Origin of the sequence: Crenobacter cavernae (assembly GCF_003355495.1) — a bacterium.
GTDB lineage: Bacteria > Pseudomonadota > Gammaproteobacteria > Burkholderiales > Chromobacteriaceae > Crenobacter > Crenobacter cavernae.
Map to the genome: position 1 here is coordinate 2,866,493 of NZ_CP031337.1, position 55,987 is coordinate 2,922,479.

The window sequence follows — 55,987 nt, forward strand, 5'->3', positions numbered from 1 at the left end:
CAACCAGATCACCGAGAACCTGCAGGTGATCAGCACCGGCTCGCTCGGCCTCGACCTCGCGCTCGGCGTGGGCGGTCTGCCGCGCGGCCGCGTGGTCGAAATCTACGGCCCGGAATCGTCCGGCAAGACCACGCTGTGCCTGCAAGTGGTCGCCGAAGCGCAGAAACTCGGCGGCACCTGCGCCTACATCGACGCGGAAAACGCGCTCGACCCGCAATACGCACAAAAGCTCGGCGTAAAGGTTGAGGACCTGCTGATCTCCCAGCCGGACACCGGCGAACAAGCGCTGGAAATCTGCGACATGCTGGTGCGCTCGAGCGGCGTCGACGTGATCGTGATCGACTCGGTCGCCGCGCTGGTGCCGAAGGCCGAGATCGAAGGCGACATGGGCGACAGCCACGTCGGCCTGCAGGCGCGCCTGATGAGCCAGGCGCTGCGCAAGCTGACCGGCAACATCAAGCGCACCAACACGCTGGTGATCTTCATCAACCAGATCCGCATGAAGATCGGCGTGATGTTCGGCAACCCGGAAACCACCACCGGCGGCAACGCGCTGAAGTTCTACGCGTCGGTCCGCCTCGACATCCGCCGCATCGGCGGCATCAAGAAGGGCGAAGAGGTCGTCGGCAACGAGACCCGCGTCAAGGTGGTGAAGAACAAGGTGTCGCCGCCGTTCCGCCAGGCCACCTTCGACATCCTGTACGGCGAAGGCATCTCGCGCGAAGGCGAGATCATCGACATGGGCGTCGAGCAGGAATTCGTCAACAAGTCCGGCGCGTGGTATGCCTACAACGGCCAGAAGATCGGCCAGGGCAAGGACAACACCCGCCAGTGGCTGAAGGACAATCCGGACGTGGCGCGCGAGATCGAAGCCAAGGTCCGCGAGAAGGTCGGCGTCAGCGTCACGATCACCGAAGGGGTGCGCGACGAAACCGACGGCGAGCTCGCCGACGACCTGATCGCGTGAGCGGGACGCCCAAAAGCCTGAAAGCGCGCGCCGTCGACCTGCTGTCGCGGCGCGAATACTCGCGGCGCGAGCTTTTCCAGAAGCTCGTGCCGCACGCCGAGAGCGCGGAAGAAGTCGACGCGCTGCTCGACGAGCTGGCCGAGCACGGCTGGCAGTCGGACACCCGCTTCGCCGAGCAGACTGCGACGAGCAAGGGTCGCCGCTACGGCAGCCGGCGCCTCGCCGCCGAACTGCGGGAAAAAGGCGTAGACGCCGACACCATCACCGAGGCGCTCGCCGGCCAGGACGACGTCGCCCTCGCCCGCCAACTGTGGCAGAAGAAATTCGGCCAGAAGCCGCAAAGCCGCGAGGAATGGGCTAAGCAGATGCGTTTCCTCGCCGCGCGCGGCCTGCCGATGGACGCGATCAGAAAAGCGATGGACGGCGCCGAAGAAGACGATTTCGCCGACCCGGACGCCACCGGCTGACGCTCGGCCAACCTCCCCGTTCGCCCCAAAGCTTGCGACAACGCAGCAGCCTTGCCACAATCGGCCCCATATCCCTATTTCCGTCCCCGGCCCCGCGCGACCGGGGCCCTGTTTTCTGGATCGCGACCGTAAAACGATGAAAACCTCCGAAATCCGCCAGAAGTTCCTCGACTTCTTCGCGAGCAAGGGCCACCAGATCGTGGCGTCGAGCTCGCTGGTGCCGGGCAACGACCCGACGCTGCTGTTCACCAACGCCGGCATGAACCAGTTCAAGGACGTGTTCCTCGGCTTCGACAAGCGCCCATACACCCGCGCCACCACCTCGCAGAAATGCGTGCGCGCCGGCGGCAAGCACAACGACCTGGAAAACGTCGGCTACACCGCGCGCCACCACACCTTCTTCGAGATGCTCGGCAACTTCTCGTTCGGCGACTACTTCAAGCGCGACGCCATCCTCTTCGCATGGGAATTCCTGACCTCGCCGCAATGGCTCGGCCTGCCGAAAGAAAAGCTGATGGTCACGGTGTACGCCACCGACGATGAAGCGTTCGACATCTGGAACCAGGAAGTCGGCGTGCCGGCCGAGAAGATCGTCCGCATCGGTGACAACAAAGGCGCGGCTTACGCGTCGGACAACTTCTGGACCATGGGCGACACCGGTCCGTGCGGCCCATGTACCGAGATCTTCTACGACCACGGCGAACACATCTGGGGCGGCCCGCCGGGCAGCCCGGACGAAGACGGCGACCGCTTCATCGAGATCTGGAACAACGTGTTCATGCAGTTCAACCGCGACGAGACCGGCACCCTGCACCCGCTGCCGAAGCCGTCGGTCGACACCGGCATGGGCCTCGAGCGCGTCTCGGCGGTGCTGCAGGGTGTGCACGCCAACTACGAGATCGACCTGTTCCAGACCCTCTTGAAAGCCGCCGCGCGCGAAGTCGGCGTGCCGTTCAGCCAGGACGTGCCGTCGCTGAAGGTGATCGCCGACCACATCCGCGCGTGCTCCTTCCTGATCGCCGACGACGTGCTGCCGTCCAACGACGGCCGCGGCTACGTGCTGCGCCGCATCATCCGCCGCGCGATCCGCCACGGCTACAAGCTCGGCCAGAAAGGCCAGTTCTTCCACAAGCTGGTCGCCGACCTCGCCGCCGAGATGGGCGGCGCCTATCCGGAACTGCGCGAGCGCCAGGCGGTGATCGAAGACGCGCTGAAGCAGGAAGAGATCAAGTTCGCCGAGACGCTCGACAAGGGCATGGCGCTCTTGGAGGCCGCGCTCGCCAAGGGCGAAAAAGAGCTCGACGGCAAGACCGCGTTCCAACTCTACGATACCTTCGGCTTCCCACTCGACCTGACCGCCGACATCTGCCGCGAACGCGAGCTGACCATCGACCAGGCCGGTTTCGACGCCGCGATGGAAGCGCAGCGCGCGCAAAGCCGCGCCGCGTCGACCTTCAAGATGAGCGGCAACGTCGACTACAGCGGCGATGACACCTGCTTCAACGGCTACGACTCGGTCAGCGTCGACGCGCGCGTGCTGGCGCTCTACAAGGGCCACGAGCCGGTGCAAACGTTGGCCGAGGGTGACGAGGGCATCGTCGTTCTCGACAACACCGCCTTCTACGCCGAGGGCGGCGGCCAGGTCGGCGACAGCGGCGAGATCTCGGTCGCCGGCGGTATCGACGCGCTGTTCGATGTGACCGACACCCAGAAGCTGAAGGCGGCCGTATTCGGCCACAGCGGTCGCGTCGCGCGCGGCAAGCTGTCGGTCGGCGACGCCGTGACCGCCACCATCGACCTGCACAAACGCGCCGCCACCACGCGCAACCACTCGGCGACCCACCTGCTGCACGCGGCGCTGCGCCATGTGCTCGGCGGCCACGTCGCACAGAAGGGCTCGCTGGTCAACTTCGAGCGCACCCGCTTCGACTTCGCGCACACCGGCCCGGTGAGCGCCGATGAGATCGCCGAGATCGAGCGCGCGGTCAACCGCGTGATCACCCACAACGTCGAAGTCTCGGCACGCCTGATGCCTTACGACGACGCGATCCGCGCCGGTGCGATCGCGCTGTTCGGCGAGAAGTACAGCGACGAGGTACGCGTACTGAAGATGGGCGACTTCTCGACCGAACTGTGCGGCGGCACCCATGTCAAGCGCACCGGCGACATCGGCTTCTTCAAGATCGTGTCCGAGGGCGGCGTCGCCGCCGGCGTGCGCCGCATCGAAGCGGCGACCGGCGAAGGCGCGGTCGCCTACGTGCAGGCGCAGGACAGCCTGATCCGCGACGCCGCCGCCAGCCTCAAGGCGCAATCGAACGAGGAAGTGCTCGCCAAGATCGGCGGCCTGCAGGACGGCGTGAAGGCGCTCGAGAAGGAACTGGCCCGTCTCAAGGGGCAGCTCGCGGCATCGGCCGGCGACAGCCTCGCCGAGCAGGCTCTCGACGTCGGAGGCGTGAAGCTGCTGGTGGCCGAGCTCGACGGCGCGGACAACACCGCGCTGCGCGAGACGCTCGACAAGCTGAAGGACAAGCTCGGTTCGGCGCTGATCGTGCTCGGTTCCAAGGCCGACGGCAAGGTGTCGCTCGTCGCCGGCGTAACCCGCGATCTGACCGCCCGCTTCAAGGCCGGCGAACTGGTCAACCACGTCGCGCAGCAGGTCGGCGGCAAGGGCGGTGGCCGCCCCGACATGGCCCAGGCCGGCGGCACCCAGCCGGAAAACCTGGCCGGCGCGCTCGCGTCGGTGAAAGCCTGGGTCGAAGGCAAGTAAGCCACAACCGCTGCAACGCAGAACGCCGCTCGGACGAGCGGCGTTTTTTTGTGCGCGTCGGGGACTCATGGGTACAGACGTTGGCCGAGCAGCGGAGCCGGGCGTCAGTAAAAATCCCAGCGCAGCGTGAAGGTGGTGACCGCCACCTCGCCTTTTTTGCCGGCGACATGGGTTTTCGGGATGTAGCCGACTTCGAGCGCCAAGCGCTTGAACTGCACGCTCGCCATCGGCAACACCCCAAATCCATCGACGCCCGAACCGTGCAGATAGCCGGCCAAGAGCCCGACGCCCGCCTTCAGGTCGCCGACCAGCGTCCACTCCTTGCGCCAGCCACCGGCAAGAAAATAGGCCTGCTCGCGGTATGAGTCGTAGTAGGTGCCGCCGCGCACCAGCCACCTCCCCCAGTCCGTCTCGCCGGGCGACCACTCCAGCCCGAGTCCGGGGTTGCTCTCGTTGAAATCGCAGCTAAAGCGGCTGCTGTCGCAAGCGCCGTGGTGGGATGCGCCGAAAACCAGCGCGGAGACGTCGGCGTGCGCGACGCACGCCCACGCCGACAAGCAGATTGCGAGCGTTCTCTTCATGACCTTCCCCTTTGACCGTCCCCGTCTACGCAGGGGCTCATTAGTCGATTTAGGTAAAATCAATCGATAGCGCCAGCAAAATAATTACATAGCATAAAAGTTTCACGAAACCCATGGCCTTCCCGGCAATTGGGCAGCCGCTATGCTTTATGGACATTGCGGCGTCGCAACACCCTTCGCATCAAGGTCGACCACGAAAAAAGCCGCCACTGGGGCGGCTTTCATCTAACCCAAAGGCGGAATGAGAAAAGCCGGCGCGACGCGCCGGCCCGTTGCGGAAGGCCTCAGCCGCGTCGCACGCGGCTGAGCTTGCTCCTGGATGGATGCAGCGCGTTTTTCAGCATGGTGAGCGCGAGGTCGGGCTTGGCCTCGCCGCACATGAAGATGTCGATCGCGGCGAAGCCGTGCTCCGGCCATGTGTGGATGCTGATGTGCGACTCCATCAGCAGCAGCACGCCGGTCACGCCGCTGCCGGCGCCGAAGTGGTGGAAGTGACCGAACAGCACGATGGCACCGGCTGCCTTGGCCGCCTGGCGCAGCAGCGCCTCGAGCCGGTGCGGATCAGTCAGCTGTGCGGAGGGCACGCCGTGGAAGTCGGCCAGCAGGTGCCAGCCGATCGGTGGGGGTGTCTTGTGGCTATGGCTCATTTGTGACCCACTCCGCTCGACCAGCCACCGCCGCGACCGCCGCTGCTCCAGCCTCGCGCGCCACCCTGGTCGTCCACCATATTCAAATGCATGCAAGAGGACAGGGCGACCACCACCACCCCGTAAATCAGGTACATGATCCGCGTCATCGGGCCTCAACTATCCAGCAAATCGGGAAACCAGTGCGGCGCCCAGATCAGCCCCAGGGTGACCGCGATCAACACGAACCCCATGAAACCACTATCGAACACCATCGGCAGGTTGATAAAGAGATAAATGATCGACAGCACCTTGGCGGCACCGCCCAGCGTGCGCTCGTCGGCGCTCTGGGCCGACGGCTTGGCCGTTATCGGCTTGCCGAACCAGCGGCCGACCTCGGCGGCGGCGACCTTGCGGCTCTGCGTCCAGCTGATCTCGTTCGCGTCCTGCTCGCTCGATAGCTTGACGCCGCCGTTCTCGTAGTCGGCGATCGCGACCTTGTCGCTAAGCCGCACGCGCCAGTTGAACGCGCCGGCGGCATAGACGACTTCGCCGCCGTAGTCGTAGAGCTTGCGGTAGGGTTTGCCGAGCAACTCGACGCGGCCTTTGGCGTCGAGCTTCGGCCAACGGTTGAGCACGGTCGCACGTTCCCAGCCGGTATCGCTCTCGATCAGCCACAGGAAGCCGCGTTGTGCGTTGAACAGCAGGTACTCGACCCACAGTGTCACTTCATCCGAATCGCGCTCGCGCTTTTGCGTAAGGCCGATCAAGGTCCAGTCGGCGCCGTCGATCTTCGCCGTATCGCCCGGCGCGAGCGTGAAAGTCTTTTGTGCCAGTTCGCTATGCTTTTGCAGCACCACCGCCTTGTCGCCGGCGCAGTCGACCTCGGCGTGGCAGGCGGCGCACACCAGCTGCGTCGCCATGCCGGCGCGGTAGGCGAGCGGGCTGCCGCAGCTCGGGCAGTCGAGCGCCTGCGGACTGCCCGGCAATCGGCCGGCGGTCTCGGCGATGCTTTCGGGTTCGCGCAGCAGCTGCGCCGACAGCTCGGCCAACTCGACCGCGCAGCCCGAGTAGAGCCGAACCGCATCGTCCGAGTAATCGAAGCTCAGGAAACGCGCGTCGGCGCGGAAATCGGCGACTCGCGCGACCCAGCCCTCGCCGACCCTGAACGGCAACTCGCCCTCGCCCGCCACGCAGCGCGCGCTGCGCACGTCGCAGGCGGTGAACACCGTGCCCTCGTGCGCGTGGCTGTAGCCGGGAAAGATCCCGGCGAACGCCGGGGCTTGCGGCGGGGTCGCGATCGGCCGCGTGATCACGTGCTGGCCGGACGCGTCCGACCACCAGCCGTCGCCGCCGTCGTCGAACAGCAGATACCACTCGTTCCAGAAGCCGGCGTCGTAGCGTAGCTGGATGCGGCCGACGACGGTGAAGGCGTCGCCGTTGAAACGGCCGGACGTGCCGATCTGCACCGGCGAATAGTCTTCCAGCACGGCGGACATCTTGCCGATGTCCTTCACCGTGTCGGCGTCGCGCAGGAGCGTGCTCTGGCAATACTCGCACACCGCGATCACCGACGCGGCCGAGCGGAAATTGACGGGCGCCCCGCAGGACGGGCAGGCCAGCGTGTACATGAAGCGCGTCTACCCTCAGCCTATCAGTTTCTTCAGGATTTCCGCCTTGGCGCCGTCGTAGTCGGCCTGCGAGATCAGCCCCTTGTCGAAGAGGCCCTTGAGCTTGGCCAGACGCGCTTCCGGGTCGTCGGCGACAGGGGCGACTGGCGCCGGTTCAGAAACGGCCGGTGCGGGGTTGGCCGAGCTTTGTGCCGCAGGCTGAAGCGCGAGCGAATTCTTCATCGCGTCGGCCATCGCCTGGCCGACGCCCAAGCCCGCGCCGAGCCCCGCGCCGATACCGGCCAGCCCGCCCTCGTTCTCGGCGGCCAGCGGGATCGCCTGCGCGGTCTGGTACTGGGTGTATTTGGCGAGGTCGCCGACCATGCCCATGCTGATCCGCGCGTCGATCGCCTTTTGCAGCTCCTCGGGCAGCGACACGTTCTCGACCGCAAACGCGTCGAGCTCCACGCCGTAGCGCGCGAACACCGGCACGAGCGCTTCGCGGATCTTGTCGCCCATCAAGAGCTGGTTGGCCGCCATGTCGAGGAAGGGCACGTTGGACGCGCCGAGCGCGCTCGTCATCGTCGCGACGGTCAGGTTCCTGAGCTGCTGCTCCAGTTCGTCGCGCGTGTAGGACTCGCGCGTGCCGCTGATCTCCGAGTAGAACAGCCTGGGGTCTGCCAGCTGGTACGAATACACGCCGAAGGCCCTGAGGCGCACCATGCCGAAATCGGCGTCGCGGATGGTGATCGGCTGCGGTGTGCCCCACTTGCGGCCGAGCTGCAGCCGCGTGCTGAAGAAGTACACGTCCGACTTGAAGGGCGACTCGAACAGCCTGTCCCAGTTCTGCAGATAGGTCAGCACCGGCAGCGTCTGCGTCGTCAGCTTGTACATGCCGGGGCCGAACACGTCGGCGACCTTGCCTTCGTTGACGAGCACCGCCATCTGCGAGTCGCGCACGGTAAGGCTGGCGCCGTACTGGATTTCGAAGCCCTGCACCGGATAGCGCCAGGCGAGCACGCCGTCGCTGTCCTCGGTCCAGTGCAGGATGTCGATAAACTGTTTCTTGATGAAATCGCCGAGACCCATGGCTCTCTCCTTTACGTTCGACTCAAGACAGGCAGGCGGCGTTGATCACGCCGGCCGCCAAAGCCACCGCGCCCACGAGGGCGCCCACGGCGACGTTGTTCTCTTCGATCTGGCGCGGCAGCCCGGGAATGAAGCGCTCGAGCAGGACGTAGGCGACGAGCTGCACCAGCATCGCCGACCCGGCCCACGCCAGCACCATGGTCAGCGTGCTGTGGAACAGGATGCTCGCCGCCAGCGTCAGCGAGAAGCCGATCACCGCGCCGCCGAGAGACAGCGCGGCGGCGGTGCAGCCCTCGCGGATCAGCGGCAATTCGCGCATCGGCGTTACGCGGGTATAGACCGTGATGAACACCATGAGCAGCGCGCTCGCCGACAACAGGTAGATAAGGTAGTTGTAAAACGCTGCTAACATGCGCGCCTCGCTTTAGTCCGACAAATAGCGGCTATTATGCACGCTTCATCAGCGCCCCCACCATCCCATGCTTGACCGTACCCTGATCGTCTCGGTGTTCATCGTCGCCTCGTGCGGGCTCGCCTACGAGCTGATCGCCGGCGCGCTGTCGAGCTATCTCTTGGGCGATTCGGTGCTGCAGTTCTCCAGCATCATCGGCTGCTACCTGTTCGCGATGGGCGTCGGCTCGCACCTGTCCAAGTACGTGAAGGAAGGCGACACGCTGCGCCGCTTCGTCGAGATCGAGCTCTTGGTCGGCCTGATCGGCGGCTTGTCGGCGACCTTGCTCTTCGTCGTGTTCGCCTGGCTGGCCGCGCCGTTCCGCACCGTGCTGTACGCGCTGGTCTTCGTGATTGGCGTGCTGGTCGGCATGGAAATTCCGTTGGTGATGCGCGTCTTCAACCAGAGGAAGGCCGAATTCGCCGAACTCGTCAGCCGCGTGCTGACCTTCGACTACCTTGGCGCGCTCGCGGTGTCGCTGCTGTTTCCGCTGGTCTTCGCGCCGAAACTCGGCCTGTCGCGCACCGGCTTCCTGTTCGGGCTGATGAACGTCGGCGTCGCGCTGTGGACGACCTTCGCGTTCCGGCGCGAACTGCCGGCCGCGCGCGGGCTGCTGATCCGAGGCGGCATGGTGACCGGCCTCTTGATCGCCGGGCTGCTGTTTTCGGAGCGGCTGACGCAGTGGGCCGAAAAGGGGCTGTTCGGCGACGAGATCGTCTACGCGACGACGACGCCGTACCAGCGCCTCGTCGTCACGCGCTGGCACGACGACACGCGGCTCTATATCAACGGCAACCTGCAGTTCTCCAGCCGCGACGAACACCGCTACCACGAGGCGCTGGTCCACCCCGGCCTCGCCGCGCTGCCGTGGGCGAAGACCGTGCTGGTGCTCGGCGGCGGCGACGGGCTCGCGGTGCGCGAGGTCCTCAAGTACCGCAACGTCGAATCCGTGACGCTGGTCGACCTCGACCCGGCGATGACCGGGATGTTCTCGCGCAATTCGCTGCTTGCCGGTCTTAACGGCGGCTCGCTTAGAAATCAGCGCGTGACGGTGATCAACGACGACGCCGGCCGCTGGCTCGATAGCCACGACGGCGTCTACGACTTCATCGTCGCCGACTTCCCCGACCCGTCGAGCTTCGGCCTCGGCAAGCTGTACTCGGTGCCGTTCTATCGCTTGCTGAACAAGCACCTGTCCGAGAACGGCCTGGCGGCAATCCAGTCGACGTCGCCGTACTACGCGCCGCGCGCCTACTGGGCGGTCGACGCGACCTTGAGAGAAGCCGGCTTCCACACCTGGCCCTACCACGCCTACGTGCCGTCCTTCGGCGAATGGGGCTTCACCTTGGCAGCCCGCCACGACGACTACACGCCGCCGAGTTCCTACCCGATCGCCACGCTCTTCCTCGACGCGGCGACGACGCGCGAGCTGTTCCGCTTCCCGCCCGACATGCCGCGCCCGAAGGTCGAACCGAACCGGCTGAACACGCAGTCGCTGGTGCACGACTTCGAGAAAGACTGGCAAGAGGTGATCCGCTGATGGACCGGCGGCGGTTTCTGACCTTGACCGCGGCGACGGCGGCGCTGTCCGGCTGCGGCCGATGGCGCGGGATCGCGCTGCCGATCCGCGTCGACAGGCCCGGGATGGTAGAAGGCCACCTGTTGCGCGACGCGGCCGCCCTGCCCGCCCCCTCGGCTAACGTGACGACCGGCACCGTCATCCTCGGCGGCGGTGTCGCCGGCCTCGGATGCGCGTACAAGCTCGCACGCGAAGGCGACGGCGACTTTCTCGTCGTCACGGGCCCCGAGCCGATGGGCAATGCCGCCTGCGGCCGCTTCGGCGAATGGCGCTACCCGAAGGGCGCGCACTACCTGCCGCTGCCGTCGCGAGAATCGACGCACGTGCGCGAACTGCTGTACGACCTCGGCGTGATCGAATCCGGCCCGTTCTCCGAAAAACCGCACTTCGACGAGGCGGCGCTGGTGCACAGCCCCGACGAGCGGCTGTTCGCCGACGGCGTCTGGCACGACAGCCTGATGCCGGAACCGCTGGATGCCGACACGCGCCGCTTCTTCGGCCTCGCCGAAAAGCTGAAACGGCGGATCGGCGCCGATGGCAAGAAGCTGTTCGCGATCCCCGTCTCGTTGTCGTCCGCCGACGCCGAATGGCGCAGGCTCGATGCGCAGACCTTCGCGTCATGGTTGGCCGAGCACGGTTATCGCTCGGCCAAGCTGCTGTGGTACCTCGACTACGCCTGCCGCGACGACTACGGCGCCGGCATCGACGTGGTGTCGGCGTGGGCCGGCCTGCACTACTTCGCCAGCCGCGCCGGCGAAGCGGCCAACGCCGGAGCCGGCGCGGTGCTGACCTGGTCGGCGGGCCTCGGCGAGATCACCGGACGGATGCAGGATCGCGTCGCGGCGCAGCGGCGCGACGGCTTTGCCGTGTCGCTGAAGGAAACCGCCGCCGGCGTCGAGGCGCTGTGCGCGGCGAGAACCGCCGGCGGCTGGAAGACGTATACCGTGCACGCGCGCCGCGCCGTCGTCGCGATGCCGCTGCACGTCGCGCGCCGCGTGGTGAAATTCACAGACTACGGCGTCGACATATCCATTCCGCTTCCGCCGCAGGCGAGCTGGCTGGTAGGGAATTTACACATGGAAGGCTTCCCCGCCGAGGCGCGCGGCGCGCCGCTCGCGTGGGACAACGTCGTCCACCGCGGCAGGACGCTCGGCTACGTCGACGCCAGCCACCAGGCGGTCCGCGCCGCGCGGCCGGCGACGACCGTGTTCACCAGCTACCAGGCGCTGAGCGGCCAGACCCCGGCCGACCTCCGGCGCTTTCTCGCGACGGCGGGTGCCGACGCCTTGGCCGAGCTCTTGCTAGCCGACCTCGAAACGGTCTACGGCTGGCGGCTGTACCGTCACGCGAAGGCGCTCGACGTCACCGTGCGCGGCCACGCGATGTCGACGCCGGTGCCCGGCTACCTCGACCACCCGACGCTGCTCGCCTTGCGTGGGCTCGACCAGAAAGTCTTGTTCGCGCACGGCGACCTGTCCGGCTATTCGGTGTTCGAGGAAGCGCTGTGGTGGGGCTACCGCGCGGCCGCGCGCATCCTGGATCGCTGAGACAAGGCAGGTAAAAAAAGCTCGGCCAACCTTTGAAGGGTTGGCCGAGCTTTTCTGCGCCTGGCGACGCGGCAGGATTCAGTCGTCCGCCGCACGTCGTCGTGATCATTTCGTCTTCTCCTAGCGCCTCGCGCGGCCGATCAGCACCACGCCGGCGATCACCAGCATGGCGCCTGCGATCTGCAGGGCCGACAGGCTTTCGCCGAGCAGCGCCCACGCCATCGCCATCGTCAGGACCGGGCCGAGCGTACCGACCGACGCGGCGCGCCCGGCGCCGATCTGGCGGATCGCGAGGTTCAGCCAGCGCACCGGCAGCACGGTCGAAAACAGCGCCATCGCCAGCGCCGAAGCGTAAGCCTGCCACGGCAAGTGATAATCGGCCGGCACCGTGCCCGCGGCGGCGTGGATCAGCACCGCGGCCACCGCCACCAGCATCGTGTACGCGGTCAGCCGCGGCGCGCCGAAGCGGCCCATCGCCTCGCCGCTGCCGATCAGGTAGATCGCGTAGCTCAGCGTGCTCGCCACGACCCACGCGACGCCGATCCACAAATCGCCGCTCATCTGCGTGGCGACGAGGTCGTTCCAGAACGCGAGCCCGATGCCGGCGTAGGCGAGCGCGACCGCGCCCCACACCGCGCGCGGGTAGCGCTTGCCGAGGAACAGGTGCGACAGCATCAGCACCAAGGTCGGATAGAGGAACAGGGTCAGCCGCTCGAGCGCCGCCGACACGTATTCGAGACCGAGAAAGTCGAACAGGCTCGACAGGTAGTAACCCATCAGCCCAAGCCAGACCAGGCCACCCCATTGCTTCAACGTTGGCCGAGCCCCCGGCCATGGCGTACCGCGCGCCGCATACGCCATGAACGCGAAAAACGGCAGTGCGAAGACCATGCGCAGCGCCAGCATGGGCTCGGCGGTGGCGCCGTAGCGGTAGCCGATCTTGACGAAGATCGCCTTGGCGGAAAAACCGACCGCGGCGAGCACCGCGTAGACGAATCCTTTATCGGATACGAAGGCAAAGCGGCCGACGGGGGCCGCGGCGGTACAGCTGTCGGACATGGGTTTCTCCTTGTGCAGCCTTCATTATCGGCGCTTGCCAAGCGCTTGGCATTCCGATTTGATAAAAGCTTCCTTCACGAAAAACGAATGCTGCGATGCGACTCGACTTTGTCGACCTGAAACTCTTCGTGCTGTTGGCCGAGACCGGCAACCTGACCGCCGCCGCCGCCGCGCTGCCCTGCGCGCTGTCGGCGGCCAGCCAGCGGCTGAAAAAACTCGAGACGCTGTACGGGCTCGTGCTGGCAGAGCGCCACGCGCGCGGCGTGGTACTGACCGCCGCCGGCGACGTCCTGCTGCAGCACGCGCGCCGGCTGCTGGCCGGCGCCGAGCAATTGTCGGCCGACCTGGCGGACCTGGCCGGCGGCGTGCGCAGCGAGGTGAGGCTGATGGCCAACAGCGTCGCCTGCCACGACTTCCTGCCGCCGGTGCTCGGTGCCTTCCTCGCGCGCGAGACGCTGATCGACGTGCAACTGATAGAGCGCAATAGCCGCGACATCGTGACGGCGATCGCCGCCGGCGAGGCCGAGATCGGCGTGCTCGACGGCAACGTCGGCGGCGACGAGATGACGCTGTTGCCATTCGCGCACGACAAGCTGGTGCTGATCGTGCCGGTAGGCCATGCGCTCGCCGACCGCGACGGCGTGCCGCTGTCCGAGGCGCTCGGCCAACCCTTCGTCGGCCTACCGGAAAAGAGCGCGATCCAGCGCTTCATCGAACAGATGGCGCGCGCCTACGGCAAGCCCTTGAAGCCGCGCACCAGGATGGGCAGCTTCGCCGCGGTCGCCGCACTGGTGTCGGCCGGCGCCGGCGTCTCGATCCTGCCCCAGCGCGCCGCGCTCGCGCTCGAGGCGCAGGGCCGCGTCGCGGTCGTGCCGCTGTCCGACCCGTGGGCCGAGCGCGACCTCAAGCTGTGCGTAAAGTCGGTGCTCGCGCTGTCCGCGCCGGCGCGCGCGCTCTTGTCACACCTGATGGCCGCCTACGCCGACGAGCGCGAGCCGCAGAACGGCGTGTCGCGCCCGCTGGGCTGGGGCTGAGGCATAAAAAACGGCAACCCGAAGGTTGCCGCGAAGACTTCACTTGGAGAGTGGATCTTAAGGACGTGGGGATCAGCTCCGGGCCGCCGCGAGACGGGCGGCGACGGCCTGCGGGCAGCGCGCCAGCGTCTTGTAGAGGTAGGCGCCGACGAAACCGCCGACGAACAGCGCGAAGTGGCCGAGGTACTCCCTCAGGCCCGGCACGTGCGAGCAGATCAGCGCGAGGATGGCGGCCGGCACCAGCGCCTTGATTGCGGCCTTGTTGTAGCCGTTCTCGTACCAGTAGGTGTTGCCCGGCTTGTCGCTGTACAGCGCGTCGACGTCGATATGGCGTTTTTGCACCACGTAATAATCCATCAGCATGATGCCGTACAGCGGGCCGATGAAGGCGCCCAAGGTGTCGACGGTGTAGTGGATCACTTCAGGCGAATTGAACAGGTTCCACGGGGTCAGGAACACCGAGCCGACCGCCGCGATCATGCCGCCCATGCGCCAGCTAATCTTCTGCGGGTTCACGTTGGAGAAGTCGAACGCCGGCGACACGAAGTTGGCGACGATGTTGATGCCGATGGTCGCGCTCACGAAGGTCAGCGCGCCCAGCACGGCGGCGGTGGTGTTGTCGATCAGGCCGACGGTCTCGATCGGGTCGTGGATGATCCTGCCGAACAGCGGCAGCGTGCCCGAGATCACGATCACGGTGACAACCGAGAACAGCAGGAAGTTGACCGGCAGGCCCCAGAAGTTGCCCTTCTTCACGTCGTCCATCGACTTGGCGTAGCGCGTGAAGTCGCCGAAGTTCAGCGTCGGGCCGGAGAAGTACGACACCACCAGCACCGTCGCGATCACCATCTGCCAGGCCGCATCGAAGCCGCTCAGCGATTTTTCGCTCAGCGAGAAGCTGATGTTGTTCCAGCCGGCCTTGTATACGATCCAGCCCATCAGCAGGAACATCACCAGATAGACCAGCGGGCCGGCCCAGTCGATGAACTTGCGGATCGCTTCCATGCCGCGCCAGAACACCGCGGCCTGCAGCAGCCACATCGCCATGAAGGCGTACCAGCCGAGGATGGACAGGCCGACGAACTTGGTCTGCGTGAGGTAGGCCAGCTCGGGGAAGAAGCGCAGCACGACGATCACCAGCGCCGCCGACGCCAGATAGGTCTGGATGCCGTACCAGGCGACCGCGATCAGCCCGCGGATCACCGCCGGGATGTTGGCGCCGAACACGCCGAACGACAGCCGGCACACCACCGGATAAGGGATGCCCGCCTGCTGGCTCGGCCGCGCGACCAGGTTGGCCATGTACTGCACGATGCCGATGCCGACCAGCAGGCAGACCAGCACCTGCCAGCTCGCCAGACCCAGCGCGAACAGGCTGCCGGCGAACACGTAGCCGCCGACGCTGTGCACGTCGGACATCCAGAACGCGAAGATGTTGTACCAGTTCCAGTTCTTGTCCTTCAGCGGCGCGAGGTCTTCGTTGTACAGGCGTTCGCTGTAGCCGGGCGGCACCGCCTGGGTGCCATGGTTCGGGTGTTGATTCACGACTTTCTCCTCTATTGCACTGTAGTAATGGCTCCGGGCTCTTCACGGCCACTTGCCACTCTGTTGTAGTCCTGTCTTGTATACGTATCAAGCTTTTTTTGGATACATGAAACTCGGCTTGTGCGAAACACTGTATTTTCATCGATTCGGGCCAGCTATAGGGACAAACCCCTGTGAAACGCACGCCACACCACGCTCCGGAAAGTATTTTACGTATACGAAATAGCGGCTATATTGTGTACGTGATGACTCGGCAAATCTCGCCGCGTATCATGGAAGCATGGTTCTCGTACACAAAGGGAGGATTGAAACCATGCTTCTGGAACTCGCATCCGGCAATACCGGATTCGCGGACGAAAGCACCAAGGACGAGCTTGTATACGCGCGGATCTTCACCGCCATCGTCGAACACCGGCTGCTGCCGGGCGTCAAGCTCCCCGAGGATGCGCTGGCCGAAAGTTTCGGCGTCAGCCGCACCGTGATCCGCAAGGCGCTGCACCGTCTCGCCATCGAAAGACTGGTCACCATCCAGCCCAAGCGCGGCGCGGCGGTCAGCAAGCCGACGGTGCAGGAAGCGCGCAACGTGTTCGCCGCGCGCCGCCTGATCGAGGTCGGCAGCCTCGACCTCGTGGTCGAAAAGATCAGGGACGGCGACATCGCCGCGCTCAGGGCGATCGCCAAGCAGGAACACCAGGCGCACCAGCGGCACGACGCGCGCCTCGCGATCAATCTGTCGGGCCAGTTCCACGTGCGCATCCTCGCGATCGCCGGGAACGACGACCTGAACGATTTCCTGGTACGGCTGGTATCGCGCTCGTCGCTGATCCTCGCCGTCTATGGATCGTCGTGGGACGCCACCTGCGACAACGGCTGCCACGACGAGCTGATCGAACTCTTGGCGCAGCGCGACCTGGAAGGTGTGAAAGCCTTGATGCTGAGGCACCTGATCGAAGTGGAATCGGGCCTGAACATGGCCCTGGAAGAAGACGGCGAACCCGACTTCAAGAAAATATTTAGCGAAATGGGCGGTCGATAGCACCGGAAGATCACCGCCCGGCCATCTGCACAGGAGAACCGGCAATGAAGATCAAGGTGATCAACCCGAACACGACCGTCTCGATGACCCAGAAGATTGGCGCCGCAGCGCGGGCGGTAGCCAGTCCGGGGACCGACATCCTGGCCGTGAACCCGCAGAGCGGGCCGGTCTCGATCGAATCCCACTTCGACGAAGCCGTCAGCGTCGTCGGCGTGCTGGACGAAATCCGGCGCGGCGAGCGCGAGAACATGGACGGCTACGTCATCGCCTGCTTCGGCGACCCGGGCCTGATGGCCGCCCGGGAACTGACCAAGAAACCCGTCATCGGCATCGCCGAGGCCGCCATGCACGTGGCGAGCCTGCTGGCCACCCGCTTCTCGGTGGTCACCACCATGAACCGCACCATCGTCATCGCCGAACACCTGGCGCGCAACTACGGCATGGAAGCGTTCTGCAACAAGGTGCGCGCCGCCGACATCCCAGTGCTCGACCTCGAAGACCCCGCGTCCGGCGCCTTCGGACGCATCGTCGACGAATGCCGGCGCGCGCGCGACGAAGACCGCGCCGGCGCCATCGTGCTCGGCTGCGGCGGCATGGCCGACCTGACCGACGCGATCAGCCACGAGATCGGCCTGCCGGTAATCGACGGCGTGAGCGCCGCAGTCAAGCTGGTCGAGGCGATCGTTTCCCTCAGGCTCGGCACCAGCAAGCACGGCGACCTCGACTACCCGATCGCCAAGCCCTTCGTCGGCCGTTTCGCCTATCTGTCCCCCGAGAGCGGCGAAGCCGCCGCCTGACCCCGTTTTCCCACGCTGTCCCTTTGCGGGTTGCCGAGAGGCAACCCGTCTTTTTTCCTTTTCGACCCCACCGGCCGCACCGCGCGCCAGCGTCCTGCAACACCACCACGATCAGCAGCGCACTGCACGACCAGAACAACGCCCGCAGGCCGGCTCGGCCACATGACCGCCGGCACGCAGCAGGAGATCGCGCGCGGCCGGCCCTGATCGTTGACGTCGCGACTAGTGGCAAAAAAAAAAGCTCGGCCAACCTTCGAAGGTTGGCCGAGCTTTTCGTGCACATGACATCCGTCAGGGTGCCGGCTCCAGTCGCGCCAGCACGCCGTCGTCTTCGTCGGTCAGCAGATACAGATAGCCGTCGGGCCCGTTGCGCACGTCGCGTATGCGGCCGATGCGGTTCTTGATCAGCCTTTCCTCGTGCACGACCTTGCCGTCCTTCAAGGTCAGTCGCACCAGCATCCGGTCTTTCAAGGCGCCTGCGAACAGATCGCCCCGCCAGCCGGGAAAGCGCTTGCCGGTGTAGAAGGCGAGTCCCGACGGCGCGATCGACGGCACCCAGTAGTAGACCGGGTCGCGCATCCCGGGCTTGCTCTTGCCCTCGCCGATCTTCGCGCCGGTGATGTACTGCCGGCCGTGGGTGACCACCGGCCAGCCGTAGTTGACGCCCGCGTCGACCTTGTTCAGCTCGTCGCCGCCCTGCGGCCCGTGCTCGGTCAGCCACAACTGCCCTGTAGGGTCGAGTGCCAGCCCCTGCGGGTTGCGATTGCCGAGCGTGTACTTCTCGGGTCGCCAGCCCAAGCGCGCGACGTAGGGGTTGTCGTTCGGCACCCTGCCCTCGTCGGTCAGCCGGATCACCGAACCGGCGTGGTCGCCCGGCAACTGCGCGCGCGGCATCTCGCCGCGGTCGCCCAGCGTCAAATACAGGAAACCTGCGCGGTCGAAGACGATGCGGCCGCCGAAATGCTGGTCGTCGCTCGACTTGGGCTGCATGCGGAACAGCGTGGCCACGTCCCTGAGCGAATGGCCGTCGAGCCGGCCGCGCGCGACTTCGGTGCCGGTCAGGCCGCCGCTGCCGGCCGAGTACGACAGATAGACCCAGCCGTTGCGCTTGAAGTCGGGGTGCAGCGCGACGTCGAGCAACCCACCCTGCCCTTCGGCGACGACTTCGGGCACGCCCGAGACCGGCACCGGGTCGAGCCTGCCGTCGGCCGCGACAAGGCGCAGCCGCCCGATGCGCTCGGTGACCAGCATGCGCCCGTCGGGCAGAAAGGCGAGCCCCCACGGATGGTCGAGCTTGCGCGTCAGCACCTTCACCTCGAAACGCGCCGCCTCGCTCTGGACGACGCCTGCCGGCTCGGCCGTGCAGGCCGTCGACAGCAACAGCAGCGGCCCGAGCCGCCAGGACAGCTTCATCACCCCACCCCCTTCATCGACCGAACCGGCCGGCGGCCTGGACTGACCCGCCGGCCGAACAAGGACTCAGTGCAGCTTCAGCGCCGGGCGCGCGACGCGGCGCAGCTTGTCGCCGCAGTACAGCAAGGCCGCCAGCGCCCAGCCGTGCACTACCGCCTGGTGCATCCGGTACAGCGACGCGTAGATCATCTTCGCGCCCAGGCCTTCCACATGGTAGTCGCGCTTGGGGCCGACCACCGACGCGAGGCTGCCGACCGCGGTGTGCTTGCCGAGCGACACCATCATGCCCTGCGGCTTGAACACGAACGGCGCGACCTCCTTGCCGCGCAGCTTCGCGGTGATCGAGCCGGCCAGCCATTTGGCTTCCTGGTGCGCGACCTGCGCGGTCGCCGACAGCGTACGGCCGGAGTCGCCGTCCGGCGCGGCGGCGCAGTCGCCGATCGCGAACACGCGCGTTTCGCCCTCGCACAGCAGGTCTCGGCCAACCTTGAGCTGGTTGACGCGGTTGACCGCCAGCCCGTCGAGCTCGGCCAACCACGCCGGCGCCTTCACGCCGGCCGCCCACACGGTGACGTCGGCCGGCACGCGGCGGCCGTCGGCGAGCTCGACGCCGTCGGCGGTGACCGCGGCGACGCGGCTGTTGGTCAGCACGCGGATCTGGCGGCGTTCGAGCTGCTCCTCGGCGTATTGCGACAAGGACGGCGGCGCGGCGACCAGGATGCGGTCGGCGCCCTCGATCACGCTGATCTCGACGCGGTCGGTCGACAGCCGCGAACCGTACTGGTGCAGTTCGCGCATCGTGTGGTTCAGTTCGGCCGCCAGTTCGACGCCGGTCGCGCCGCCGCCGACGATGGCCATGCCGAGGCGGCGCCCGCTGTCGGCGCCGGTGCTGATCGCGAAAGCGAGCTCGAGGATCCGGCGGCGCAGCTTCTCGGCGTCGGTCGGCGTATTGAGAAACATCGCGTGCTCGGCAACGCCGGCGGTGCCGAAGTCGTTCGCCTGTGAACCGACGGCGAGCACCAGCCAGTCGTAGGGAATCTCGCGCGCCGGACTCAAGAGCGTACCGTCCGAGCCGTGGATCGGCGCGACGCGCACCACCTGGCGCGCGCGATCGAGCCCTTCCATGTAGCCGAATTCGAACTCGTAGCCGTTGCGGTAGCCGTGCGCGAAGTAGTTGACCTCGTCTTCGCCGGTGTTGAGCGCGCCGGTCGCGACCTCGTGCAGCAGCGGCTTCCAGATGTGCGTCGGCGAGCCGTCCACCAGCACGATCTTCGCCTCGCGGCGCGCGCCGACGGTGCGGCCGAGCCGCGTCGCCAGCTCCAGACCGCCTGCGCCGCCGCCGACGACGACGATCCTCGGCCTCTTGCTTGTATTGCTCATTGCGATCATCCCAGTCAGTAAGAATTTTTATCTGGGCACAGCTTACACGCACCGGGCGAAGACGCAACGCCCTGCGCCAGGCGGCGAAACAATCCGGCGCACGGTGGCAAACGATGATGCGCCTTCACGCCAAACGCTTCTTCCTGCAGGAAGTGCACCGCAAGCACCCGGAGCGCGGCGGCCACACCTTTGAGCGTCTCCAGGAAACCGACTCCAAGCTCTTCTACAATGCCGACACGGTGATCATTCTCTGCGGGAGGTCGGCCGAGCCCTTTGTCGTCGCCGACTGCCGGCTGGCAGCGAAAAACCTGATGCTGGCCGCCCGCGCGATGGGGCTGGGCTCCTGCGTGATGGGCTCGGCGGTGGCCGGGCTGAATTCGCCCGAATGGAAAGCCAGGCGGAACGTTCCGCGATCGCACCGATTATCGTCGGCGTGCCCGCCGTCGAGGGCATCCCGGGCTCCGGGCATCCTGAAATGGAAATGACGGGCTGTTTGAGTCGCGCGGCCACGAGATGGCAGCGCAGCGTAGTCGTCTTCAGTAGCACACGCATGGAGGTTCATCATGGCCTACAAAAGCCTGCTGGTTCACGTCGACAGCAGCCCCCGCGCCGCCGCGCGCCTCGACACCGCGATCACGCTCGCGCAGACCTTCGACGCCCATCTGACCGGCCTGTTTGTCGCTCCCCTGCCGCTGAGCGACGGCGGCTTCGCCGCGGCCCCCTACCCTTATGCGTCCGGCACGGTACCCGACTACGTCGAGGCCAGCGCGCGCCGCGCGCAGGACACCTTCGAGAACGCGGTACGGCTGGCCGGGCTCGCCAGCGTGGAATGGCGGCAGCTCATCGGCGCGCCGATCGAGGACATGTACCTGAACGCGCGCTACCACGACCTCGTCATCATCGGCCAGGGCGACCCGACGCAGTCGGTCGACAAGCTGCCGACCGATTACCCGCAGACGGTGCTGATGGGCGCCGGCCGGCCGGTGCTGATCGTGCCCTACTCCGGCGGCTTCGACACCGTCGGCCAGCAGATACTGGTCGGCTGGGACGCCCGCCAGGAGGCGACGCGCGCGCTGACCAACGCACTCCCGCTGCTCAAGCGCGCCAAACGCACCCACGTGCTGACTATCAACCCGGTCCATGGCGGCGACCACGGCGAGGCGCCTGGGACGGACATCGCCGTCTACCTGGCGCGCCACGGCGTCGAGGTCGAGGTCACGAGCGAACACGGCGCGAGCGTCGACGTCGGCAACCTGCTCTTGTCGAACGCGGCCGACGTGGGCGCCGACTTGATCGTGATGGGCGCCTACGGCCACTCCAGGCTGCGCGAGATCGTGCTAGGCGGCGCCACGCAGACGGTTCTCGAGTCGATGACGGTGCCGGTGCTGATGTCGCACTGAAACGGCAACAGGCGGTGCGGCGCTCCGGCGCTTGCGCCGGGGACGCCATCCACCGCCATCCCGTCCCGATCCAAGAGCCCGGACCCAGCCAAGGGCCCGGCGTCGCACCGGGGCGGGCTCGGCCAACCCTGCCGGGCGATTGATGTCGTTCGCCCCACCCCGCCGAGGTTGGCCGAGCCCCATTCTCTGCCTGCCTGCGGCGCCATCCACTCGGCAACCGGCGCGCCCGTGATCGACGAAGGCGCGCCGCTTCGACATTCGCTCGCCCCTCGCCGACCCTTTCGCTACGCTCCAACCGATACGACGCAAGCCGTAGTCCGATGCATCACATAGGCCGCACCTCTACCGCCAATCATTGAAAACAAAGGCCCCGCGATCGGCACACCAACAAACGGATTCGGGCATCAGCGTTTGATTATTGGCATGGCGATAGGCCGTTGCCACGGCGAGAGGGTCGGCTCGGCCAAGCTTGTGCGGATGACAGACCAAACGAGGTTCACTCGCCTTGCCGTCATCCTCCAGACCAGGCACGGTGGCGCTCCTCGTGTGCGATGCCACGAGGAGACGTCATAATTCAGCTAACGCCCATCCGCTACTTCGGCCTGACCAGCCGTGGCGCGAACGCCAGCACCTTTGCGCTGTGCGCCTGCTCGTATGGCGTCAGCGGCGTGCCCTCGTTCAGCACGCGGTGCAGGCGCCAGAAGGCGGACCACATCAGCCGGTTGGCGAGCACCACGGCGTGCATCGGGTTCTTCGCGGCACGGCGCGTCAGTTCGATCAGCGACAGCGTTTGCTCCAGCCGCGGGCGCTGCTCGGGTGGTGCCGCATCGACCTCGGCACGCAACAAACGATGGCGCAGCTCTTCGAAGGCGAGCGGGTCCTGGCGGTAGAGCGCGGCCAGCGCGTCGAAGTCGGGCAGGACGGGGGCGGGATGATCCGGCATGGCAGACGACCTCCGGCGTCACGACGACGATACCCCGCCGCCATGAATAGGCTTTGGTTTCAACAACAACAACGAGCCGTTTAAACATAGCCCATAAAAAAGCCACGAATCTCTTGTTCGTGGCATTTTTTTACTGACAAATCAGCAGCTTGATCCCAAGTTTGGCCGAGCCTACCGGGCGATGTCCCTTAGGGCGCACGCTCCGGCCGCACCACTCCGGAGGAAGTCCAGGGAAACACCCGCGTCCCCGTCAGACAAGGCCCATGCACCGGCTAGCCGGAACAGACTCGCTCGAGTTCTGCAGGGTTGCTCACCAGCGGATTGCCCTCTCCCTGCAACTTGATGATGCGCTCGTCGCGCCTCAGCTCCCAATCGTCGGCCGGGTAGGTCCTCGCCCACGCGCACCACAGCTTCCTGTCCTGGCCGCTCACCCTGAGGCCGTAGCGCTCGTGCATGTACAGGCTGATCCGCCCGGCGCGGCCGCGCACCTCTTCGCGCGGCTGCACCCGCTTGCCCTGGAAATCGACGATGGTCTTGCACTGGCCGTACATCGGCTCGGGATTGCGCGTCCACGCGCCGTAGGAAAGATTGCTGCGGTCGCCGTTGACCTCGCCCACCGACGGCACCAGATTGTTCAGGTCGCCCTCGGCCATGCGGAATACGGCGTCGTTGGCGGCGCAATTCTTGCGCCCGCCCCTCTGCCAGCACTGGCGCTGATGCCCCAGCGCCCACGCCGGCACGACGTGCTCCCACTCGAGACGCTTGGCCCGTTTGCGGTTCTTGCGCGGTTCATAGCCACAGCTCTTGAGGTCTATCGTCTTGCCCGTGTAAGCGCAGCCGCAGTAGAAGTCTTCTTCCATGCCGGCAAACACGCGTGGCAGCACCTTCTTCGCCGAGCTGAAATCGCGGTGACCGACGTCGTTCTTGCCATTGACGAGGTCGGCGGCCTCTATGGGCCCATTGTCCGGCGGCGCCGTCTGCTCGAGCGCATCGATGACCTGATTGGCCATCGACGTCGTCTGCGATAACAGTTTTTCGCTTTGGTTGAGACAGCCGGTCAGCGCCACCGTCAAGACGGCCATGATGACGAGGGATCGCATATCGTCGTCCGCTAATGAAAAGCGCGAACCCTACCGGTGCGAACGACGGCAATCAAGCGCGGCCGGGCCGATTTATTCAAATTCCGGCGGGAAAATAATTAACAGATGTAATCCGACCGGATTCAATGACTCATATTGCCGATCCGATACCCACCAAACCGATGGGTCTTGTAAGAAGTGGCCGTGGCATATGCCTGCACGGCATTTTCCAATTGAAAAAACCAGGAGAAAAGGGAATGACCAATGGCCAATCCGGCCTCGGAAGAAGCCGCAAGCCTATCAAAAAAAAACAAGAGCAGGCGCTGTTCTGGCAGGACATTATCGGTGATCAGATGAGAAAGGAGACGTGATTCGACCTGCCGGCTTCATGGTGAAAGCCGTTAAATCGAAGGCGCCAGCCCATCGTCATTCGTGCTGCATAACAATCACGGCACGCATACTGCATATCGAAGCCGCTCTTATTTCGCCGGTAACCGATCGGTAAACTCATTGCCCGAGTTTATTTGGCGAATCGAACCGCTCGACACAAGCAGATCCATTTCCCGGCCAGTAAAACAAAAACGCCGCACAGCTTATGCTGTACGGCGTTTTTTTAATTTGGCTCCCCGACCAGGGCTCGAACCTGGGACCTGCGGATTAACAGTCCGTCGCTCTACCGACTGAGCTATCGGGGAAGGGAGAACGAAATAATAACGATGCTGTCGCTTTCCGTCAAGCCCGGATCGGCGTCATTTTACCGACCCGGGCCTTGCCTGCACGATAGATCAACCGGCGTTGCCGCGCGTCTCGATCTGCACCAGCTCTACGGCAGCCTCGCCAGCCGCGTCTTCACGCGCCACGTCGCGGCGACGGACGCCGACCACTTCCTGCTCGACGACCGGCCCGGCCGACGCGTCGGGCGCCTTGGTCGTGACCATCACCAGGCCACCGAGGTTAACAGGCTCGACGGCGGCCGGCTTGGCAGCTTCGACCTTGACCTCGGCAACCGGAGCCGCCTCGGCCAAGTCCACGGCCTCTTCGGCCACAAGCTGGGCTTCGGCCGCACGGACCGGTTCAGCGACGGCAGCCACTTCTTCGACCACGACGACCGTTTCGACCTCAACGGGCTTGGCGGCTTCTTCCACCGGGGCTGCCGCCACACGTGGCTCGGCTTCGACCACGGTTTCGGCTACCTCGACGACTGCCAGCGCGGACTCATCAGCGACGCTCTCGACCGCCACCGCCGCTTCCGGCTGGCTTTCGACTTGCGGCTGCACTTTCGCGACGGCTGACTCAGGGGCCGCTTCGGCGACCGGCTCTGTCGGAGCCGGCTTGGCTTCTTCTGCCTCGCTCGCCTCGGCTTTGACCGCTTCAACCGGTGCGACGTCGGCCTTGGGCGCTTCGGCTTGTTGCACGGCCTCGAGTTCGGCCAGCGCTTCCGGCTTCAGGCGCTTGAGCACCTGGCGCTTTTCCTGCTCGCTCAGCGGCGCATCGACGGCGGCCTTTTCCAGACCCATCGCACGCAGCTCTCCGAGCAGCTCGTCAACACCGAGCGACAGCTCGCCGGCCAGCGCGGTCACGTTGGTCACCGACTCGTCTTGACGACGGTCACGACGACCACGGCGGCGGCGACGTTCACCGCGCTCGCGCGCTTCGCCTTCGGTCGGAGCGGCAGCTTCGCCACCTTCGACCCCGGCCACCGGCTCTGCCGGTGCCTCGGCTTGCGGCGCACGGCGACGGTCCTGGCGCTCCTGCTGAGCGCGCGGCGCACGCGCCTCTTCGACCTGCGCTTCTTCGGCGCTCACCACACGGTTTTCGCGCGGCTCACGGGGCTCGCGGGGTTCGCGTTCCTTGCGTTCGCGACGGCCTTCGCGCTGCTCGCCACGCTCGCGCGGCTCCTGGCGCTCTTGACGCTCCCCGCGTTCGGTACGCGGCGTGTCACCGGCACGTGCCTCGGCCGGCTGGCGCCGCGGCTTGTCTTCCACACCCGCCGGGCGACGCTCTTCCCGCTGCTCGTCGCGACCGCGACGCTGGGCGCCTTGCTGCTGGCCGCTGCGACGGCGCTGCTCATCGCCACCTTGGCGCGGCGACTTGCCCTGAGGCTGGCGCGTATCGCGACGCGGCGTTTCTTTCTTCTCTCCGGCTTTCGGCACTTCGGCCGACGCGCCATCACCCTTGAACCACGAGACGATGCGCGCGATCAGGCCAGGCTGGGCGACCGGCTGCGCCGCAGCGGCAGGTTTCGGCTCGACAGAGACCGGGGCCGGCTGCGACGGCGTGATGCCCTTGACCGCGGCCTCCTGGCGAACCGGTTTTTCCTTCTCCTGGCCGAATCGGATCTGCGCCTCTTCTTCCGGCACGTCGACACGGAGGTAGCTCGGCGCGTCGCCCAGCTCCTCGATGCCATCGTTGCGCACGCGCACGACCTGGTAGTTCGGCGTTTCGAGGTGGATGTTCGGAATCAGCAGCACGCTGACGCCGAGACGCTCCTCGAGTGAATAGAGCTCGGTGCGCTTCTCGTTGAGCAGGAAGGTCGCGACGTCGACCGGCACTTGCGCGTGCACCGCACCGGTGTTTTCCTTCATCGCTTCTTCCTGGATGATGCGCAGGATGTGCAGCGCCGACGATTCGGTGCCGCGGATGAAGCCGGTGCCATGGCAACGCGGGCAAGGCTCGTGGCTGGTTTCACCCAGGCTGGGCTGCAGACGCTGACGCGACAGCTCCAACAGCCCGAAGCGCGACAGCTTGCCCATTTGCACACGGGCCCGGTCGTGCTTGAGCACTTCGCGCAGCTTGTTCTCGACTTCACGCTGGTTCTTCGGCACTTCCATGTCGATGAAGTCGATCACGATCAGGCCGCCCAAGTCGCGCAGACGCAGCTGGCGGGCAACCTCTTCGGCCGCCTCAAGGTTGGTGTTCAGCGCGGTGGTCTCGATGTCGCTGCCCTTGGTGGCGCGCGCCGAGTTCACGTCGACCGAAACCAGCGCTTCGGTGTGGTCGATCACGATCGCGCCGCCCGACGGCAGCGTCACGCTGCGCGAGAACGCGGTCTCGATCTGGTGCTCGATCTGGAAACGCGAGAACAGCGGCACATGGTCGGTGTAGAGCTTCACGCGATTGACGTTGTTCGGCATCACGTGGCTCATGAACTGGCGGGCCTGGTCGTACACGTCTTCGGTGTCGATCAGGATCTCGCCGATGTCCGGCTGGTAGTAGTCGCGGATCGCGCGAATGATCAGGCTGCTTTCCTGCAGGATCAGGAACGGGGCGCTCTGCGCGCCCGACGCGCCTTCGATGGCACGCCACAGCTGCATCAGATAGTCGAGGTCCCACTTGAGCTCTTCGAGCGAACGACCGATACCGGCGGTGCGCGCGATCAGGCTCATGCCCTGCGGGGTTTCGAGCTGTGACAGCAGTTCCTTGAGTTCCTGACGCTCCTCGCCCTCGATGCGGCGCGATACGCCACCGCCGCGCGGGTTGTTCGGCATCAGGACGATGTAGCGGCCGGCGAGGCTGATATAGGTGGTCAGCGCGGCGCCTTTGTTGCCGCGTTCGTCCTTTTCAACCTGGACGACCACTTCCATGCCTTCGCGCAGCACGTCCTGGATGCGCGGACGGCCGCCGTCGAAGTCCTTGAAGTAGGAACGGGAGACTTCCTTGAACGGCAGGAAGCCGTGACGGTCGGTACCGTAGTCGACAAAGCAGGCTTCCAGCGAGGGCTCGATCCGGGTGATCGTGCCCTTGTAGATATTGCCCTTGCGTTGTTCCTTGCCAACGGTCTCGATATCGAGGTCGATGAGCTTCTGCCCATCGACGATGGCAACGCGAAGCTCTTCGGCCTGCGTTGCGTTGAACAGCATACGTTTCATGTAACGTTCCCCGCGCGGCACTCACGCTAGGGACACAGCAAGTATTTGACGGCCCAGGGTCTAAAATGGGCGCTTTCCGTAGAAGTATCGATGTAAAGAACAAAGAGTAGCAGGGCGTAAGCCGACTTCCTGATGTCGTATCTCACGCGGCAAGCGGGATGGCGCTCGAAACGCTGAGGATGGCACCGCCAATGATGAAAGGCGTTGCCGGTTGCGAGGGCCGGTCTTGTCGCGCCGGGTCAAACTTTGCTGCGTTGTCCCCCGACTGGCTTGGCATCGAGGGAGGAAAGCTCGTGAGTGCGTGATGCGTGCAAATGCATTACCATCGCTGCTTTTCGGTGAGCGAGACAACCGTGGCTGCGGCCGGGTTCGCGGCGTCAGGTCAGGGCCTTGCCCTGCCGGCCGGAACGATTCCCGCAGCGGCGCCGCACCGCTGAAAAACGCGGGCGACTTTGACTTGCCGGTATCGCTGTCATCGCATTGCAACACGCGAAGAAGCGCACGAAGTATAAGCATAATGACTGACATTCGCAAAGATTCCGTCACCCTCCACACCGTCGACGAGGAAGAAGCCGGTCAGCGCATCGACAACTTCCTGTTGCGCGTGCTGAAGGGTGTCCCCAAGAGCCATATCTATCGCATCCTGCGTTCGGGCGAAGTGCGCCTCAACAAGGGTCGCGTCGACGCTTCGGCGCGCATCGCGACGGGCGACGTGCTGCGCATCCCGCCGGTGCGCATCGCCGAGAAAAAACCGCTCGGCCGACACATCGCGCCTGCAGCGACCTTCCCCGTGGTTTATGAGGACGAAGCGCTGCTCGTCATCAACAAGCCGGCGGGCGTCGCCGTGCACGGCGGCAGCGGCGTGTCCTTCGGCGTGATCGAGCAATTGCGCCAGGCGCACCCGGACTGGCGCTACCTCGAACTCGTCCACCGGCTAGACCGCGAGACGTCGGGCCTCTTGATGGTCGCCAAGAAACGCTCGGCACTGGTCAAGCTGCACGAATTGATCCGCAACAACGTGCCGGACAAGCGCTACCTCGCGCTCGGCCTCGGCCACTGGCCGGCCGACCTGCGCCACGTCAAGCTGCCTCTGTTCAAGTTCAGCACGCCCGAGGGCGAGCGCCGCGTGCAGACCGGACCGGACGGCATCGCCGCGCACACCGTGTTCCGCGTCGTCACGCCGTACCGGGGCTTCACGCTGGTCGAGGCGCAACTGAAGACCGGTCGCACGCATCAAATCAGGGTGCACATGCAGGAGAGCGGCCACCCGATCGCCGGCGACGAGAAATACGGCGATTTCGGCTTCAACAAGGAACTGGCGCGCCGCGGCCTCAAGCGCATGTTCCTGCACGCGACCAGCCTCACCCTGCCCCACCCGCTGACCGGCGAGCGGCTGGAGCTCAAGGCGCCGCTGCCCGCCGAACTTTCCGCCTTTCTGGAGTCGCTGACACCCTATGGCCAAGACCTTTGACCTGATCGTTTTCGACTGGGATGGCACGCTGATGGATTCGACCGCGCACATCGTGCGCTCGATCCAGGGCGCCTGCGCCGACCTGAACCTGCCGGTGCCGCCACGAGAGCGCGCGAGCCACGTGATCGGCCTCGGCCTCGTCGACGCGATGCGCTACGTCTGCCCGGGGCTGGAGCCGGAGCGCTACCAGGACATGGTCGTCGCCTACCGCGACCACTACCTGAGCGGCGACGAGACGATCGAACTGTTCGCCGGCGTCGAGCAGGGGTTGGCCGAGATCAAGGCGCAAGGCGCGTTCCTCGCGGTCGCCACCGGCAAGAGCCGCGCCGGCCTCGACCGCGTGCTGGCCAAGACGAGGTTGGCCGAGCTGTTCGACGCGACGCGCACCGTCGACGAATGCCACTCCAAGCCGCACCCGGCGATGCTGCTCGAGCTGACCGACCATCTCGGCGTCGATGCGCGCCGCACGCTGATGGTCGGCGACACCACGCACGACCTCCTGATGGCGCAGAACGCCGGCACGCACGGCGCCGGCGTCAGCTACGGCGCGCACCCAGCAGACGAACTCGCATCTTGCTCGCCGCTCGGCATCTTCGATTCCTACCTGAGCTTCCACACATGGCTGCTGCCGCAACTGAACTGATCTGCGACTCGGGCGCGCTCGAGGATGGCGGCGTCGGCGTGCGCTTCGTGATCGACCACGCCAGCGGCGAGAAGACCAAGGGCTTCGCGATCCGCTACCAGGGCCGCGTCCACGCGTTCCAGAACGCGTGCCGCCACGTGCCGGTAGAACTCGACCTGATCGACGGCCATTTCTTCGACGCGAACCGCGAATTCCTCGTCTGCAGCATGCACGGCGCGTTGTACGCGCCCGACACCGGCCTGTGCGTCGCCGGCCCGTGCAAGGGCGCAAGCCTCGTGCATCTCGCCGCCGAAGAACGCGACGGCCAGGTCTACGTGACCGCGTAAATGCCGTCGTCAACGCGGATTTGCTAGACTGGCGCCATCAGACACCGGGAGAGAGCCCTTGAATCAGGATCCGAACTGGGAACGCCAGTTGGTCGAAAGACTCGCCAGCGCCGCGCTCGTCGAGCAGCGCCGCACGCGGCAGTGGAAAATCTTCTTCCGCCTGGTCTGGCTTGCGCTCGCCGCGCTGGTCGTCGCGGCGATGTGGTCATCGGCCGACGGTGAGAAGACCGGCGTCGGCCTCGGCGGCGCGCATACCGCGCTCGTCGACCTCGACGGCGCGATAGCCGGCGACAACAAGACCGTCGACAAGCTGGTAGAAGGCATGGAGGCCGCGTACAAGAGCGGCAATACGCGCGGCATCGTGATCCGCGCCAACAGCCCGGGCGGCAGCCCGGTGCTGTCGGGCATGGCCTACGACGAGATCAAGCGCCTGAAGAAACAGCACCCGGACATCCCGGTGGTCGTCGCGATCGAGGAGGTGTGCGCGTCGGGCTGCTATTACATCGCCGCCGCCGCCGACAAGATCTACGCCGACAAGGCGAGCATCGTCGGCTCGATCGGCGTGCTGTCGAGCAGCTTCGGCTTCACCGGTACGCTGGAAAAGCTCGGCGTCGAGCGCCGCCTGATGACCGCCGGCGCCAATAAGGCGATGGGCGACCCGTTCTCGCCGGAAAACCCGCAGCACGAGGCGATCCGCCGCGAGCTGATCGATGACATCCATAAGCAGTTCATCGCGGCGGTCAAGCTTGGCCGAGGTTCGCGCCTGAAGAGCGACCCCGACCTGTTCTCCGGCCGCGTCTGGCTCGGCGACAAGAGCCTGCCGCTCGGCCTGATCGACGGCATCGGCTCGGCGCGCAGCGTCGCGCGCGACGTGATCAAGGCCGAGAACATCGTCGACTACACGCCGCAGGACGACCTGACCAGCCGCTTCGCGCGTCGCTTCGGCGTATCGGTGTCCGACGGCGTGCGCGGACTGTTCGCGTCGCGCCTGTTCTGAGACCGGGGGGCAACATGGCCAGGCGCCGCCGCCACGAAGAAGAACACGAGAACCACGAGCGCTGGCTGGTCTCGTACGCCGACTTCATCACGCTCTTGTTCGCCTTCTTCGTCGTGATGTACGCGATCTCGTCGGTCAACGAGGGCAAGTACCGCGTGCTGTCGACCGCCATCGTCGAGGCGTTCAACACCGGCGAGAAAATCACGGTCAACCCGACGCCGCCGACCGGCGGCGCCAACACGATGATCGCCGTACCGAACGCCAAACCGGTCGCCGAGGCGGTCAAGAGCCGCCCCAAGGTCACCACGCCCGAGCGGGGGCGCGAGCAGGCCAAGCTGGCGCAGCTGGCAAACGAGCTGATGAAGGTAATGGACCCGCTGATCCGCGGCGGCCAGGTGCGCGTCACGCAGAGCGCGCTCGGCGTCGCGATCGAGATCAAGGACAGCGCGCTGTTCCCGGTCGGCCAGGCCGCGCCGTCGGCGCAGTCGCGCCAGGTGTTGGCCGAGGTCGCGCGCGTGCTGTCCACCGTCGACAACCCGGTCCGCGTCGAAGGCTTCACCGACAACGTGCCGATCAAGAACCCGGTCTACCCGTCCAACTGGGAGCTGTCGGCGTCGCGCGCCGGCAGCGTCGTGCGTCTCTTCGTCGAGAGCGGCATCGCGCCGGACCGCCTCGTCGCGATCGGCCGCGCCGAGAACCTGCCGGTGGCCGACAACGCCAGCGACGACGGCCGCGCCAAGAACCGTCGTGTATCGATCACCGTCCTATCGGGCAACGGCGCCGAACCGCTGCCGCGCGACAGCGTGTCGGCCGCCCCCCCCGCAACCCAAAACGGAGTGAACCCATGACCACGCCGATCCAGCACGCCGCCCTCGAGCAACTGTTCCACAACGCCCGCACCTTCACCCACTGGCAACACCGCCCGGTGAGCGAAGAGACGCTGCACGAGCTGTTCGACCTGTTGAAGCTGGGTCCGACCAGTGCCAACTGCTCGCCGGCCCGCTTCGTTTTCGTCGCCTCGCCCGAAGCCAAGGCGCGCCTGAAGCCCTGCCTCGCCGAAGGCAATGTCGAGAAGACGATGAGTGCGCCGGCGACCGCGATCGTCGCGATGGACACGCGCTTCTACGAGCACCTGCCGCAGCTGTTCCCGCACACCGACGCGAGGAGCTGGTTCGAAGGCAACCAGCCGGTGATCGACGCGACCGCGTTCCGCAACAGCAGCCTGCAGGGCGGCTACCTGATCCTCGCCGCGCGCTCGCTCGGCCTCGACTGCGGCCCGATGTCGGGTTTCGACGCCGACAAGGTCAACGCGGAATTTTTCCCCGACGGCAGGTTCAAAGCTAATTTCCTCGTGAATATCGGCTACGGTGACGCCAGCACGCTGCGCGCGCGCTCGCCGCGCTTTGCCTTTGACGAAGCGTGCCGGATTCTGTAAGAACGCTCCGTCCGACCGGCAAGGTTGGCCGAGCCTGCAGCAGCAAAGGAAACCGTATGAACACCCTCGCCCGCACCCTCCTGGTCGGCACGATCGCCGCCGGCACCCTGCTGACCGGCTGCTCGACTTCCGACTCGGCGCAGGTTTATTCCAAGGGCCAGATGCGCCAGGCGCAAACGGTCGAGTTCGGCACCGTTGTCTCGGTCAACCCGGTGAAGATGGAAGGCCAAGGCAACGAACTGATCAACTTCGGCGGCGTCGCGCTGGGCGGACTGGCCGGCAGCACGATCGGTCACGGCCGCGGCTCTGCAGCCGGCGCGATCGTCGGCGCGATGGCCGGCGGCCTCGCCACCGGCGCCGCGCAGCGTTCGATCGGCACCAAGAACGCGTTCGAAGTCACCGTCCGCCTCGACCGCGGCCAGCGCATGATCTCGATCGTGCAGGAGGCCGACGTGGCGCTGCAGAACGGCCAGCGCGTCCGCGTACTGTCCGGCAACGGCAACGACCGCGTGCTGCCGATGTAAGGCGTACACTTGGCCGAGCTCGGCCAACTTCGCACGACACAGAACGGCCCGCCTTGATGGCGGGCCGTTTGCATTGCAGCGCTTCGGCTCAGCAGGCCGTTACGGCCCGATCGCGTCGAACGGCTGCCAGCGCCCGTCGATCAAGGCCTCGAGCGGCCGGTAAGCCGACTTGTACGACATCTTGCCGCACTGGCGTATCCAGTAGCCGAGGTAGACGTAACGCAAGCCCAGGCGCCGCGCCAGCTCGACCTGCCACATCACGTTGTAGACGCCGTAGCTCGTGCGCGGCTCGTCGGGCTCGTAGAAGGTGTAGACCGCAGACAAGCCGTCGGCGAGCCGGTCGATCAGGCTGACCATCTTCAGCACGCCCGCTTCGCGAAACTCGGCCAACCAGCTCTCGACGCCGCTCTTGAGGATGAACTCCGAATACTGGCCGGGGTCGTCGCCTGACATGCCGCCGCCGGTGTGCCGCGCCAGCTGGTAGCGCCGGTAAAGCGCATAGTGCTCTTCATGAAATTGCAGTGCCAACAGGCGCGCCTCGAGCGCATCGTGACGCGCGAACGCGCGCCTCTGGCTGCGGCTGGGCCGGAACGCGTCGACCGTCAAGCGCACCGGCACGCAGGCGCGACAGGTATCGCAGTACGGCCGGTAGACGTAGAGGCCGCTGCGCCGGAAACCCATGTTCACCAACTGGCCGTAGAGGGGGGCGTCGATGGCGTTGGCGGGAATCGCCACCTGCGAGCGCGCCTGGCGGCCGTCGAGGTAGCTGCACGGATACGGGGCCGTGGCATAGAAATGGATGGCGACCGCGTCGCCGGCGTCACGCTGGCTCATTGGAGTAGTGGTAATCCCACATCGAAGCGGGCTGCGGCAACGCGCACCCTTCTTTCAGCGTAGCAACAAAAACTTCGCGCGACACGAGCCCGGCGCCGAGACTCTCGAGGTGCCCGGTGTGCATCTGGCAGTCGATCATCCGCACGCCCATCGCCTGCAGATGGCGCACCGCGTGCACAAAGGCGATCTTCGACGCGTCGCGCGCCCGGCTGAACATCGACTCGCCATAGAACATGCGGCCGATCGCGACGCCGTACAGGCCGCCGGCGAGCTCACCGTCCATCCAGGTCTCGAAGCTGTGCGCGTGCCCGAGTTCATGCAGCCGGCAGTAGGCGTCGACCATCTCGGGCACGATCCAGGTTTCGCCGCCGGGCTCGCGCGGCGCGGCGCAGGCCTCGATCACGCGCCTGAAAGCGGTGTCGGCCGATACGCGGTAGGAAAGGTTGCGGAGTGTCTTGGCGAGGGAACGACTGACCTTCAGCCGCTCGGGATAGACCACCATACGCGGCGCGGGCGACCACCACAGGATGGGCTCGCCTCGTGCGTACCAGGGGAAAATGCCTTGCGAATAGGCGGCCAGCAGGCGCTCGGGGGACAGGTCGCCGCCGGCCGCAAGCAGACCATTGGGATCCTCGAGCGCCCGGGACAGCGGCGGGAACACCGGCTGGGAACCCAGCCACGCGATCATCGGCGGCGCTTGGGTCGGGTCTCGATGCACTCGGGGCATTCGCCGTACATATAGAGCGCGTGGTCGATGATATGGAAACCGTGCTGCTCGGCGATGCGTTCTTGCAGCGCCTCGATCTCCGGATCGAAGAACTCGACCACCTTGCCGCAACTGATGCAGACCATGTGGTCGTGGTGACCGCCCTCGTTCAGTTCGTACACGGCCTTGCCGGTCTCGAAATGGTGTCTGACCAGGATGCCGGCCTGCTCGAACTGAGTGAGCACGCGGTAGATGGTGGCCAAACCGATGTCGATATTTTCCGTCAACAGCTTCTTGTACACGTCCTCGGCGGACATGTGGCGGGTTTCGCTATGCTCGAACAGGTCGAGGATTTTCAGCCGCGGGCCGGTAGCCTTCAGGCCGATATCTTTGAGATGACTGGCTTTGTCCATCATGATATAAAGGCGGTGGTTTCCATAGGGCATGATAAAGGCTTTTGCCCGCTTTGCCCAACCAATCCCCGCTTCCAGAACCGACAAAGACCGCATGCGATCCCTGATTCTAGCCCTTTCGGTCGTGTTGACCGGCTGCTCCGCACTGAACCCGGCCGAATGGATTTCTCCCTACCAGCTGGACATCCCGCAGGGCAATACCGTCAGCGAAGAGTCGCTTGCCAGGATCAAGCCCGGCATGACTCGCTCGCAGGTGCGTTTCGTGCTCGGCACCCCGCTGCTGAACGACCCGTTCCACGCCGATCGCTGGGATTACGCCTTCCGCCTGGTGCGTGACGGCAAGCTGGCGGAAAACACCCGCCTGACGCTCCATTTCAACGGCGACACGCTGGCCAGGACCGAAACCTACGGCCTCGCCAAACCGCAGGCGGCGTCCGAACCGGCCGCCGTCGTCACCCCCGCCACCCAATAAGTCCAGACAAGCCATCGCCATGAGTGAACTGAACGTTGTCATCGTCGGTGCCGGCGGCCGCATGGGCCGCGCGCTGATCGAATCGGTCCTGAACACCCCGAACGCGCGCCTCCACGCCGCGATCGAGCGCGCCGGCAACCCGCTGATCGGCCAGGATGCCGGCCTTTTCGTCGGCCGCCAGACCGGCGTCGCGATCAGCGACGGCCTGAACGCCGCGCTCGAAGGCGCCGACGTGCTGATCGACTTCACCCGACCGGAAGCCACCCTCGCTTATCTGGACGCCTGCGTCGCGGCCAAGGTGAACATCATCATCGGCACCACCGGCTTCGACGATGCCGGCAAGGCCGCGATCGCCAAGGCGTCCGACGAGATCGGCATCGTGTTCGCACCCAACTTCAGCGTCGGCGTAAACCTGACCTTCAAGCTGCTCGACCTCGCTGCGCGCGTGCTGTCCGACGGTTACGACATCGAGATCGTCGAGGCGCACCACCGTCACAAGGTCGACGCACCGTCCGGCACCGCGCTGCGCATGGGCGAAGTCATCGCCGACGCGCTCGGCCGCGACCTGAAAACCTGCGCCGTCTACGGCCGCGAAGGCGTGACCGGCGAACGCGACCCGGGCACCATCGGCTTCGCCACCGTGCGTGCCGGCGATGTGGTCGGCGACCACACCGCGCTGTTCGCCGCCATCGGCGAGCGCGTCGAGATCACGCACAAGGCATCGAGCCGCGCCACCTTCGCCAATGGCGCCGTGCGCGCCGCGCGCTGGCTGAAAGACCAGCAGAACGGCAAGGTGTACGACATGCAGGACGTGCTGGGTCTGCGCTGATGCGCGCCACGCCATCGCGATCAGGGCGCCCAGGCGCCCTTTTTCCTTTGATGCGCGCCGCCCCCGGCCTCGCCCTGTGGCTGACCGCGCTCACGCTCGCCGCCCTGCTCTCCCTGCTGGTCGACGGCAGCGACGCCTCGGCCAACGTGCGCGCGCTGTTCGCGCTGCCCGGCCACGATGCGTGGCTGGCCGAACTGCTCCACACGCTGCGCCTGCCGCGCGTGCTCGCCGCGGCGGGCGCCGGCGCACTGCTGGCCACCGCCGGCGCGACGGTTCAGCTGCTGTTCCGCAACCCGCTCGCCGAGCCGGGCCTGATCGGCGTCTCCGGCGGCGCGGCACTCGCCGCCGCAATCGGGCTGAGCCTCGGCGCCGGCGCACTCACGCTGACCGGCTTCGCTTTTGTCGGCGGCCTCGGCGCACTGCTGCTCGCACGCCAGCTGTGCGGCCGCGACTTATCGGGCAGCCGGCTGATCCTCGCCGGCGTCGCGGTCAACTCGCTGACGGTCAGCCTGCTGACCCTGCTCATCGCCACGCTGCCCGACGGCCCGCTCAGAAGCGTCACCTTCTGGCTGATGGGCAGTTTCGCCGCCATGGACTGGCCGGGCGCTGCCGCGATGCTCGCGGCGATGCTGCCGGTGTGGCTGCTCCTGCGCCGTCAGGCCGACTTCCTGAACGCGCTGCAGTTCGGCGAAGCGGCCGCCTTCCACGTCGGCTTCGCCGTGTCGCGCCGGCTGCAATTGGCGGCGATGCTCGCGGCGCTGGCGACCGCGCTGGTCGTCTCGTCGGTCGGCATGATCGGTTTCGTCGGCCTGTTGGCACCGCACCTGGCAAGGCTGATCTCGGGCGGTGAAGCGCGCAGACTGATGACGCTGTCTCCCGTGCTCGGCGCACTGGTCGCCGTGCTCGCCGACTGGATATCGCGGCTGGTGCTGGCGCCGGCGGAACTGCCGGTCGGCGTCGTCACCAGCCTGATCGGCGCGCCGTTCTTCCTGTGGCTACTCAACAGAGGCCGCGACCATGCTGGAACTTGACGCGGTTGGCCGAGCCCTCGGACCGCGCCGCCTCGGGCCGGTGTCGCTGACCGTCGCACAGGGCGAAGTGCTGGCGCTACTCGGACCGAACGGTGCAGGCAAGAGTTCGCTGCTGCAACTGGCGACGGGCTTGGCACGGCCGGACCGTGGCGAAGTGCGGCTCGCCGGCCAAGCGATATCGCGCCTCTCGGCTGTCGAGCTGGCTTCGCGCCGGGCCGTGCTTGAGCAAGCCGCCCGACTCCCGGCGCGCTGCATCGTTCGCGAAGTGGTCGAAGGCGGTGCGTGCCGTCAGCACGGCGCCAACCCGCAAAGGTTGGCCGAGGTATTGCAGAGGACCGGGGTAGACAGGCTCGCCGACCGGCTGACCGACAAGCTGTCGGGCGGCGAAGCGCAGCGGGTGTTGCTCGCGCGCGCCTGGTACCAGTTGCTGTCGTCGAAGCAGGCCGAACGCTACCTGCTGCTCGACGAACCGACGGCCATGCTCGACATCGGCGCGGCCGACGCGTTGCTCGCCGACATCGCCAGCACGGCCCGCACGGAAAACATCGGCGTACTGGCGGTGGTGCACGACCTCAACCTTGCATTGCGCCACGCCGACCGGGTCGCGCTGATCAATAACGGCCAGTGCGTCGCTATCGGGCCGACCGCCGAAGTAATGCGCGCGGAACGGCTCGAAGCGGTCTATGGCGTCAGGTTGGCCGAGCTCGGCCACCCCGAGGAAGCCGACTGGCGCGCCTTCATCCCTTTGCGCGATTGAATCCTGAGCCCGCTCGAGCGACAGACCGACCCTTCCACAAAAAACGGCACCCCGCGGGGTGCCGTTTTTGTTTGCGATCAACCGTTTCTAAGCCATCGCCAGCACGTGTGAATCGACCTTGCACTCATACAGATGGTGGACCTCACCGTCCTCGTCGACGCTCTCGAGCCGCACGTTGAAGCCCCACAGCCGCGCTACATGCTTGAGCACCTCGTTCGCGCTGGCTGCTTCGAGCGGACGACGGTGGTGCATGACATGGCGCAGCGTCAGGCTGCGATCGCCACGCATGTTCACCGACCACACCTGGATGTTCGGTTCGCGAGAGCCGAGGTTGTACTGTTCGGCCAGATGCGAGCGCACCTCGCGGTAGCCCGACTCGTCGTGAATCGCCTCGACCAGCAGCTTGTCTTCCTGATCGTCGTCACGGATCGCAAAGAGGCGGAAGTCGCGAATCAGCTTCGGCGACAGGTACTGCGAGATGAAACTCTCATCCTTGAAGTTCTTCATCGCGAACTCGAGCACCTCGCGCCACGGCGCACCGGCGATGTCGGGGAACCAGTCGCGATCCTCGGCCGTCGGGTGTTCGCAGATGCGGCGGATGTCCTGGTACATCCCGAAACCGAGCGCGTACACGTTGATGCCGCGATACCACGGCGCGGTCACCGGCGGTTGGTAGACGACGTTGGTGTGGCTTTGCAGGAATTCCATCATGAAGCCATCGGTCACCAGACCCTTGTCGTACAAGCGGTTGAGGATGGTGTAGTGCCAGAACGTGGCCCAACCCTCGTTCATCACCTGGGTCTGGCGCTGCGGGTAAAAGTACTGCGCGACCTTGCGCACGATGCGCACCAGTTCGCGCTGCCACGGCTCGAGCAGCTGAGCCGATTTCTCGAAGAAGTACAGCAGGTTTTCCTGCGGTTCGGATGGAAAACGCGGCGCCGCATGGCCGGAGCCGTCCTTGCCGCGCTTCGGGATGGTGCGCCACAGATCGTTCACCTGCAGTTGCAGATACTGTTCGCGCTCGGCCTGGCGCGCCTGCTCCTTCGCCATAGACAGCTTCTGCGGGCGTTTGTAGCGGTCGACGCCGTAGTTCATCAATGCGTGGCAGGAATCGAGGATCTGCTCGACTGCATCGACGCCGTGCCGCTCCTCGCACTGCGAGATGTATTTCTTGGCGAACACCAGGTAGTCGATGATCGCCGACGCGTCGGTCCACGATCGGAACAGGTAGTTGCCCTTGAAAAAGCTGTTGTGACCGTAGGCGGCATGGGCAGTCACCAACGCCTGCATCGTCATGGAGTTTTCTTCCATCAGGTAGGCGATGCAAGGGTTGGAGTTGATCACGATTTCGTAGGCGAGCCCCATCTGGCCGCGCTTGTAGCTCTTCTCGGTCGCGACGAAGTGCTTGCCGAACGACCAGTGATGGTAGTTGACCGGCATGCCGACCGACGAATAGGCGTCCATCATCTGTTCGGCGGTGATCACCTCGAGCTGGATCGGGTAAACGTCGAGTTTGAACTCGTCGACGGCAATCTCGCGGATCGCATGGTTGTAACGCTCGACCAGATCGAAGGTCCATTCAGACCCGGTGGAAATAGGCGTTTTCATGGGCGCACCCCTAACGCGCGGCGGCGTGGTTAGGCTGACGTTTGAACAGTTCGCGGAACACCGGGTAGATATCGGCCGCCGAGTGGATGCGTTGCATCGCAAAGTGCGGGTGCGATGGCTGAAGTTTCAGATACTCGTACCAAAGGTTCTGCGGCTCGCCCTCGGTGATCTCGATGTAGGCGAAGTAGCGGGAGACCGGCAGCAGGAAGTCATCGAGCACGCGCGCGCAGTTGACCGAATCGCTGTCCCAGTTGTCGCCGTCGGACGCCTGCGCCGCATAGATGTTCCACTCGGCCGGGTTGTAGCGCTTGGAGACAACTTCCTTCATCAGGTTCAGCGCCGACGACACCACCGTGCCGCCGGACTCGCGCGAGTGGAAGAAGTCGTGCTCGTTCACCTCGACCGCGCTGGTATGGTGACGGATGAAAACCACCTCGATCTTCTCGTAGTTCCGCTCGAGAAAGAGGTAGAGCAGGATGAAGAAACGCTTGGCCATGTCCTTCTTGGCCTCGTCCATCGAGCCGGAAACGTCCATGATGCAGAACATCACCGCTTTACTGGTCGGCTTCATCTCCTTGACGCGGTTGTTGTAGCGCAGGTCGAACGGGTCGATGAAGGGAATGTGGCTGAGGCGCTCGCGCAAGGCGTGGATGTTGCGGCGTTTCTCGCGAACCTCGATATCGTTGTCCTCGTCGGATTCGAGCAGCGTGTCGAGCTCTTCCTCGGCTTCGGACAACTGGCTGAGCGTCGGGGCCGACACCGCCACGCGACGCGCCAGCGCGCCGCGCAGCGAACGCACGACGTTGATATTGGTCGGCGTACCGTCGCTGGTAAAGCCGGCGCGCACCGTTTTCCACTCTTCTAGGCCGATCAGCTGGTTTTTCACCAGATTGGGCAACTCTAGGTCGTCGAAGAACACGCTCATGAATTCTTCGCGCGACAATTCGAAGACGAAGTCGTCCTCGCCTTCGCCGTCGTTGCTCGCCTTGCCGCCGCCACCGCCTCCACCCTGTGGTCGGTTGATCTTGTCCCCTTTGATGAACTCCTCGTTGCCGGGGTGCACGTAGTCCCACACTCCGCCCTGGCCGTGGTGGAACACCGGTTCTGAGATGTCCTTCACCGGGATCGATACCTTCTCGCCACTCTCAAGATCGGTAATGCTCCGCCCCTTGATCGCCTTGGTGACGGCCTCTTTGATTTGGCTCTTGAAACGGCGCAAGAACCGTTCGCGGTTGACCGCGGACTTGTTCTTGCCGTTCAGACGCCTGTCTATGATGTGGGCCATGTCTCGCTCCGTGGACATAAGGTGAGGGCCGGGGCGACCGTTGCCGCCCCGGCCTCACGTCATCACGACGACTTGCGTACTCGCAGATACCATTCGCACAGGAGCCGCACCTGCTTGGCGGTATACCCTTTCTCCACCATGCGGTTGACGAAGTCCTCGTGCTTCTTGGCGTCTTCGGCGCTCGCCTTGGCATTAAACGAGATAACCGGCAGCAACTCCTCGGTATTCGAGAACATTTTCTTCTCGATCACCGTGCGCAGCTTCTCATAGCTGGTCCAGGTCGGATTCTTGCCGCCGTTGTTGGCCCTCGCCCGCAGTACGAAGTTGACGATCTCGTTGCGGAAGTCTTTTGGATTGGAAATGCCTGCCGGTTTCTCGATCTTTTCTAGTTCGTTGTTCAAGGAGTTGCGATCGAATATCTCGCCGGTGTCCTGGTCTCGGTACTCCTGGTCCTGAATCCAGTAGTCGGCGAAGGTCACATAACGGTCGAAGATGTTCTGGCCGTATTCGCTGTAGCTTTCGAGGTAGGCGGTCTGGATTTCCTTACCGATGAACTCGACGTACTTCGGTGCGAGGTACTCCTTGATGAAGGTCAGGTACTTCTGCTCGGTTTCGCCGGGGAACTGCTCGCGTTCGACCTGTTGCTCGAGCACGTACAAGAGATGCACCGGGTTGGCCGCGATCTCGCTGTGGTCGAAGTTGAACACGCGCGACAGTATCTTGTAGGCGAACCGGGTGGAAAGGCCGCTCATCCCCTCGTCCACTCCGGCGAAGTCGCGGTATTCCTGGATCGACTTCGCTTTCGGATCGGTGTCCTTGAGGTTCTCGCCGTCGTACACCTGCATCTTGCTGTACAGGCTGGAGTTTTCCGGCTCTTTGATCCGCGAGAGTGCGGCGAACTGCGCCATCATCTTCAACGTTCCCGGCGCGCACGGCGAATTCGCGAGCGAGGAGTTGCGGATCAACTTGTCGTAGATCTTCACCTCATCGGTCACGCGCAGGCAGTACGGTACCTTGACGATGAAAATACGGTCGAGGAAGGCCTCGTTGTTCTTGTTGTTCTTGAACTGCTTCCATTCCGACTCGTTCGAGTGCGCGAGGATGATGCCGTCGAACGGGATCGCACCGAAGCCTTCGGTCCCCTTGAAGTTGCCTTCCTGGGTCGCGGTCAACAGTGGGTGCAAGACCTTGATCGGCGCCTTGAACATCTCGACGAATTCGAGCAGGCCCTGGTTTGCCAAGCACAGGCCACCGGAATAGCTGTAGGCGTCCGTATCGTCCTGCGCGTATTTCTCGAGCTTGCGGATGTCGACCTTGCCGACCAGCGAGCTGATGTCCTGATTGTTCTCGTCGCCCGGCTCGGTTTTCGACACGGCGATCTGCTTGAGCACCGACGGGTAACGCCTCACCACGCGGAACTGGCTGATGTCGCCGTTGAACTCGTTGAGCCGTTTCACCGCCCACGGGCTCGGGATGGCTCGCAGATAGCGGCGTGGGATGCCGTACTCCTCCTCGAGGATCGGACCGTCTTCGTCGTAGTTGAACAGGCCGAGCGGCGACTCGTTCAACGGGCTGCCCTTTAGGCAGTAGAACGGCACGCGCTCCATCAGCTCCTTGAGCTTCTCGGCTATCGACGATTTGCCGCCGCCCACCGGGCCCAGGAGGTAGAGGATTTGTTTTTTCTCCTCCAAGCCTTGCGCGGCGTGGCGGAAGTACGCGACGACCTGCTCGATCACCTCTTCGGTGCCGTAGAAGTCGCGGAAGGCCGGGTAGATTTTCACGACCTTGTTGGAGAAGATGCGCGACAGCCTCGGGTCGTGGCGGGTATCGACCAATTCCGGCTCGCCGATTGCCATCAGCATGCGCTCGGCGGCGGACGCGTAGGCGGAAGGGTCGTTCTTGCAGAGGTCCAGGTACTCCTGGACGGTGTATTCCTCTTCCCGCGTACGATCGTAGCGGGTGGCATAGTGACCGAAAATATCCGGGTACATGGCTCACTCCTTCGCTCTGTCGGGGGGGGAGCTCGCGTAAAGCGCCATGCGTCCCACTACCCCCTTGTTGGATTAGAGTTTGGCTTACCGATGACGGTTCGCTCGTGTTTTGTTGCTTTGTTTTGGGTATAGCACAGCGTCACGGTGGTCCACCGGCAATTGCAATGGCAATTCAAAAAGCACGACACAATGCCGTCAGGGCAAGGGAGAGGCGTCAGGATTTTCTTTTGACGATCCGTACACCGATGTCGTAGAGCCGTCCGGGATCGACTTCCTGGCAGCGGCAGACTTCGGCTTCAACGATAAAGGGCTTGGCGGGGATGTTGCCGACCGGTGGCACGCGCAGCGTGACCTCGAGCCGTTCGGCGTATCGGGGGACGAAGGAGGTGCGAATGGCGATGCCGTCGACCGAGAGGTCGATGCATTCGCCGTAATGGACGTCGCCGGTTAGCAGCGACTTGATGCGCGCCCGGCAGCCCATCGGCAGCCGGCGCGCGCGCCGGCGTTCGGAGCGCGCGTCAAACGGGCACACCGGGAAGCATCCCGTTCTGGTGGGCGGCGAGCCAGTGCAGGCCGACGATGGACTTGCTGTCGCAGACTTCGCCGCTCAGCGCCATCGCCTGCACCTTCTTTAGAGGCACCACAAGCACTTCAAGAAACTCGCCGTCGTCGAGCGCGCGCTCCTGCTGCGTCAGCCCTGTGGCGAGAAAATAGTGGATCGCCTCGTCGGCGTAGCCGATGCACGGGAAGGCGGTACCGAGAAAGCGCCACCTGCGTGCGGTGTAGCCGGTTTCTTCAAGCAACTCGCGTTTTGCCGTGACCTCGGGCGCCTCGCCCGCATCGCGCTTGCCAGCCGGAATCTCGAGAAACTCGCGACGCAGCGGATAGCGGTACTGGCGCTCCATCACCAGTTCGTCTGCGTCGGTCAGCGCGAGCACCGCGACGGCACCGGGGTGCTCGACGTATTCGCGCGTCGCTTCTTTGCCGTCGGGCAGGCGCACGCGGTCGCGGCGCAACGTGATGAAGCCGCCTTCTAAGATCACTTCGCTACTGAGTTCTTGTTCGGTCAATTCCACGTTCTTGCTTCCGTTTCTTCCACGCATGTAGCAGATATAGACGCCAAAGCCCTCGCACAGCGACGTAGCCGATAACGCCCAAAGTGACGCCCAGCGCCGGCACACCGACCAGGAGCGGCAGGCCGAGCTGGCCGAACCACGCCGCCCATTCCGAACACCACACCCACACACCCTGATTATTCCATTCGGGTTGGACGATCATTGTACCGGCATGACCGTCGCCGAGTAAAAGCTGACCGTAGCGGAAAGCGAGAAAATACAGCGGCAGGTAGGTGAAAGGGTTGGTATAGAGCGTGGTGGCGAGCGCCACCGGCAGGTTGATGCGTAAAGCCAGCGCCAAGAGCGCGGCGGTCAGCATCTGCGTCGGGCCCGGCATCAGCCCCGAGAACAGGCCGACGGCGACCGCGAGCGCGACCTTGCGGCGGTTGAATGCCCAGTAGGCGGGCTGGTCGAGCCACGGCGCAAGCGGCCTCAGCCAGCGGTTGGCGAACAGCGCGTGGCGGTTGGGCAGGAAGCGGTGCAGGTGGCGGCGCGGCGACATGGCATCCGGTATGTGAAGGTTGGCCGAGTCTTATCGACCGGGCTCGGCCAAGCTTGGTTCAGGCTTGCGGCGGGCTTATTCCTTGCCGCAGCACTGCTTGTACTTCTTCCCGCTGCCGCACGGGCACGGGTCGTTGCGGCCGACCTTGGCCGCGTCGCGGCGCGCGGTCTTCGGCGCGTTGGACTTGGCGCGCCAGTAGCCGTAGACGGCGAGCACCGCCTCGGGCAGTTCGTCCTTGAAGTCGTCGAGTTCGTCGGCGGTGAATTCGACCAGCGGCTCGCCCTCTTCCTGATCGAAGATGCCACCCAGCGCCATCAGCGGGTAGAGCAGATCCTCGAAGCCTTCGTCGTCGGCCGCCTCGAACCAGTCGGTCGGCACCACGTCAAGCGCGTACAGGTAGGCGTTGCACCACGGCCAGTAGTCGGCCTCGTCGCCGTCTTCCGCGGCGTAGAGGACCAGCTCGGGGACCTCGCCCGAGGCCAGCGCGTCGGCGGTCGCGGCGTAGAGTTTCTCTAGCAGCGCGACGATCTCGGCGCGCGCGTCGCCCGATTCGAACGCCGGCGATTCGCCGAGCACGTCGTCGAGCCAGTCAGCGGATTCGAGGCGGTCCGGGCCGCTGGCGATCGCGGCGAAGAAACCCTGTACCTCGTCGAGGCGCATGGTGTCGCTGGTGGCCGCCAGCGGGGCGAGCAGCCCCTCCAGGCGGGTGAATTCGGCTTCGGTAAGGGCGGTGGCGCTCATGGGGATTCCTTCGAAAGATGATGCTTGCGCGCGCATTGTAGCGAAATGCCGGCGCCACTGCGCGCGATCCGGCATTTGACCTTGGCGCACTTGTCATACAGAACTGAGGTAGGGGCCGCGCGCGGCGCATCGCCAAGACGCGCGAACAAAAGACCCCGCACAACAGGTGCCACGGACGGCAAGGAGACAGCCATGTTCCACCAGCCCGACTTCATCCAGGACGACACGCTCGCCGCCTTGCGCGACAGCGTGCACACGTTCGCCGCGCGCGAGATCGCGCCGCGCGCGGCCGCCATCGACCACGACAACCTGTTCCCCGCCGATCTGTGGCGCAAATTCGGCGATCTGGGCGTGCTCGGCATCACGGCCGACGAGGAATACGGCGGCCTCGGCCTCGGCTATCTCGCACACATGATCGCGATGGAGGAAATCAGCCGCGCGAGCGCATCGGTCGCGCTGTCCTACGGCGCTCACTCGAACCTGTGCGTGAACCAGATCCGCCGCTGCGGCACGGCCGCGCAGAAAAAACGCTACTTGCCGAGACTGATCAGCGGCGACTGGATCGGCGCGCTGGCGATGAGCGAGCCTAACGCCGGCTCCGACGTAATCGGCATGAGGCTGCACGCCGACAAGCACCCGGATGGCTGGAGGCTCAACGGCAGCAAGATGTGGATCACCAACGGCGGCGACGCCGACGTGCTGGTCGTCTACGCCAAGACCAATCCGGCGGCCGGTGCGCGGGGCATCACCGCTTTCCTGGTCGAGAAAGACTTTGCCGGCCTTTCCGCCGGCAGCAAGCTCGACAAGCTCGGCATGCGGGGGTCTAACACCTACCCGCTGTTCTTCGACGACTGCGTCGTGCCGGCCGACAACGTGCTCGGCCAGGTCGGCGGCGGCGCCGAGGTGCTGATGAGCGGGCTCGACTACGAGCGCGCGGTACTGGCGGCGGGGCCGCTCGGCATCATGCAGGCCTGTCTCGACGTCGCCCTGCCCTACCTTGCGACGCGCGAACAGTTCGGCCAGGCCATCGGCGACTTCCAGCTGATGCAGGGCAAGCTGGCCGACATGTACGTCACGCTGTCGGCGAGCCGCGCCTATGTTTATTCAGTTGGCCGAGCGCTTGACGCTGGCGTGTCCGGCCGAGCGATCCGCAAGGACGCCGCCGGCGTCATCCTGTACGCGGCCGAGAATGCGACCAAGATGGCGCTCGAAGCGATCCAGTGCCTCGGCGGCAACGGCTACATCAACGAGTTTCCGACCGGCCGGCTGTTGCGCGACGCCAAGCTGTACGAGATCGGCGCCGGCACCAGCGAGATCCGCCGCTGGCTGATCGGCCGCGAGCTGATGGCGGGAGAAAGCTGACATGGCGATCATCGCGACGCGTTACAAACCTGAGCGTCCGGAAACCTCGGCCAACCTCACCCGGATGAAGGCGCTGGTCGACGAGGTGAATCAGCAAGTCGCCGCCGCGGCCGAGGGCGGCGGCGCGGCGGCGCGCGACAAGCATCAATCGCGCGGCAAGCTGTTGCCGCGCGAACGCGTGCGGCGGCTGATCGACGCGGACACACCGTTTCTCGAACTCTCGCCGCTCGCCGCGCATCATTTGTACGACGAGCAGGCGCCGGGCGCCGGGCTGATCACCGGCATCGGCAAGGTTTCGGACGTCGACTGCGTGATCGTCGCCAACGACGCGACCGTCAAGGGTGGCTCCTACTACCCGATCACCGTCAAGAAGCACCTGAGGGCGCAGGAGATCGCGCGCGAGAACCGCCTGCCCTGCCTGTACCTGGTCGACTCGGGCGGCGCCTACCTTCCGCTGCAGGACGAGGTCTTCCCCGACCGCGACCACTTCGGCCGCATCTTCTACAACCAGGCGACCTTGTCTTCGGAAGGCATCCCGCAGATCGCGCTGGTAATGGGCAGCTGCACCGCCGGCGGCGCCTACGTGCCGGCGATGAGCGACGAGGCCGTCATCGTCAAGCACCAGGGCACGATCTTCCTCGGCGGCCCGCCGCTGGTACGCGCGGCGACCGGCGAAATCGTGACGGCGGAAGAACTGGGTGGCGCCGACGTGCACACGCGGCTATCGGGCGTGGCGGACCACCTGGCCGACGACGACGCGCACGCGATAGACATCGCCCGCGCACGCGTCGCCGCGCTCAACTGGCAGAAGCTCGGCCGGCTCGACCGCGCCGAGCCCAAGCCGCCGCGCTACCCGGCCGACGAGCTGTACGGGCTGATGCCGGTCGACGCGCGCCGCCAGCTCGACTGCCGCGAGATCATCGCGCGGCTCGCAGACGACTCGGACTTCGACGAATTCAAGGCGCTGTACGGCACGACGCTCGTCACCGGCTTCGCACGCCTCGACGGCTGGCGCGTCGGCATCGTCGCCAACAACGGCATCCTGTTTTCCGAGTCGGCTCTGAAGGGCGCGCACTTCATCGAACTGTGCTGCCAGCGCGGCATTCCCTTGATCTTCCTGCAGAACATCACCGGCTTCATGGTCGGCAAGAAGGTCGAACAGGGCGGCATCGCCAAGGACGGTGCCAAGCTGGTAACGGCGGTCGCGTGCGCGCAGGTGCCGAAGTTCACCGTGATCGTCGGCGGCAGCTTCGGCGCCGGCAACTACGGCATGTGTGGCCGCGCGTTCGGCCCGCGTTTCCTGTGGATGTGGCCGAACGCTCGCATCTCGGTAATGGGCGGCGAGCAGGCGGCGCGGGTGCTATCACAGGTCAAGCGCGACCAGCTTTCGGGGGCGTGGAGCGACGAAGATACCGCCGCGTTCGAGGCGCCGATCCGCGACCAGTACGAACGGCAGGGCCACCCGTTCTACGCGACCGCGCGGCTGTGGGACGACGGCATCCTCGACCCGGCGAAGACGCGCGACACGCTCGCGCACGCGATCGCGGTGTCGCTGAACGCGCCGATCGCGCAAACGCGCTTCGGCGTGTTCCGCATGTAGCTCGGCCAACCTTTAAGAATGAGGAGAAGAACGATGAACACCGTCATCGAAGTGAACGCCGCACCGCCGCTGGCGACGCTGTGGCTGAACCGGCCGGAAAAACACAACGCCTTCGACGACCACCTGATCGCGGCGCTCGATGAAGCGCTCGGCGACCTGGCCGAGCGTCCCGAGGTCAAGGTGTTGATGCTCGCCGGACGCGGCCCGAGCTTCTGCGCCGGCGGCGACCTCGCGTGGATGCAGAGGAGCGTCGCCTATACCGAAGAAGAAAACCTCTCCGACGCGCGCGCGCTCGCCCAGATGATGCACAAACTCTACCGCTTTCCGAAGCCGGTGATCGGCCTTGCGCACGGCGCGGTCTACGGCGGCGGCGTGGGGCTCATCGCCTGCTGCGACGTGGCGGTCGCGAGCCAGACCGCGCGCTTTTGCCTGTCCGAGACGCGGCTCGGGCTGATCCCGTCTGTGATCGCGCCCTACGTGCTCGAGAAGATCGGCTCGTCGGCGGCGCGCCGCTACTTTCTCGGCGCCGAGGCGTTCTCGGCCGGCGTCGCGCAGGAGATCGGCCTCGTTCACGAGGTGGTCGACGAGCTAGAGGTGGAAGAGACCGCGATAAGGTTGGCCGAGCTTTTCGCTCGCAACGGCCCGGCGGCGATGCGCGAGGCGAAGGCGCTGATCCGCGACGCGGCCAACCAGCCTATCGACGACGCCTTGCGCGAGGACACCGCGCGGCGCATCGCGCGCATCCGGGTCGGCGAAGAGGGCCAGGAAGGTCTTGCGGCCTTTCTCGAAAAACGCGCGCCGCGCTGGCGGTAAATCGGCCAACGTCGAGATTGGCCGAGCACCGACGCCCTACAGCGCCGGCAGCAGCGCCAGCCTCAATCCGACAACAGGCTGCCGCACACCCTGTCGCGGCCGTTCGCCTTGGCCTGGTAGGCGGCGCGGTCGGCCTCGGCGAGCAGGCTCCTGAGGTCGGCCGCCTGCTCCGGGTAGACCGCGACGCCGAGCGACGCGGTGATCCCGCCCAGCACCGCACCGCCCGCCTCGGCCACCTTCAGGGCCTTCACCCCGCGCCGGATCTGTTCGGCGCGCTCGCGCGCAACGTCGACGCCCATTTCCGGGAAGACCAGCACGAATTCTTCGCCGCCGAGCCGGCACGCCATGTCGTACGCGCGCAGCGCGCCGACCAGGTAGCGACCGACCTCGCGCAGCACCGCGTCGCCGGCGGGGTGGCCGTAGCGGTCGTTGAACCGCTTGAAGCGGTCGATATCGAGCACCATCAAGGTCAAAGGTCGGCCCAGCCGCTCGCAGCGTGCGAGTTCGGTCGGCAGCCAGTTTTCCAGATAGTGGCGGTTGTAGAGCCCGGTCAGCGCGTCGCGCAGCGCCATGTCGGACAGGCGTTGGCGCAGGCGCAGGTTGGCGAGCGACAAGGTCAGCGGCTCGATCACGCTGTCGAACAAGGCCTGCCCGCGCCCGGCCTGCTCGCCGTTGCCGAATACCGCCACCAGCTTGCCGAAACGTTCGCCCTGCGCCGCAAGTTCGCAGCACCGGCTGTTTTCGCCTTCCCCGCGCTCGGCCAGCGGGCAACGCTTGTCCGGCGCGCCACAGCAGGCGCAGTCGACGAGCGCGGCAAAGCGCGCCGGCTCGCCCCACTTGGCGAACAGGGTGTCGGTCTCGGTATCGAACACCGCGCCGGCGCTGCCGGGTAACAACGTTGGCAGCGCCTTTTGCAAGGCTTCGAAGATCGCCGCTTCGTCCTTGCACAGCTGCCAGTCGCGGATCAGCCGCGACAGCGTCGCCAACTCCCTGCTGCCCGCTTCGAGCGCCTGAAGCGCCTGCTTCAGTTCGGCGGTGCGCGCTTCGACCTTGTCCTCGAGCTCCTGGTTGACGCGCTCCAGCGTCGCGTAGGCGCGCGACAGTTCGCCGTACAGCCGTGCGCTGTCTAGCGACGCGGCGGCCTCGGCGGCCAATACCCGCGCGACGCCGCGATGCGCGGCCGGGAACGCCTGCCTCCCGTCGGCATGTTCGAGGTAGAGCACGCCGTGCGCATTGCCGCGGCCGGCGATCGGCAGCAGGAGCGCAGTAGCCGGCCTCTCCTTTACAGGCGTTGCCCCCCACGCGGCGCTGGACTCGTGCAACGGCCCCTCTTCGCGGCCCTCCAGCGCCAGCTTGAGCAGGTCGGCCGGCAAGGCGTTGCTCCTGCCCTCGCCGCTTTGCGCACCGCGTGCCCAACCTTCGCCGTCGGGCAGATAGACCACCACGCGCGTCGCGCCGGCATGCTGGCGCGCCAGCCGCGCCAGCGCCGCCAGCACCGCCTCGGGCTGCGTCTCGCGCGCCAGCTGGCGCGACGCGTCGACCAGCGCGGCGATGTCGAAGGCCGCTTCCTGCGGCACATCCCAACCGGGCTGTCGTGCATGCAGCGCGCGGCATACACCGAGCGCGCCCCAGCGCGAATAGCCGCGGTAGGCTTCGCGTTCGCACGCCTCGGTCAACGGGAAGTGGCCGGCGGCCTCGAACGCCTCGGCGGTGCGCTGCCAGACGATGGCTTCGAATTGCCACAGCTGCGCGTCGCGCGCGAGCCTGAGCGCGCGGAAATACAGCCGGAAGTGATGGACCCGCTCGCTGCGGCCGTTCAGCCGCGCCACCTCGGCGGCGATCAGCCATTGCATCGCCGCGAAGCTCACCGGCGACAGCCGCGCCGCACGCCGCAGCCTGCGCCAATGCCGGGCGATTTCGCGCCGCGCCTCGAGATCGACCGGCCGGCCATGCTGCAGTGCGAGCAGGATCAGCGCGTGGTAGAACGCATAGACCTTGCCCATGTACGAGCCGGCCACCACACCGAGGTACGGCGCCGCGGCGCGACTGTGCGCGAGCGCGTCGCCGAAGCGGCCGGCCATCGCGCAGGCCTGCGCCTGGTAATGGTGGACGTTGAAGGCGAGCGCCTGCGCGTCGGCCGACGGTTCACGCGGCAAGAACGCGTCGGCGTCGAAACCGTCGCCCTGCAGCCGGCACGCATCGGCACTCTTGCCCCTGAGCTTGCGCACGTGCTGCCTGAGCGCCTGGTTGAGCCACAAGGTACGACGTTGGCCGAGCCGCCGGCACGAGTCGGACACCTTCGCGAGCTCGGCGTCGAGCGCCTCGAGTTCGCGCGCCGAGTGAAACGCGTAGAGACCGGCGACGTGGGCGGCATAGGCGGCGTACTCGGGGTCGCCGTTCGAGAGGCTCGTCGCCTGCGCGGCCTTCAGCGCCGGCACGGCGGCGGGCAGTGGCGCACGCCACGGCGCGAGGAAAATACCGTCGAGCGTGGCGACGCGCGCGCGCAGCCAGTCCGGTGCGTCGCGCTCTGCCAGACACCGCCCGGCGTCGCCGAATGATTGCGCGAGACGGTTCTCGCCCTCGGGGATCAACGCCATCGCCGCGCCGACGAGAAACAGGCCGCTCTCCGGCGCCGGGCCGCGCCGCAAGCTGCGTTCGGCGCCGACGAGGAACAGCCAGGTCACCAGCGCCGGCTCGACGAAATAGGCCGGCCCGAGCAAGCCGTGGATCAGGCGCAGGCAGGCGGCGTCGCTACGGGAGGCGGGTGCCGCCGACAACACCGCGCCGGGTAAACAGGTGCCGAACGCCTTCAGCAGCGCCATCCGCCGCCCGGCCAGTTCCGGCAGAGAGACCCCCTCCGGCAGGACTTCTCCGAAACGCACCAGCGCGGCGCGCCCGATATCGATCGCTGCGCGTAGATCGTCGTGTCCTACCGCCGCGGTCAGGCGCGCGAGCTGGATCTCGACCTCGTCGGCCGCGTCTTTCGCGGCGGCGAGCGCGGCCTCGGCCAAGGTGTCGACCCGTTCGCGCGGCGCCGCCACCGACGCGGCCAAGAGGGCGAGCCGGCGCAACCCGCCCGCGTCAACGCTCGGCCAACCTTGCGCGCAAGCGAGCCCCGCCTCGGCGTAATAAAGCGCGGTGTCGAAAGCCGCCATCCGCTGCGCGGCTTCGGCCGCGACGGCGAAAAGGCGGGCACGTCGCGCGGCCTCGGCGGCGTTGCGCGCCGGCGTGGCACGGCACAAGCGATCGGCGACCATGAAGGGCGACGCCGCGACGTCGGCGAGCCGCGCGTTCGCCGCGGCCAAGCCGGCTTCATCGAGCCGGCCGCGGGCGACTTCGTGGACACGCGCGTCGCAGAAGGCCCAGGCGCGCGCCTCGCCCGGCACCGCGGTCACGAAGCCCTGCTCGGCCAACGCGGCCAGTCTGACGGCGAGGCGGTCCGGCGACTGCTGTGGCAGCAGCGCGGCAAGCGACGCCAAATCGAACCCGAAACCGATGGCGGCCACCTGCGACAGCAGCGTGCCCGCCGGCTCGGCCAAGCTGTCGATACCGCTCAGGATGCACTCGTCCAGCGACGCCGCCCCCGGCACCATGCGGTTGCGGTCTAGAGAAAAGACGCCGGTATCGGCGTCGCGCACCAGCGAACCGTCGGCAAGGCTGGCCGCCAACAGGCGCTGGATGAATAGCGGATTGCCACCGGTACGGGCGACCAGGCAAGCCGCCGCATCGGGCAGCTCGCCCGCCTGCCCGCCCAGCGACTCTGCCAGCCAGGCGGTGACCGCGGCGGCCGGCAAGCCACCGAGCCGCGAACGCCGGCAGGCGAGTCCGTGTCGTTCGGCCGCGGCGCGCACCGCGTGCCAGGGATGGTCGGCCGGCAAGGCATCGTCGCGGTAAACGCCGACCAGCAAGAGATGGTTTGCCGTGTCGGCACGCACCAGGCCTGCCAGCACCTTGAGCGATGCAGCATCGGCCCACTGCAGGCCGTCGACCAGCAGGACCAGCGGTTCGCCGCGCGTGGCGAAGGCGAGAAAGAAGCGCTCGAACAGCCATTCGAGCCGGTTGCGAGCCTCGACGGGCGGCAGCTCGGGTGCAACGGCGCGCGTGCCGATCAAGGCGGCCAGCTCGGGCAGCACCCTCGACAGCGCCTCGGCCGCGTCGCCGAGCGAAGCATTCAGACGTTGGCCGAGCTCGGCCAACCTTGCGTCCGGCAACGACATCGAGCGGCGGATCAGGCTGCGGGCCGCCTCTGCCAGCACCGGAAACGGCCGTACCGGGCAGTCGGGCACCAGCCGCACGCGCGCGACGCGTGCCGGCAGCCGCACCAGCAGCGCCTCGACCAGCGCGCTCTTGCCGACGCCGGCCGGTCCGGCCATCTCCAGGAGGCGCAGCCGCTCGGCCAGCGCCGGGCGCGCGAAATCCTCGAGCTCGGCCAATAGCGCGTCGCGCGCCCAGACGCCGCCGGCGAGCACGATACGCGCCGGCCAGTCGTGCAACTTCAGCGGAAACAGCGGGATAGTGCCGTCGGCGGCAAGAAAGCCGAGCGCGGTCTCGAGGTCGTGCCTCAGGCCTGCGGCGGTCTGGTAGCGGCGCTCCGGCGTACGGGCGACCAGCGTCTCGCAGAGGAAACGCAGGCCTTCGGGCACGTTCGCCGGCAGTTCGGGCGAATCGAAAAACCGGGCTTCGAGCCGGCCGAGCGCGTCGCCGCGCGGGAAAAGCGCAGGATCGCCGAGCAGCCGGCACAGCAGCACGCCCAGCGCGTACAGGTCGGCCCGCGCGTCGGCCGCGCCCGCGACGCCGTGTTGCTCGGGCGGAAGATAGTCGAGCGACTGGCGTGTGCCGGCCTCGACGTGCGGCATCCCTGACGCGTCGAGCCAGAGGTTGTCCGCGCACAACGCGTCGGCCCCGTTCGGGAACGACTGCGTCAGCCGGGCGAGCAATGCCTGCGCCAGCGCGAGGGCGTCGGGCGCCGTCAATGGCCCATCGGGCCAGCCGTAGCGGCGAAGCGCGGCGGCGGGCGAACTGACGAGGACGGTGGCGAGATGACTGAGAGAGGACGGTGGGGAGTGGCGGGAATGTTCGGCCATGACCGGGTTTATGTGACTCAACTTTAAGACATTAGCAAACAAAAATTAAATAAACACCCTTTTTGCATATTTTTTACCGGGACTTCCGCGCCGTCCCCGTCAGCCGCGGAACATGAAGTAGACCGCGCCGACCATGCACATCGCCGCCCATACATAGTCCCAGCGGAACGGCTGGTTCATGTATATGACGGCGAACGGGATGAAGACCGTCAGCGAGATCACCTCCTGCACGATCTTTGGAACACAACCAGCAGCATGATCGCGCGGGTCACGGGGGAAAGGCTGAACATGGCTGTGGTAAAATAAAAAACTTCGAACCGCCCGATGGTAGCCGACCGATGATCCAACGCCTCGTGGGCCTTGCCCTGATCGCCTTGCTGCCCGCCGCCTTCGCCGCGCCGGTGGTGACCCTCTTCACCAACAAGGGCGAGATCGACATCACGCTCGACGACAAGCGCGCGCCCAAGAGTGCCGCCAACTTCGAAGCTTACGTGAAGGCCGGCCACTACAACGGCACGGCCTTCCACCGCGTGATCGACGGCTTCATGGTCCAGGGCGGCGGCTTCGTCGTCGAACCGGGGCTGATGGGCGCCAAGCTCGTGCAGAAGGCGACGCGCGCGCCGATCCCGAACGAGGCCAACAACGGCGTGAAGAACACCGTCGGCACCGTCGCGATGGCGCGCACCGGCGACCCGAATTCGGCCACCAGCCAGTTTTTCATCAACGTGGCCGACAACGATTTTCTCAACCACCGCGCGCCGTCCGGCCAAGGCTGGGGCTACGCGGTATTCGGCAGGGTGACCCGCGGCATGGACGTGGTGAACCGCATCGCCAAGACCCGCACCGGGCCGATGGGCGGCATGGACGACGTTCCGCTGGAACCGATCGTCATCCAAAAGGCCACCCTCAAGCCCTGATTCAACCCCATCTAGCGAGACCATAATGATCAAGCTCACCACCAACTTCGGCGACATCCTGATCGAACTGGAGCACGAAAAGGCGCCGAAAACCGCCGCCAACTTCGAGGCCTACGTGAAATCGGGCCACTACGACGGCACCGTCTTCCACCGCGTGATCAACGGCTTCATGGTCCAGGGCGGCGGCTTCACCACCGACATGGAACAGAAGCCGACGCTCGATCCGATCGAGAACGAGGCCAACAACGGCCTGAAGAACGCCGCCTACACGCTGGCGATGGCGCGCACCAGCGCGCCGCACTCGGCGACCGCGCAGTTCTTCATCAACGTCGTCGACAACAGTTTCCTCGACTTCAGCTCGGAAACCTCGCAAGGCTGGGGCTACTGCGTGTTCGGCCGCGTGACCGAAGGCCAGGACGTGGTCGACCGCATCAAGACCGTGAAGACCGGCCGCTCGGGCATGCACCAGGACGTGCCGGTCGAGGCGGTCGTCATCGAGAAGGCCGAGATCGTCTAAATCCGAATCCGCTCACAGGCCCGCGCGAGCGGGCCTTTTCACGCCATGGCTACCCACTTCATTTCCGACCTGCATCTTTGCGAAGCGGTCCCCGGGCTCAACCGCCTGTTCGTCGACACGCTCGCCGCGTGGCGCGGCAAGATCGACGCGCTCTACATCCTCGGCGACCTGTTCGAATACTGGGTCGGCGACGACGACGATTCGCCGTTCAAGCGCGAGATGCTCGCCGCGATGGCGGCGTTCTCTGCCGAGACGCCGCTCTACGTGATGCACGGCAACCGCGACTTTTTGCTCGGGCCAGTTTTCGAGGCCGATAGCGGCGCGAAGCTGCTCGCCGAGCCGACCGAAGTCACGCTCTACGGACGACGTTTTTTGCTGTGTCACGGCGACGCGCTGTGCCGCGACGACGTCGCTTACCAGCAGTTTCGCGCGATGGTGAGAAACCCCGCGTGGCAGCAGGCGCTGCTGGCCAAGTCGCTGACTGAGCGCCACGCGATCGCCGCGCAGATCCGCGCCGCCAGCGACCTGAAAAAGCAGCAGACCGGGCTCGACGAGATCGGCGACGTCACCGACGCTGCGGTCGCAGAACTGTTGGCCGAGCATGACGCGCCGACGCTGATCCACGGCCACACACACCGGCCGGCGCACCACGTGCACAGACTGCCCGACGGCCGCAGCGCCGAGCGCTGGGTGATCGCCGACTGGCACGACGGCGCCGGCGGCTATCTCCGCGTCGACGAGAAAAGCGTCACCGCCCACCCGCTGCGCTGATCGT

52 protein-coding genes and 1 tRNA gene (1 of these 53 only partly in view) are annotated in these 55,987 nt (G+C 66.0%); 28 read left to right on the forward strand and 25 right to left on the reverse strand.

Features of this window, described 5'->3' with window-relative positions:
- The 3 genes from recA to alaS all read left to right on the forward strand — a co-directional run.
- Positions 1 to 967 carry the 3' portion of a recombinase RecA gene (gene recA, locus DWG20_RS13925; RefSeq protein WP_115434366.1) on the forward strand. The gene continues 89 nt to the left of window position 1, outside the view, so the window shows 967 of its 1,056 coding nt (coding positions 90-1,056); the start codon falls outside the window, past its left edge; the stop codon is at positions 965 to 967.
- A complete protein-coding gene (gene recX, locus DWG20_RS13930; protein ID WP_115434367.1) occupies positions 964 to 1,434 on the forward strand; it encodes a recombination regulator RecX in 471 nt (156 codons plus the stop codon). Before recA ends, recX begins: the two co-directional genes overlap by 4 nt.
- 136 nt (positions 1,435 to 1,570) lie before the next feature.
- Positions 1,571 to 4,201: an alanine--tRNA ligase gene (gene alaS / locus DWG20_RS13935; RefSeq protein WP_115434368.1), complete on the forward strand. Its 2,631-nt coding sequence runs from the start codon at positions 1,571 to 1,573 to the stop codon at positions 4,199 to 4,201.
- Between the two features lie 104 nt (positions 4,202 to 4,305).
- Here the strand turns inward: alaS and DWG20_RS13940 are convergent, their stop codons facing one another.
- The 5 genes from DWG20_RS13940 to DWG20_RS13960 form a co-directional block, all read right to left on the reverse strand.
- Positions 4,306 to 4,782 (reverse strand): hypothetical protein, encoded by a 477-nt coding sequence (locus DWG20_RS13940; RefSeq protein WP_115434369.1) that lies wholly within the window; start codon positions 4,780 to 4,782, stop codon positions 4,306 to 4,308.
- A gap of 284 nt (positions 4,783 to 5,066) precedes the next feature.
- Positions 5,067 to 5,429 (reverse strand): adenosylmethionine decarboxylase, encoded by a 363-nt coding sequence (speD, locus tag DWG20_RS13945; RefSeq protein WP_115434370.1) that lies wholly within the window; start codon positions 5,427 to 5,429, stop codon positions 5,067 to 5,069.
- Positions 5,430 to 5,584: 155 nt separating this feature from the next.
- The gene (locus DWG20_RS13950) at positions 5,585 to 7,039 is read right to left on the reverse strand and encodes a DUF4178 domain-containing protein (protein ID WP_115434371.1); all 1,455 of its coding nucleotides are present in this window, start codon (positions 7,037 to 7,039) and stop codon (positions 5,585 to 5,587) included.
- 15 nt (positions 7,040 to 7,054) lie between these two features.
- Complete coding sequence (locus tag DWG20_RS13955; RefSeq protein ID WP_115434372.1) at positions 7,055 to 8,107, reverse strand: SPFH domain-containing protein; 1,053 nt, start codon at positions 8,105 to 8,107, stop codon at positions 7,055 to 7,057.
- A gap of 22 nt (positions 8,108 to 8,129) precedes the next feature.
- Entirely contained in the window at positions 8,130 to 8,519 is a 390-nt protein-coding gene (locus DWG20_RS13960) for a DUF350 domain-containing protein (RefSeq protein WP_115434373.1), read from the reverse strand.
- A 67-nt stretch (positions 8,520 to 8,586) separates the two neighbouring features.
- Between DWG20_RS13960 and DWG20_RS13965 the strand changes: the two genes are divergently transcribed.
- Entirely contained in the window at positions 8,587 to 10,098 is a 1,512-nt protein-coding gene (locus DWG20_RS13965) for a polyamine aminopropyltransferase (protein ID WP_115434374.1), read from the forward strand.
- Positions 10,098 to 11,684: an NAD(P)-binding protein gene (locus tag DWG20_RS13970; protein ID WP_115434375.1), complete on the forward strand. Its 1,587-nt coding sequence runs from the start codon at positions 10,098 to 10,100 to the stop codon at positions 11,682 to 11,684. Before DWG20_RS13965 ends, DWG20_RS13970 begins: the two co-directional genes overlap by 1 nt.
- A gap of 120 nt (positions 11,685 to 11,804) precedes the next feature.
- Here the strand turns inward: DWG20_RS13970 and DWG20_RS13975 are convergent, their stop codons facing one another.
- A complete protein-coding gene (locus DWG20_RS13975) occupies positions 11,805 to 12,743 on the reverse strand; it encodes a DMT family transporter (protein ID WP_115434376.1) in 939 nt (312 codons plus the stop codon).
- 95 nt (positions 12,744 to 12,838) lie between these two features.
- Here DWG20_RS13975 and DWG20_RS13980 point away from each other — a divergent pair, with 95 nt between their 5' ends.
- On the forward strand, positions 12,839 to 13,777 hold the full coding sequence (locus tag DWG20_RS13980; RefSeq protein WP_115434377.1) for a LysR substrate-binding domain-containing protein: 939 nt from the start codon (positions 12,839 to 12,841) through the stop codon (positions 13,775 to 13,777).
- A 72-nt stretch (positions 13,778 to 13,849) separates the two neighbouring features.
- On the opposite strand, the gene DWG20_RS13985 is transcribed toward DWG20_RS13980, so the two are convergent.
- Positions 13,850 to 15,322, reverse strand: coding sequence for an NCS1 family nucleobase:cation symporter-1 (locus DWG20_RS13985; RefSeq protein WP_115434378.1), 1,473 nt, complete (start codon positions 15,320 to 15,322; stop codon positions 13,850 to 13,852).
- 313 nt (positions 15,323 to 15,635) lie between these two features.
- Between DWG20_RS13985 and DWG20_RS13990 the strand changes: the two genes are divergently transcribed.
- Together DWG20_RS13990 and DWG20_RS13995 are read left to right on the forward strand one after the other, a co-directional pair.
- On the forward strand, positions 15,636 to 16,358 hold the full coding sequence (locus tag DWG20_RS13990) for a GntR family transcriptional regulator (protein ID WP_115434379.1): 723 nt from the start codon (positions 15,636 to 15,638) through the stop codon (positions 16,356 to 16,358).
- A gap of 44 nt (positions 16,359 to 16,402) precedes the next feature.
- On the forward strand, positions 16,403 to 17,155 hold the full coding sequence (locus tag DWG20_RS13995; protein WP_115434380.1) for an aspartate/glutamate racemase family protein: 753 nt from the start codon (positions 16,403 to 16,405) through the stop codon (positions 17,153 to 17,155).
- Between the two features lie 291 nt (positions 17,156 to 17,446).
- On the opposite strand, the gene DWG20_RS14000 is transcribed toward DWG20_RS13995, so the two are convergent.
- Positions 17,447 to 18,568, reverse strand: a complete 1,122-nt coding sequence (locus DWG20_RS14000; RefSeq protein WP_115434381.1) for a PQQ-dependent sugar dehydrogenase — start codon at positions 18,566 to 18,568, stop codon at positions 17,447 to 17,449.
- 66 nt (positions 18,569 to 18,634) lie between these two features.
- On the reverse strand, positions 18,635 to 19,948 hold the full coding sequence (locus tag DWG20_RS14005) for an NAD(P)/FAD-dependent oxidoreductase (RefSeq protein WP_115434821.1): 1,314 nt from the start codon (positions 19,946 to 19,948) through the stop codon (positions 18,635 to 18,637).
- 113 nt (positions 19,949 to 20,061) lie between these two features.
- Here DWG20_RS14005 and DWG20_RS14010 point away from each other — a divergent pair, with 113 nt between their 5' ends.
- On the forward strand, positions 20,062 to 20,433 hold the full coding sequence (locus DWG20_RS14010) for a nitroreductase family protein (RefSeq protein WP_115434382.1): 372 nt from the start codon (positions 20,062 to 20,064) through the stop codon (positions 20,431 to 20,433).
- A gap of 78 nt (positions 20,434 to 20,511) precedes the next feature.
- The gene (locus tag DWG20_RS14015; protein WP_115434383.1) at positions 20,512 to 21,348 is read left to right on the forward strand and encodes a universal stress protein; all 837 of its coding nucleotides are present in this window, start codon (positions 20,512 to 20,514) and stop codon (positions 21,346 to 21,348) included.
- A 592-nt stretch (positions 21,349 to 21,940) separates the two neighbouring features.
- Here DWG20_RS14015 and DWG20_RS14020 read toward each other — a convergent pair.
- Together DWG20_RS14020 and DWG20_RS14025 are read right to left on the reverse strand one after the other, a co-directional pair.
- Positions 21,941 to 22,291: a DUF3135 domain-containing protein gene (locus tag DWG20_RS14020; RefSeq protein ID WP_115434384.1), complete on the reverse strand. Its 351-nt coding sequence runs from the start codon at positions 22,289 to 22,291 to the stop codon at positions 21,941 to 21,943.
- A gap of 272 nt (positions 22,292 to 22,563) precedes the next feature.
- Positions 22,564 to 23,391 (reverse strand): endonuclease, encoded by an 828-nt coding sequence (locus tag DWG20_RS14025; protein WP_115434385.1) that lies wholly within the window; start codon positions 23,389 to 23,391, stop codon positions 22,564 to 22,566.
- Positions 23,392 to 23,516: 125 nt separating this feature from the next.
- On the opposite strand from DWG20_RS14025, the gene DWG20_RS16030 reads away from it, so the two are divergent.
- Positions 23,517 to 23,741 (forward strand): hypothetical protein, encoded by a 225-nt coding sequence (locus DWG20_RS16030; protein WP_147289969.1) that lies wholly within the window; start codon positions 23,517 to 23,519, stop codon positions 23,739 to 23,741.
- 248 nt (positions 23,742 to 23,989) lie between these two features.
- Here the strand turns inward: DWG20_RS16030 and DWG20_RS14030 are convergent.
- Together DWG20_RS14030 and DWG20_RS14035 are read right to left on the reverse strand one after the other, a co-directional pair.
- A tRNA-Asn gene (locus tag DWG20_RS14030) sits at positions 23,990 to 24,065 on the reverse strand.
- Between the two features lie 90 nt (positions 24,066 to 24,155).
- Positions 24,156 to 27,239: an Rne/Rng family ribonuclease gene (locus DWG20_RS14035; protein WP_115434386.1), complete on the reverse strand. Its 3,084-nt coding sequence runs from the start codon at positions 27,237 to 27,239 to the stop codon at positions 24,156 to 24,158.
- A 517-nt stretch (positions 27,240 to 27,756) separates the two neighbouring features.
- Here DWG20_RS14035 and DWG20_RS14040 point away from each other — a divergent pair.
- Genes DWG20_RS14040 through DWG20_RS14070 form a run of 7 tightly spaced genes read left to right on the forward strand, consistent with a single transcriptional unit; the run spans position 27,757 to position 32,635 of the window.
- Complete coding sequence (locus tag DWG20_RS14040) at positions 27,757 to 28,710, forward strand: RluA family pseudouridine synthase (protein WP_115434387.1); 954 nt, start codon at positions 27,757 to 27,759, stop codon at positions 28,708 to 28,710.
- Entirely contained in the window at positions 28,694 to 29,353 is a 660-nt protein-coding gene (locus DWG20_RS14045; protein ID WP_115434388.1) for an HAD-IA family hydrolase, read from the forward strand. The genes DWG20_RS14040 and DWG20_RS14045 overlap by 17 nt, the downstream gene beginning before the upstream one ends.
- On the forward strand, positions 29,329 to 29,679 hold the full coding sequence (locus tag DWG20_RS14050) for a Rieske (2Fe-2S) protein (protein WP_115434389.1): 351 nt from the start codon (positions 29,329 to 29,331) through the stop codon (positions 29,677 to 29,679). Before DWG20_RS14045 ends, DWG20_RS14050 begins: the two co-directional genes overlap by 25 nt.
- Positions 29,680 to 29,737: 58 nt before the next feature.
- Positions 29,738 to 30,676, forward strand: coding sequence for a S49 family peptidase (locus DWG20_RS14055; RefSeq protein ID WP_115434390.1), 939 nt, complete (start codon positions 29,738 to 29,740; stop codon positions 30,674 to 30,676).
- 14 nt (positions 30,677 to 30,690) lie between these two features.
- Positions 30,691 to 31,524: a flagellar motor protein MotD gene (gene motD / locus DWG20_RS14060; protein ID WP_115434391.1), complete on the forward strand. Its 834-nt coding sequence runs from the start codon at positions 30,691 to 30,693 to the stop codon at positions 31,522 to 31,524.
- A complete protein-coding gene (locus tag DWG20_RS14065) occupies positions 31,521 to 32,111 on the forward strand; it encodes a malonic semialdehyde reductase (RefSeq protein ID WP_115434392.1) in 591 nt (196 codons plus the stop codon). The genes motD and DWG20_RS14065 overlap by 4 nt, the downstream gene beginning before the upstream one ends.
- Positions 32,112 to 32,167: 56 nt before the next feature.
- Entirely contained in the window at positions 32,168 to 32,635 is a 468-nt protein-coding gene (locus tag DWG20_RS14070; protein ID WP_115434393.1) for an outer membrane lipoprotein, read from the forward strand.
- A 99-nt stretch (positions 32,636 to 32,734) separates the two neighbouring features.
- Here DWG20_RS14070 and DWG20_RS14075 read toward each other — a convergent pair whose 3' ends face one another.
- The 3 genes from DWG20_RS14075 to fur are packed head-to-tail and all read right to left on the reverse strand — an operon-like array spanning position 32,735 to position 34,588.
- The gene (locus tag DWG20_RS14075) at positions 32,735 to 33,469 is read right to left on the reverse strand and encodes an arginyltransferase (RefSeq protein WP_115434394.1); all 735 of its coding nucleotides are present in this window, start codon (positions 33,467 to 33,469) and stop codon (positions 32,735 to 32,737) included.
- On the reverse strand, positions 33,456 to 34,157 hold the full coding sequence (gene aat / locus DWG20_RS14080; protein ID WP_115434395.1) for a leucyl/phenylalanyl-tRNA--protein transferase: 702 nt from the start codon (positions 34,155 to 34,157) through the stop codon (positions 33,456 to 33,458). Before aat ends, DWG20_RS14075 begins: the two co-directional genes overlap by 14 nt.
- Positions 34,154 to 34,588 carry a ferric iron uptake transcriptional regulator gene (gene fur, locus DWG20_RS14085; protein ID WP_181881021.1) on the reverse strand — a complete coding sequence of 145 codons (435 nt, stop codon included), beginning with the start codon at positions 34,586 to 34,588 and terminating at the stop codon, positions 34,154 to 34,156. Before fur ends, aat begins: the two co-directional genes overlap by 4 nt.
- 94 nt (positions 34,589 to 34,682) lie before the next feature.
- On the opposite strand from fur, the gene DWG20_RS14090 reads away from it, so the two are divergent.
- From DWG20_RS14090 to DWG20_RS14105, 4 genes are read left to right on the forward strand one after another with little or no spacing between them, the layout of a single operon-like run.
- The gene (locus DWG20_RS14090) at positions 34,683 to 35,060 is read left to right on the forward strand and encodes an outer membrane protein assembly factor BamE (RefSeq protein WP_115434397.1); all 378 of its coding nucleotides are present in this window, start codon (positions 34,683 to 34,685) and stop codon (positions 35,058 to 35,060) included.
- A 19-nt stretch (positions 35,061 to 35,079) separates the two neighbouring features.
- A complete protein-coding gene (gene dapB, locus DWG20_RS14095) occupies positions 35,080 to 35,889 on the forward strand; it encodes a 4-hydroxy-tetrahydrodipicolinate reductase (RefSeq protein ID WP_115434398.1) in 810 nt (269 codons plus the stop codon).
- A gap of 50 nt (positions 35,890 to 35,939) precedes the next feature.
- Entirely contained in the window at positions 35,940 to 36,920 is a 981-nt protein-coding gene (locus DWG20_RS14100) for a FecCD family ABC transporter permease (protein ID WP_181880931.1), read from the forward strand.
- Positions 36,907 to 37,677, forward strand: a complete 771-nt coding sequence (locus DWG20_RS14105; RefSeq protein WP_115434400.1) for an ATP-binding cassette domain-containing protein — start codon at positions 36,907 to 36,909, stop codon at positions 37,675 to 37,677. The genes DWG20_RS14100 and DWG20_RS14105 overlap by 14 nt, the downstream gene beginning before the upstream one ends.
- A gap of 87 nt (positions 37,678 to 37,764) precedes the next feature.
- On the opposite strand, the gene DWG20_RS14110 is transcribed toward DWG20_RS14105, so the two are convergent.
- The 7 genes from DWG20_RS14110 to DWG20_RS14140 all read right to left on the reverse strand — a co-directional run bounded on the left by DWG20_RS14110 (position 37,765) and on the right by DWG20_RS14140 (position 44,919).
- A complete protein-coding gene (locus tag DWG20_RS14110; protein WP_115434401.1) occupies positions 37,765 to 39,285 on the reverse strand; it encodes a SpoVR family protein in 1,521 nt (506 codons plus the stop codon).
- Positions 39,286 to 39,295: 10 nt separating this feature from the next.
- Positions 39,296 to 40,570 carry a YeaH/YhbH family protein gene (locus DWG20_RS14115; protein WP_115434402.1) on the reverse strand — a complete coding sequence of 425 codons (1,275 nt, stop codon included), beginning with the start codon at positions 40,568 to 40,570 and terminating at the stop codon, positions 39,296 to 39,298.
- Positions 40,571 to 40,632: 62 nt separating this feature from the next.
- Complete coding sequence (locus DWG20_RS14120; RefSeq protein WP_115434403.1) at positions 40,633 to 42,561, reverse strand: PrkA family serine protein kinase; 1,929 nt, start codon at positions 42,559 to 42,561, stop codon at positions 40,633 to 40,635.
- Positions 42,562 to 42,775: 214 nt separating this feature from the next.
- A complete protein-coding gene (locus DWG20_RS14125) occupies positions 42,776 to 43,093 on the reverse strand; it encodes a PilZ domain-containing protein (protein ID WP_240674242.1) in 318 nt (105 codons plus the stop codon).
- Positions 43,080 to 43,637, reverse strand: a complete 558-nt coding sequence (locus DWG20_RS14130; RefSeq protein WP_115434404.1) for an NUDIX domain-containing protein — start codon at positions 43,635 to 43,637, stop codon at positions 43,080 to 43,082. Before DWG20_RS14130 ends, DWG20_RS14125 begins: the two co-directional genes overlap by 14 nt.
- Positions 43,609 to 44,178, reverse strand: coding sequence for a DUF2062 domain-containing protein (locus DWG20_RS14135; protein WP_115434405.1), 570 nt, complete (start codon positions 44,176 to 44,178; stop codon positions 43,609 to 43,611). Before DWG20_RS14135 ends, DWG20_RS14130 begins: the two co-directional genes overlap by 29 nt.
- Positions 44,179 to 44,253: 75 nt before the next feature.
- Positions 44,254 to 44,919 carry a YecA family protein gene (locus DWG20_RS14140; RefSeq protein ID WP_115434406.1) on the reverse strand — a complete coding sequence of 222 codons (666 nt, stop codon included), beginning with the start codon at positions 44,917 to 44,919 and terminating at the stop codon, positions 44,254 to 44,256.
- A gap of 192 nt (positions 44,920 to 45,111) precedes the next feature.
- Between DWG20_RS14140 and DWG20_RS14145 the strand changes: the two genes are divergently transcribed.
- From DWG20_RS14145 to DWG20_RS14155, 3 genes are read left to right on the forward strand one after another with little or no spacing between them, the layout of a single operon-like run.
- Positions 45,112 to 46,281 (forward strand): isovaleryl-CoA dehydrogenase, encoded by a 1,170-nt coding sequence (locus DWG20_RS14145; protein WP_115434407.1) that lies wholly within the window; start codon positions 45,112 to 45,114, stop codon positions 46,279 to 46,281.
- 1 nt (position 46,282) lies between these two features.
- Entirely contained in the window at positions 46,283 to 47,881 is a 1,599-nt protein-coding gene (locus DWG20_RS14150; RefSeq protein WP_115434408.1) for a carboxyl transferase domain-containing protein, read from the forward strand.
- A 33-nt stretch (positions 47,882 to 47,914) separates the two neighbouring features.
- On the forward strand, positions 47,915 to 48,694 hold the full coding sequence (locus DWG20_RS14155) for an enoyl-CoA hydratase-related protein (protein ID WP_115434409.1): 780 nt from the start codon (positions 47,915 to 47,917) through the stop codon (positions 48,692 to 48,694).
- Between the two features lie 62 nt (positions 48,695 to 48,756).
- Here DWG20_RS14155 and DWG20_RS14160 read toward each other — a convergent pair whose 3' ends face one another.
- Both DWG20_RS14160 and DWG20_RS14165 read right to left on the reverse strand, forming a co-directional pair.
- Positions 48,757 to 53,778, reverse strand: a complete 5,022-nt coding sequence (locus tag DWG20_RS14160) for a diguanylate cyclase (protein ID WP_115434410.1) — start codon at positions 53,776 to 53,778, stop codon at positions 48,757 to 48,759.
- Between the two features lie 99 nt (positions 53,779 to 53,877).
- Positions 53,878 to 54,009: a DMT family protein gene (locus DWG20_RS14165; protein ID WP_245944728.1), complete on the reverse strand. Its 132-nt coding sequence runs from the start codon at positions 54,007 to 54,009 to the stop codon at positions 53,878 to 53,880.
- A gap of 107 nt (positions 54,010 to 54,116) precedes the next feature.
- On the opposite strand from DWG20_RS14165, the gene DWG20_RS14170 reads away from it, so the two are divergent.
- The 3 genes from DWG20_RS14170 to DWG20_RS14180 are packed head-to-tail and all read left to right on the forward strand — an operon-like array spanning position 54,117 to position 55,983.
- Positions 54,117 to 54,695, forward strand: a complete 579-nt coding sequence (locus tag DWG20_RS14170; RefSeq protein WP_115434411.1) for a peptidylprolyl isomerase — start codon at positions 54,117 to 54,119, stop codon at positions 54,693 to 54,695.
- A 25-nt stretch (positions 54,696 to 54,720) separates the two neighbouring features.
- On the forward strand, positions 54,721 to 55,212 hold the full coding sequence (locus tag DWG20_RS14175; RefSeq protein ID WP_115434412.1) for a peptidylprolyl isomerase: 492 nt from the start codon (positions 54,721 to 54,723) through the stop codon (positions 55,210 to 55,212).
- 45 nt (positions 55,213 to 55,257) lie between these two features.
- Positions 55,258 to 55,983: a UDP-2,3-diacylglucosamine diphosphatase gene (locus DWG20_RS14180; protein ID WP_115434413.1), complete on the forward strand. Its 726-nt coding sequence runs from the start codon at positions 55,258 to 55,260 to the stop codon at positions 55,981 to 55,983.
- Positions 55,984 to 55,987: the final 4 nt, after the last annotated feature.

What these genes read in the sequence shown, in the direction of transcription:
- alaS (WP_115434368.1), top strand. Translation starts at nt 1,571, where the DNA reads ATGAAAACCTCCGAAATCCGCCAGAAGTTCCTCGACTTCTTCGCGAGC.
- DWG20_RS13940 (WP_115434369.1), bottom strand. Translation starts at nt 4,782, where the DNA reads ATGAAGAGAACGCTCGCAATCTGCTTGTCGGCGTGGGCGTGCGTCGCG.
- speD (WP_115434370.1), bottom strand. Translation starts at nt 5,429, where the DNA reads ATGAGCCATAGCCACAAGACACCCCCACCGATCGGCTGGCACCTGCTG.
- DWG20_RS13950 (WP_115434371.1), bottom strand. Translation starts at nt 7,039, where the DNA reads ATGTACACGCTGGCCTGCCCGTCCTGCGGGGCGCCCGTCAATTTCCGC.
- DWG20_RS13955 (WP_115434372.1), bottom strand. Translation starts at nt 8,107, where the DNA reads ATGGGTCTCGGCGATTTCATCAAGAAACAGTTTATCGACATCCTGCAC.
- DWG20_RS13960 (WP_115434373.1), bottom strand. Translation starts at nt 8,519, where the DNA reads ATGTTAGCAGCGTTTTACAACTACCTTATCTACCTGTTGTCGGCGAGC.
- DWG20_RS13965 (WP_115434374.1), top strand. Translation starts at nt 8,587, where the DNA reads ATGCTTGACCGTACCCTGATCGTCTCGGTGTTCATCGTCGCCTCGTGC.
- DWG20_RS13970 (WP_115434375.1), top strand. Translation starts at nt 10,098, where the DNA reads ATGGACCGGCGGCGGTTTCTGACCTTGACCGCGGCGACGGCGGCGCTG.
- DWG20_RS13975 (WP_115434376.1), bottom strand. Translation starts at nt 12,743, where the DNA reads ATGTCCGACAGCTGTACCGCCGCGGCCCCCGTCGGCCGCTTTGCCTTC.
- DWG20_RS13980 (WP_115434377.1), top strand. Translation starts at nt 12,839, where the DNA reads ATGCGACTCGACTTTGTCGACCTGAAACTCTTCGTGCTGTTGGCCGAG.
- DWG20_RS13990 (WP_115434379.1), top strand. Translation starts at nt 15,636, where the DNA reads ATGCTTCTGGAACTCGCATCCGGCAATACCGGATTCGCGGACGAAAGC.
- DWG20_RS13995 (WP_115434380.1), top strand. Translation starts at nt 16,403, where the DNA reads ATGAAGATCAAGGTGATCAACCCGAACACGACCGTCTCGATGACCCAG.
- DWG20_RS14000 (WP_115434381.1), bottom strand. Translation starts at nt 18,568, where the DNA reads ATGAAGCTGTCCTGGCGGCTCGGGCCGCTGCTGTTGCTGTCGACGGCC.
- DWG20_RS14005 (WP_115434821.1), bottom strand. Translation starts at nt 19,948, where the DNA reads ATGAGCAATACAAGCAAGAGGCCGAGGATCGTCGTCGTCGGCGGCGGC.
- DWG20_RS14010 (WP_115434382.1), top strand. Translation starts at nt 20,062, where the DNA reads ATGATGCGCCTTCACGCCAAACGCTTCTTCCTGCAGGAAGTGCACCGC.
- DWG20_RS14015 (WP_115434383.1), top strand. Translation starts at nt 20,512, where the DNA reads ATGGCCTACAAAAGCCTGCTGGTTCACGTCGACAGCAGCCCCCGCGCC.
- DWG20_RS14020 (WP_115434384.1), bottom strand. Translation starts at nt 22,291, where the DNA reads ATGCCGGATCATCCCGCCCCCGTCCTGCCCGACTTCGACGCGCTGGCC.
- DWG20_RS14025 (WP_115434385.1), bottom strand. Translation starts at nt 23,391, where the DNA reads ATGCGATCCCTCGTCATCATGGCCGTCTTGACGGTGGCGCTGACCGGC.
- DWG20_RS16030 (WP_147289969.1), top strand. Translation starts at nt 23,517, where the DNA reads ATGACTCATATTGCCGATCCGATACCCACCAAACCGATGGGTCTTGTA.
- DWG20_RS14035 (WP_115434386.1), bottom strand. Translation starts at nt 27,239, where the DNA reads ATGAAACGTATGCTGTTCAACGCAACGCAGGCCGAAGAGCTTCGCGTT.
- DWG20_RS14040 (WP_115434387.1), top strand. Translation starts at nt 27,757, where the DNA reads ATGACTGACATTCGCAAAGATTCCGTCACCCTCCACACCGTCGACGAG.
- DWG20_RS14045 (WP_115434388.1), top strand. Translation starts at nt 28,694, where the DNA reads ATGGCCAAGACCTTTGACCTGATCGTTTTCGACTGGGATGGCACGCTG.
- DWG20_RS14050 (WP_115434389.1), top strand. Translation starts at nt 29,329, where the DNA reads ATGGCTGCTGCCGCAACTGAACTGATCTGCGACTCGGGCGCGCTCGAG.
- motD (WP_115434391.1), top strand. Translation starts at nt 30,691, where the DNA reads ATGGCCAGGCGCCGCCGCCACGAAGAAGAACACGAGAACCACGAGCGC.
- DWG20_RS14065 (WP_115434392.1), top strand. Translation starts at nt 31,521, where the DNA reads ATGACCACGCCGATCCAGCACGCCGCCCTCGAGCAACTGTTCCACAAC.
- DWG20_RS14070 (WP_115434393.1), top strand. Translation starts at nt 32,168, where the DNA reads ATGAACACCCTCGCCCGCACCCTCCTGGTCGGCACGATCGCCGCCGGC.
- DWG20_RS14075 (WP_115434394.1), bottom strand. Translation starts at nt 33,469, where the DNA reads ATGAGCCAGCGTGACGCCGGCGACGCGGTCGCCATCCATTTCTATGCC.
- aat (WP_115434395.1), bottom strand. Translation starts at nt 34,157, where the DNA reads ATGATCGCGTGGCTGGGTTCCCAGCCGGTGTTCCCGCCGCTGTCCCGG.
- fur (WP_181881021.1), bottom strand. Translation starts at nt 34,588, where the DNA reads ATGGACAAAGCCAGTCATCTCAAAGATATCGGCCTGAAGGCTACCGGC.
- DWG20_RS14090 (WP_115434397.1), top strand. Translation starts at nt 34,683, where the DNA reads ATGCGATCCCTGATTCTAGCCCTTTCGGTCGTGTTGACCGGCTGCTCC.
- dapB (WP_115434398.1), top strand. Translation starts at nt 35,080, where the DNA reads ATGAGTGAACTGAACGTTGTCATCGTCGGTGCCGGCGGCCGCATGGGC.
- DWG20_RS14100 (WP_181880931.1), top strand. Translation starts at nt 35,940, where the DNA reads ATGCGCGCCGCCCCCGGCCTCGCCCTGTGGCTGACCGCGCTCACGCTC.
- DWG20_RS14105 (WP_115434400.1), top strand. Translation starts at nt 36,907, where the DNA reads ATGCTGGAACTTGACGCGGTTGGCCGAGCCCTCGGACCGCGCCGCCTC.
- DWG20_RS14110 (WP_115434401.1), bottom strand. Translation starts at nt 39,285, where the DNA reads ATGAAAACGCCTATTTCCACCGGGTCTGAATGGACCTTCGATCTGGTC.
- DWG20_RS14115 (WP_115434402.1), bottom strand. Translation starts at nt 40,570, where the DNA reads ATGGCCCACATCATAGACAGGCGTCTGAACGGCAAGAACAAGTCCGCG.
- DWG20_RS14120 (WP_115434403.1), bottom strand. Translation starts at nt 42,561, where the DNA reads ATGTACCCGGATATTTTCGGTCACTATGCCACCCGCTACGATCGTACG.
- DWG20_RS14135 (WP_115434405.1), bottom strand. Translation starts at nt 44,178, where the DNA reads ATGTCGCCGCGCCGCCACCTGCACCGCTTCCTGCCCAACCGCCACGCG.
- DWG20_RS14140 (WP_115434406.1), bottom strand. Translation starts at nt 44,919, where the DNA reads ATGAGCGCCACCGCCCTTACCGAAGCCGAATTCACCCGCCTGGAGGGG.
- DWG20_RS14145 (WP_115434407.1), top strand. Translation starts at nt 45,112, where the DNA reads ATGTTCCACCAGCCCGACTTCATCCAGGACGACACGCTCGCCGCCTTG.
- DWG20_RS14150 (WP_115434408.1), top strand. Translation starts at nt 46,283, where the DNA reads ATGGCGATCATCGCGACGCGTTACAAACCTGAGCGTCCGGAAACCTCG.
- DWG20_RS14155 (WP_115434409.1), top strand. Translation starts at nt 47,915, where the DNA reads ATGAACACCGTCATCGAAGTGAACGCCGCACCGCCGCTGGCGACGCTG.
- DWG20_RS14160 (WP_115434410.1), bottom strand. Translation starts at nt 53,778, where the DNA reads ATGGCCGAACATTCCCGCCACTCCCCACCGTCCTCTCTCAGTCATCTC.
- DWG20_RS14170 (WP_115434411.1), top strand. Translation starts at nt 54,117, where the DNA reads ATGATCCAACGCCTCGTGGGCCTTGCCCTGATCGCCTTGCTGCCCGCC.
- DWG20_RS14175 (WP_115434412.1), top strand. Translation starts at nt 54,721, where the DNA reads ATGATCAAGCTCACCACCAACTTCGGCGACATCCTGATCGAACTGGAG.
- DWG20_RS14180 (WP_115434413.1), top strand. Translation starts at nt 55,258, where the DNA reads ATGGCTACCCACTTCATTTCCGACCTGCATCTTTGCGAAGCGGTCCCC.